The organism is Actinomycetospora endophytica, from assembly GCF_021026375.1.
In the GTDB taxonomy this organism is placed as follows: domain Bacteria; phylum Actinomycetota; class Actinomycetes; order Mycobacteriales; family Pseudonocardiaceae; genus Actinomycetospora; species Actinomycetospora endophytica.
Window position 1 is genome coordinate 56016 of the sequence record NZ_JAJNDB010000001.1, and the last position, 57671, is coordinate 113686.

The 57671-nt window shown below is 70.6% G+C and carries 52 protein-coding genes and 3 pseudogenes (2 of these 55 cut by a window edge); 27 read left to right on the top strand and 28 right to left on the bottom strand.

All coding sequences use genetic code 11. The features are described from left to right. Positions 1 to 126 carry the 3' end of an acyl-CoA dehydrogenase family protein gene (locus LQ327_RS00300; protein WP_230729483.1) on the top strand. 1092 nt of this gene lie to the left of the window's left edge, so the window shows 126 of its 1218 coding nt (coding positions 1093-1218); its start codon lies off the left edge, out of view; it ends in the stop codon at positions 124 to 126. A gap of 124 nt (positions 127 to 250) precedes the next feature. Here the strand turns inward: LQ327_RS00300 and LQ327_RS00305 are convergent, their stop codons facing one another. Next, complete coding sequence (locus tag LQ327_RS00305) at positions 251 to 1468, bottom strand: YihY/virulence factor BrkB family protein (protein WP_230729484.1); 1218 nt, start codon at positions 1466 to 1468, stop codon at positions 251 to 253. Between the two features lie 317 nt (positions 1469 to 1785). Between LQ327_RS00305 and LQ327_RS00310 the strand changes: the two genes are divergently transcribed. From LQ327_RS00310 to LQ327_RS00325, 4 genes are all read left to right on the top strand, one after another. After that, on the top strand, positions 1786 to 2073 hold the full coding sequence (locus tag LQ327_RS00310) for a hypothetical protein (protein ID WP_230729486.1): 288 nt from the start codon (positions 1786 to 1788) through the stop codon (positions 2071 to 2073). 1145 nt (positions 2074 to 3218) lie between these two features. Further along, positions 3219 to 4061 carry a class I SAM-dependent methyltransferase gene (locus LQ327_RS00315; RefSeq protein ID WP_230729488.1) on the top strand — a complete coding sequence of 281 codons (843 nt, stop codon included), beginning with the start codon at positions 3219 to 3221 and terminating at the stop codon, positions 4059 to 4061. After that, the gene (locus tag LQ327_RS00320; protein WP_230729489.1) at positions 4058 to 5044 is read left to right on the top strand and encodes a phytanoyl-CoA dioxygenase family protein; all 987 of its coding nucleotides are present in this window, start codon (positions 4058 to 4060) and stop codon (positions 5042 to 5044) included. Before LQ327_RS00315 ends, LQ327_RS00320 begins: the two co-directional genes overlap by 4 nt. Positions 5045 to 5148: 104 nt before the next feature. Beyond that, positions 5149 to 5334 (top strand): hypothetical protein, encoded by a 186-nt coding sequence (locus tag LQ327_RS00325; protein ID WP_230729491.1) that lies wholly within the window; start codon positions 5149 to 5151, stop codon positions 5332 to 5334. A gap of 558 nt (positions 5335 to 5892) precedes the next feature. On the opposite strand, the gene LQ327_RS00330 is transcribed toward LQ327_RS00325, so the two are convergent. Beyond that, positions 5893 to 6870 (bottom strand): Lrp/AsnC family transcriptional regulator, encoded by a 978-nt coding sequence (locus LQ327_RS00330; RefSeq protein ID WP_230729493.1) that lies wholly within the window; start codon positions 6868 to 6870, stop codon positions 5893 to 5895. Positions 6871 to 7447: 577 nt separating this feature from the next. Here LQ327_RS00330 and LQ327_RS35175 point away from each other — a divergent pair. Together LQ327_RS35175 and LQ327_RS00335 are read left to right on the top strand one after the other, a co-directional pair. After that, positions 7448 to 7738: pseudogene (locus tag LQ327_RS35175) on the top strand (MFS transporter); the annotation flags it as partial. 13 nt (positions 7739 to 7751) lie between these two features. Then, a complete protein-coding gene (locus tag LQ327_RS00335; protein ID WP_308286226.1) occupies positions 7752 to 8999 on the top strand; it encodes an MFS transporter in 1248 nt (415 codons plus the stop codon). 229 nt (positions 9000 to 9228) lie between these two features. On the opposite strand, the gene LQ327_RS00340 is transcribed toward LQ327_RS00335, so the two are convergent. After that, on the bottom strand, positions 9229 to 10113 hold the full coding sequence (locus LQ327_RS00340) for an SDR family oxidoreductase (RefSeq protein WP_230729494.1): 885 nt from the start codon (positions 10111 to 10113) through the stop codon (positions 9229 to 9231). Positions 10114 to 10208: 95 nt separating this feature from the next. Between LQ327_RS00340 and LQ327_RS00345 the strand changes: the two genes are divergently transcribed. Continuing rightward, on the top strand, positions 10209 to 10817 hold the full coding sequence (locus tag LQ327_RS00345; protein WP_230729496.1) for a TetR/AcrR family transcriptional regulator: 609 nt from the start codon (positions 10209 to 10211) through the stop codon (positions 10815 to 10817). Between the two features lie 229 nt (positions 10818 to 11046). Beyond that, positions 11047 to 12831 (top strand): chloride channel protein, encoded by a 1785-nt coding sequence (locus LQ327_RS00350; protein WP_230729498.1) that lies wholly within the window; start codon positions 11047 to 11049, stop codon positions 12829 to 12831. Positions 12832 to 13286: 455 nt separating this feature from the next. Here the strand turns inward: LQ327_RS00350 and LQ327_RS35180 are convergent. Further along, a pseudogene (locus LQ327_RS35180) lies at positions 13287 to 13607 on the bottom strand (PrsW family glutamic-type intramembrane protease); the annotation flags it as partial. A 554-nt stretch (positions 13608 to 14161) separates the two neighbouring features. On the opposite strand from LQ327_RS35180, the gene LQ327_RS00360 reads away from it, so the two are divergent. From LQ327_RS00360 to LQ327_RS00370, 4 genes are all read left to right on the top strand, one after another. Beyond that, positions 14162 to 14458: a hypothetical protein gene (locus LQ327_RS00360; RefSeq protein WP_230729501.1), complete on the top strand. Its 297-nt coding sequence runs from the start codon at positions 14162 to 14164 to the stop codon at positions 14456 to 14458. A gap of 524 nt (positions 14459 to 14982) precedes the next feature. After that, positions 14983 to 15345: an Lsr2 dimerization domain-containing protein gene (locus LQ327_RS35385; protein WP_443611909.1), complete on the top strand. Its 363-nt coding sequence runs from the start codon at positions 14983 to 14985 to the stop codon at positions 15343 to 15345. Positions 15346 to 15645: 300 nt separating this feature from the next. Next, positions 15646 to 16467 carry an SAM-dependent methyltransferase gene (locus LQ327_RS00365; protein ID WP_230729503.1) on the top strand — a complete coding sequence of 274 codons (822 nt, stop codon included), beginning with the start codon at positions 15646 to 15648 and terminating at the stop codon, positions 16465 to 16467. Positions 16468 to 16576: 109 nt separating this feature from the next. Next, complete coding sequence (locus LQ327_RS00370; protein ID WP_372460633.1) at positions 16577 to 16942, top strand: SAM-dependent methyltransferase; 366 nt, start codon at positions 16577 to 16579, stop codon at positions 16940 to 16942. Between the two features lie 99 nt (positions 16943 to 17041). On the opposite strand, the gene LQ327_RS00375 is transcribed toward LQ327_RS00370, so the two are convergent. Continuing rightward, positions 17042 to 17728, bottom strand: coding sequence for a DUF3761 domain-containing protein (locus tag LQ327_RS00375; RefSeq protein WP_230729505.1), 687 nt, complete (start codon positions 17726 to 17728; stop codon positions 17042 to 17044). A 443-nt stretch (positions 17729 to 18171) separates the two neighbouring features. Then, positions 18172 to 19713 (bottom strand): FAD-dependent oxidoreductase, encoded by a 1542-nt coding sequence (locus tag LQ327_RS00380; RefSeq protein ID WP_230729513.1) that lies wholly within the window; start codon positions 19711 to 19713, stop codon positions 18172 to 18174. A 73-nt stretch (positions 19714 to 19786) separates the two neighbouring features. Between LQ327_RS00380 and LQ327_RS00385 the strand changes: the two genes are divergently transcribed. From LQ327_RS00385 to LQ327_RS00405, 5 genes are all read left to right on the top strand, one after another. Then, positions 19787 to 20254, top strand: coding sequence for a MarR family winged helix-turn-helix transcriptional regulator (locus LQ327_RS00385; RefSeq protein ID WP_230729517.1), 468 nt, complete (start codon positions 19787 to 19789; stop codon positions 20252 to 20254). Positions 20255 to 21026: 772 nt separating this feature from the next. Beyond that, the gene (locus LQ327_RS00390) at positions 21027 to 21500 is read left to right on the top strand and encodes a methylenetetrahydrofolate reductase C-terminal domain-containing protein (protein ID WP_230729519.1); all 474 of its coding nucleotides are present in this window, start codon (positions 21027 to 21029) and stop codon (positions 21498 to 21500) included. Then, positions 21497 to 22462: a methylenetetrahydrofolate reductase gene (locus LQ327_RS00395; RefSeq protein WP_230729521.1), complete on the top strand. Its 966-nt coding sequence runs from the start codon at positions 21497 to 21499 to the stop codon at positions 22460 to 22462. Before LQ327_RS00390 ends, LQ327_RS00395 begins: the two co-directional genes overlap by 4 nt. Positions 22463 to 22502: 40 nt before the next feature. Then, complete coding sequence (locus LQ327_RS00400) at positions 22503 to 23954, top strand: SAM-dependent methyltransferase (protein ID WP_230729523.1); 1452 nt, start codon at positions 22503 to 22505, stop codon at positions 23952 to 23954. 15 nt (positions 23955 to 23969) lie between these two features. Next, a complete protein-coding gene (locus LQ327_RS00405) occupies positions 23970 to 25010 on the top strand; it encodes a uroporphyrinogen decarboxylase/cobalamine-independent methonine synthase family protein (protein WP_230729524.1) in 1041 nt (346 codons plus the stop codon). A 286-nt stretch (positions 25011 to 25296) separates the two neighbouring features. Here LQ327_RS00405 and LQ327_RS00410 read toward each other — a convergent pair whose 3' ends face one another. Then, positions 25297 to 25557, bottom strand: a complete 261-nt coding sequence (locus LQ327_RS00410) for a methyltransferase domain-containing protein (RefSeq protein ID WP_230729525.1) — start codon at positions 25555 to 25557, stop codon at positions 25297 to 25299. Positions 25558 to 26330: 773 nt separating this feature from the next. Beyond that, positions 26331 to 27596 carry a uroporphyrinogen decarboxylase/cobalamine-independent methonine synthase family protein gene (locus tag LQ327_RS00415; protein WP_230729527.1) on the bottom strand — a complete coding sequence of 422 codons (1266 nt, stop codon included), beginning with the start codon at positions 27594 to 27596 and terminating at the stop codon, positions 26331 to 26333. Between the two features lie 169 nt (positions 27597 to 27765). On the opposite strand from LQ327_RS00415, the gene LQ327_RS00425 reads away from it, so the two are divergent. Beyond that, positions 27766 to 28383 (top strand): TetR/AcrR family transcriptional regulator, encoded by a 618-nt coding sequence (locus LQ327_RS00425; protein WP_308286227.1) that lies wholly within the window; start codon positions 27766 to 27768, stop codon positions 28381 to 28383. Positions 28384 to 28444: 61 nt separating this feature from the next. On the opposite strand, the gene LQ327_RS33495 is transcribed toward LQ327_RS00425, so the two are convergent. The 9 genes from LQ327_RS33495 to LQ327_RS00465 form a co-directional block, all read right to left on the bottom strand. Continuing rightward, complete coding sequence (locus tag LQ327_RS33495; RefSeq protein WP_269069104.1) at positions 28445 to 28573, bottom strand: hypothetical protein; 129 nt, start codon at positions 28571 to 28573, stop codon at positions 28445 to 28447. An 85-nt stretch (positions 28574 to 28658) separates the two neighbouring features. Next, complete coding sequence (locus LQ327_RS00430) at positions 28659 to 29777, bottom strand: uroporphyrinogen decarboxylase/cobalamine-independent methonine synthase family protein (RefSeq protein ID WP_230729528.1); 1119 nt, start codon at positions 29775 to 29777, stop codon at positions 28659 to 28661. A gap of 372 nt (positions 29778 to 30149) precedes the next feature. Next, a complete protein-coding gene (locus LQ327_RS00435; RefSeq protein ID WP_230729530.1) occupies positions 30150 to 30347 on the bottom strand; it encodes a hypothetical protein in 198 nt (65 codons plus the stop codon). Positions 30348 to 30399: 52 nt separating this feature from the next. Beyond that, positions 30400 to 31089, bottom strand: a complete 690-nt coding sequence (locus LQ327_RS00440; protein ID WP_230729531.1) for a cyclase family protein — start codon at positions 31087 to 31089, stop codon at positions 30400 to 30402. Between the two features lie 28 nt (positions 31090 to 31117). Continuing rightward, positions 31118 to 31888, bottom strand: a complete 771-nt coding sequence (locus LQ327_RS00445) for an SDR family NAD(P)-dependent oxidoreductase (protein ID WP_230729533.1) — start codon at positions 31886 to 31888, stop codon at positions 31118 to 31120. Positions 31889 to 31892: 4 nt separating this feature from the next. Further along, entirely contained in the window at positions 31893 to 34004 is a 2112-nt protein-coding gene (locus tag LQ327_RS00450) for a xanthine dehydrogenase family protein molybdopterin-binding subunit (protein WP_308286228.1), read from the bottom strand. Beyond that, a complete protein-coding gene (locus tag LQ327_RS34460) occupies positions 33896 to 34369 on the bottom strand; it encodes a hypothetical protein (RefSeq protein ID WP_308286229.1) in 474 nt (157 codons plus the stop codon). Before LQ327_RS34460 ends, LQ327_RS00450 begins: the two co-directional genes overlap by 109 nt. After that, a complete protein-coding gene (locus LQ327_RS00460; RefSeq protein ID WP_230729534.1) occupies positions 34366 to 34887 on the bottom strand; it encodes a (2Fe-2S)-binding protein in 522 nt (173 codons plus the stop codon). The genes LQ327_RS34460 and LQ327_RS00460 overlap by 4 nt, the downstream gene beginning before the upstream one ends. 5 nt (positions 34888 to 34892) lie before the next feature. After that, the gene (locus tag LQ327_RS00465; protein WP_308286284.1) at positions 34893 to 36122 is read right to left on the bottom strand and encodes an FAD binding domain-containing protein; all 1230 of its coding nucleotides are present in this window, start codon (positions 36120 to 36122) and stop codon (positions 34893 to 34895) included. 55 nt (positions 36123 to 36177) lie between these two features. Here LQ327_RS00465 and LQ327_RS00470 point away from each other — a divergent pair, with 55 nt between their 5' ends. From LQ327_RS00470 to LQ327_RS00490, 5 genes are all read left to right on the top strand, one after another. Beyond that, positions 36178 to 39036 (top strand): substrate-binding domain-containing protein, encoded by a 2859-nt coding sequence (locus tag LQ327_RS00470; RefSeq protein ID WP_230729548.1) that lies wholly within the window; start codon positions 36178 to 36180, stop codon positions 39034 to 39036. A gap of 415 nt (positions 39037 to 39451) precedes the next feature. After that, complete coding sequence (locus tag LQ327_RS00475) at positions 39452 to 40090, top strand: DsbA family protein (protein ID WP_230729550.1); 639 nt, start codon at positions 39452 to 39454, stop codon at positions 40088 to 40090. A gap of 1 nt (position 40091) precedes the next feature. After that, positions 40092 to 40961: a cytochrome c biogenesis CcdA family protein gene (locus LQ327_RS00480; protein ID WP_230729552.1), complete on the top strand. Its 870-nt coding sequence runs from the start codon at positions 40092 to 40094 to the stop codon at positions 40959 to 40961. Between the two features lie 504 nt (positions 40962 to 41465). Then, positions 41466 to 42812 carry a hypothetical protein gene (locus LQ327_RS00485; RefSeq protein ID WP_230729554.1) on the top strand — a complete coding sequence of 449 codons (1347 nt, stop codon included), beginning with the start codon at positions 41466 to 41468 and terminating at the stop codon, positions 42810 to 42812. Positions 42813 to 43404: 592 nt separating this feature from the next. Then, positions 43405 to 43635, top strand: a complete 231-nt coding sequence (locus LQ327_RS00490; RefSeq protein ID WP_230729556.1) for a DUF4332 domain-containing protein — start codon at positions 43405 to 43407, stop codon at positions 43633 to 43635. Positions 43636 to 44020: 385 nt separating this feature from the next. On the opposite strand, the gene LQ327_RS00495 is transcribed toward LQ327_RS00490, so the two are convergent. Next, positions 44021 to 44488 carry a BLUF domain-containing protein gene (locus tag LQ327_RS00495; protein ID WP_230729558.1) on the bottom strand — a complete coding sequence of 156 codons (468 nt, stop codon included), beginning with the start codon at positions 44486 to 44488 and terminating at the stop codon, positions 44021 to 44023. A 506-nt stretch (positions 44489 to 44994) separates the two neighbouring features. After that, positions 44995 to 45336 (bottom strand): WhiB family transcriptional regulator, encoded by a 342-nt coding sequence (locus LQ327_RS00500; RefSeq protein WP_230729560.1) that lies wholly within the window; start codon positions 45334 to 45336, stop codon positions 44995 to 44997. A gap of 295 nt (positions 45337 to 45631) precedes the next feature. On the opposite strand from LQ327_RS00500, the pseudogene LQ327_RS00505 reads away from it, so the two are divergent. Beyond that, positions 45632 to 45877 (top strand): annotated as a pseudogene (locus LQ327_RS00505) (MerR family transcriptional regulator); the annotation flags it as partial. Between the two features lie 453 nt (positions 45878 to 46330). On the opposite strand, the gene LQ327_RS00510 reads toward LQ327_RS00505, so the two are convergent. Genes LQ327_RS00510 through istA form a run of 3 tightly spaced genes read right to left on the bottom strand, consistent with a single transcriptional unit; the run spans position 46331 to position 49255 of the window. Continuing rightward, complete coding sequence (locus LQ327_RS00510) at positions 46331 to 46765, bottom strand: GNAT family acetyltransferase (RefSeq protein ID WP_230729562.1); 435 nt, start codon at positions 46763 to 46765, stop codon at positions 46331 to 46333. Between the two features lie 10 nt (positions 46766 to 46775). Continuing rightward, a complete protein-coding gene (locus LQ327_RS00515) occupies positions 46776 to 47684 on the bottom strand; it encodes an ATP-binding protein (RefSeq protein ID WP_230729564.1) in 909 nt (302 codons plus the stop codon). Continuing rightward, entirely contained in the window at positions 47681 to 49255 is a 1575-nt protein-coding gene (gene istA / locus LQ327_RS00520) for an IS21 family transposase (protein ID WP_230729565.1), read from the bottom strand. The genes LQ327_RS00515 and istA overlap by 4 nt, the downstream gene beginning before the upstream one ends. A gap of 198 nt (positions 49256 to 49453) precedes the next feature. On the opposite strand from istA, the gene LQ327_RS00525 reads away from it, so the two are divergent. Continuing rightward, entirely contained in the window at positions 49454 to 49807 is a 354-nt protein-coding gene (locus tag LQ327_RS00525; protein WP_230729567.1) for a hypothetical protein, read from the top strand. A 627-nt stretch (positions 49808 to 50434) separates the two neighbouring features. On the opposite strand, the gene LQ327_RS00530 is transcribed toward LQ327_RS00525, so the two are convergent. From LQ327_RS00530 to LQ327_RS00545, 4 genes are all read right to left on the bottom strand, one after another. After that, positions 50435 to 53683 carry a bifunctional cytochrome P450/NADPH--P450 reductase gene (locus tag LQ327_RS00530; RefSeq protein ID WP_230729569.1) on the bottom strand — a complete coding sequence of 1083 codons (3249 nt, stop codon included), beginning with the start codon at positions 53681 to 53683 and terminating at the stop codon, positions 50435 to 50437. Next, positions 53680 to 54414 (bottom strand): hypothetical protein, encoded by a 735-nt coding sequence (locus LQ327_RS00535; protein WP_230729570.1) that lies wholly within the window; start codon positions 54412 to 54414, stop codon positions 53680 to 53682. Before LQ327_RS00535 ends, LQ327_RS00530 begins: the two co-directional genes overlap by 4 nt. A gap of 14 nt (positions 54415 to 54428) precedes the next feature. Continuing rightward, on the bottom strand, positions 54429 to 54605 hold the full coding sequence (locus LQ327_RS00540; protein ID WP_230729571.1) for a hypothetical protein: 177 nt from the start codon (positions 54603 to 54605) through the stop codon (positions 54429 to 54431). Between the two features lie 371 nt (positions 54606 to 54976). Next, complete coding sequence (locus LQ327_RS00545; protein WP_230729572.1) at positions 54977 to 55141, bottom strand: hypothetical protein; 165 nt, start codon at positions 55139 to 55141, stop codon at positions 54977 to 54979. 277 nt (positions 55142 to 55418) lie between these two features. On the opposite strand from LQ327_RS00545, the gene LQ327_RS00550 reads away from it, so the two are divergent. Beyond that, positions 55419 to 56144, top strand: a complete 726-nt coding sequence (locus LQ327_RS00550; protein WP_230729573.1) for a dienelactone hydrolase family protein — start codon at positions 55419 to 55421, stop codon at positions 56142 to 56144. Here the strand turns inward: LQ327_RS00550 and LQ327_RS00555 are convergent. Then, on the bottom strand, positions 56141 to 56335 hold the full coding sequence (locus LQ327_RS00555) for a hypothetical protein (protein ID WP_230729574.1): 195 nt from the start codon (positions 56333 to 56335) through the stop codon (positions 56141 to 56143). The genes LQ327_RS00550 and LQ327_RS00555 overlap by 4 nt on opposite strands. Positions 56336 to 57283: 948 nt before the next feature. Beyond that, positions 57284 to 57671: the 3' portion of a hypothetical protein gene (locus tag LQ327_RS00560; RefSeq protein ID WP_230729575.1), read on the bottom strand. 182 nt of this gene lie beyond the right edge of the window; 388 of the gene's 570 nt are visible here — the last part of the coding sequence; its start codon lies off the right edge, out of view — the gene reads right to left on this strand; it ends in the stop codon at positions 57284 to 57286.

Below are 57671 nucleotides of genomic sequence, written 5' to 3' on the forward strand. Positions count from 1 at the left end.
TTCCGGGACCTGCACGGCGGCACCCAGCACGTCACCTCCGGCCCGGGAGTGCTGCATGGGTGCGGGCGCCGGCTGGCGGGGCTGGCGCCGGACGCGCAGTGGGTGTTTCTGAGCCTCGTCGGGTGAGGGGAGCAGCCCGGTGGAGGCCACCTTGCGCCCCGCCGGCTCGTTCGGGGAACGGGTCGAGCGCAACGTGGCGGTCTTCCTCACGGGGAGCGCGCCGGGGTCTGTCCAGGTCCTTCGGAGGTGCTCAGCGCTCCGGCTCCGGGAGCATCGCATCACGGTCCTGGCGCGGAAACCAGCGCGGCCGATGCAGGTGGCGGGGCCGGTGCCGAGACGGACGGTCCTCGAGCAGCAGGTCGTCGAATGTCATCTGACCACTGGGCGCTCCAGGCCGGGCGCGGGAGGCAGGCGGGAGTTTCGGGGGCCGGTCAGCCAGGAAGCCGACCGCCACTGTTTGGAACGACTTGCGGCGTTGGCTGGCAGCGTAGGCCCGATAGGCACGTTGATCGCCCTTGGTGACAGCGCGGTCGCCCGGGGCGACGACGGCCAGCAGACTGCGCGGGGCGAGCCCGAGCACGCGCACCGCGTTGATCTGTGCTCCTACTAGCGCGATCGTGGCGCCGAGGTAGAGCCAGAGCAGCAGCCCGAGCACGATGCCGAACAGTCCGTAGCTCGCGCTGGACCCCTGCAGCTCGTGTCCGATCAGGTAGGTGCCGGTCAGCTGCAGTGCTTGCCAGGCCAAGGCTGCGGCGAGCGCGCCGGGCGCGAGTTGACGCCAGCTCAGAGGTCGCGGTGTCAGTAGGCGGTAGCCCACGAGGAAGGTTCCGACGTTGATCGCTGTCGCGACGACAACCGGCACCAACCGCGCGACGAGACCGCTGGCCCACTCCGGTAGAGAATCGCCCACCGCTGTAGTGAGCCCCGAGAGCGCGGTCGTGAGCAGCACGCCGCCGCCGACGACGAGCAACATCGTCAGACCCCGGCTGTAGGCGGATGGCAGCGCGGGTCGTTCGGCGACCGGGATCGCCCAGATCTGGCACATGGTGGTCACCGCGGCCTGGGTTACGCCGAGCCCGCCGTAGACACTCACTGCAATGCCCGCGATCAGAGCCCATAGGCTGCCGTGCAGGGCGTGGACGTTCGCGCCGATCTCCTGACCGATGACCGGGAAGTTGCGCAGGGCCGAGGTCAGCACGGCCTGCTGAGCGGCGGGATCGCCCGCCAGGATGTAGCCGAGAATAGTGACCGCAAGCAGCAAGAGGGGGAACAGCGAGACGAAGCCGTAGTAGGTCAGCAGGGCGGCTTGATAGCTGCCGAGATCGTCGATGAACTTGTAGAGGACCGCGAGCGGGAAGCCGGCCCAGCGGTGTTCGCGCTGAAAGCGATCGACCCGCCCTGAAACCGCCACGTAGAAGACGTTCCCCCGAGTACATCCAGGCAACCCCCACGGGAACGTCTCGGTCACGCTCGCGAGCGTCACGACGTGCGCACTTGAGCGAATCTGACCAGACGGCCACCCGTGGACCGACCCGGTCGAGCTTCCGCGCTGCCAGACCCCGTTGCCCCCGGGTCAGGGACCTCGGCGAGCGGGCGGCCACACCCGCCCAGTTCCGTGGTGGGCATCATCGATGCGGCCAGCCCGATCGCGCCTCGTCGGGTCAGGCATACCGATCGGGCGCGGCAGCGATCGGGCGCAGGTTACGTGCCCGCTCCCGCCAGTCCCGGCAGCTGCAGGTTCTGCGCCTCGCCTTGCTGCTCGAGCGGCACAGGTAGGCTCCGACCGTGTCGCAACCGCCGGACTTCGAGGCACGGCTGGCCGCTCTGGAAGCGCGCATGGTTGAGGTTGCCGCGGACGCCGCTGCAGCCCGTCATCTAGCTGCCGCCCGCGATCGCGACCTGGCCGACGTCGGGATCAAGGTTGACGCCAACCGCTCTGCGATCAACGCGCTCGGGGAGCAGGTCGCATCGGGCTTCACCGAAGTACGCGGCAAGCTGGACGCCACTGCGGCCGGGCAAGTCCAGATCGCTGAGCTGCTCACTCGGCTGATCGAGGGCCGAAGTAATGAGTAGTAGCAGCACGAGAAGGCCATCCTGCGTCGGTTGAGCCAGGCAGCACGTGGCACCCTCGTCGCCGTAACACCGTGATAGCCGGCATCATCAACGGCCCTGCGCTAGCCGTGCGTAATGCATGCGCCGCTCGAAAGACCTACTCGTCGTCGAAGCGCGGAGCCCACGGCGTCGCTTCGTCTCGCAACGCCCGAGCACCTCGCGCTGCCGATCCTCTCGACGTGCTCCCGTCATCGTCGCAGTCGGACGTCAAGAAGGCTGCGACGTGCGCGTCGAGATCGTGGGCGTTAGCGATTCGTATGCACCGCTGCAACGTGGCCTCCAAGAACTCGCGCACCTCGCCGCGCCGGACTTCTGAACGTATGGCCACCTCGAGGAGCTCGTTCCGACAGCAAAGGAGTCGCAAAATCTGCAGTTCAAGCATTTCGATCTCATGGGCGACCTCGTGGCGCATAGACGGGCGCCCCGTACCTCGCCTCAATCCCCCGACTGACACATACCAAGAAGTACGCGTCAGATTGAAACACGTTCGGCCCCGGAACACGGAGCGGCAGTATCACGCCATGTCCAAAGCTGCGCCATGTGGATGTCTGTGACGCTATTCGGATACACGTCACCGGGACGACAGTGTCCGTCGACCCCGCCGATCTCGGTGTCCCGGGCAGCCTCGCCGCCGGGCTACTCGCCACAACCCTTCCGCTCTCGCTGCTACTCGACATCCAAGCCAGCTTCTTCCTCATCGCTGCGATGATCGCCGCTCGAGCCCGCCCGGCGCCCCGAGGCGATGCGATAGCGGCAGCCAGCACGTCGCGCGGACGTTCTACCGGCCGGCTCCGGGCCGTCAGGTGTGGATCGCAGGACCCCGCGAGCTCCGCCGGAACCAGGGCCGGCGTGCAGGACTTCCTCGCCCGGCCCCTCGGGTCATGCCGAAGCACTCACCGACCGACAGTCCGCCCGTCTGAGGGGTTGGCGCTGGCACCGCCGACCCGATCAGCGGAGCGGCGCCTCCGGTCGCGGTGCCCGCCGGCGCGTGGTTCGCTCGCTTGGGCCTTGAGCGATCCGCTTCACATCCGATGCCGACCGGTCGGAGGCTCATCACGGCCGCGCTGACCTCCGGGCGCGCGTCCGGGGGCCGGTCTGGGGGGCCGATGACAATGTCGCAGCAGGGCACCACCGAGCAGCGCAGTCTGGCCCATTGGGCCGAGCCACGACGGGCCGGCATGGAGGCGTTCTACGCCCTGGCCATCGAGGACTACCGGGAGATGGTGGCCGCGCGGGAATGGGCCGCCGATCTGCGCGGACACGCCGATCACGGTCGTGTCCGGGTCCTCGACGTGGCCTGTGGGAGCGGGAAATTTCCGGCCGAGCTGGTGCGTCAGGGTCTCGCCGGCGCCGTCGGTGACTTGCGGGTCGAGCTCGATCTGCTCGACCCGTCCCCGTTCTCGATCCGCGAGGCCCGCTCGGTGCTGCGCCCGCCGTTGGTCGCGGCCGCCGAGCACGAGGTTCGACTACAGGACCTGCCCGCCGCCGTCGGCGGGTTCGACGCCGCCTGGGCCACCCACGCGCTGTACGCGGCGCCCCCCGATCAGATCGGCGCCGGGGTCGCCCGCATGCACGCCGCGCTGCGTCCGGGCGGGTTCGGGGCGATCGTGCACGCCACGACCGCCTCCCACTATCTGCGCTTCGCCGAGGCCTTCGCCGCCACGTTCGCCCCTGATGCCGTGCCGTTCACGAGCGCCGATCAGGTCACCGATGCGCTGACCGCCGCGGGCGCCGCCCCACGCGCCACGACGATCCGCTATCAGGTCGGCAACGGCGAACGGGCCGTGGTCGAGGGCTTCCTGCAGCGCTGCGTCTTCGACGACTCGGTGTCGCTGGACCGCATGGAGACCGTGGGACCGGTCGGTGACTACCTCGCCGAGTGCCGGGTCAGTGGTGACTACCGCTTCGACCAGGAGGTCGACGTGATCACCTGGGAGGTGCCCGCATGAGCCCGAACCCGTACCTCAGCGCGGCCACCGAGGCCGGGGAAGCCGATGACGTCGGACCTGCCTGGGACGGCGACAACGACCAATGGTGGGACTGGTACATGTCCCTGGCCGACGACGGCGGCCCGGCTGGGGATCTCGTCGCGCTCGCCGCCCTCGATCTCGGTTACCTACCCGACGACGACACGATCGTCGCCGAGCTGGCCGAGCCCTACGACCTGCCGCCCCGGGCCGTGGAGACCTTCGCCGAGGACGGGTTCATCGTCCTGCCCGACGTGGTCTCCCCCGGCGCCGCCGAGGTCCTGCGCCGCCGCCTGGGCGGCCTGCTCGCCGACGCGAAGGGATCCGCGCTGCGCGCCCGCGAGATGATCTGGCGCGAGGACCCACTCGTCCGCGCCGCCGTCCTCTCCCCCCGCATCGCCCGAATCTGCGCGGCCTTGCTCGAGGTCGAGGCACTGCGGCTCTATCACGACAGCGCCCTGTGCAAGGAACCCGGCGCTGGGCGCACCCCCTGGCACCACGACGCGCACCATTTCCCGCTTGATTCCCACGACGTCATCTCCACCTGGATGCCGCTGCAACCGGTACCCGCAGCCATGGGACCGCTGTCCTTCGCCCGCGGCATGGACACCTGGCGGCTACTGGCCGACCTCGCGTTCGACAAGGTCGGAACGTCCTACGACCGTCGGGTCGCCCAGACGCTGCGTGAGGCGGGCGCGGTGATCCACGACCAGCCGTTCGCGCTGGGCGACGTCAGCTTCCACTCCACATTGTGCTTCCACACCGCGGGCGCCAACCGCACCACCCAGCCGCGCATGGTGCTCGGCGCGACCTATTTCGCCGACGGCGCACGCGTCGTCGAGCACCCCACGATGGTCAGCGGCGACTGGCAGGTGTTCATCCCGCGCACCGCCCCCGGCGAGCCCGCTGCAAGCCCGAACAACCCGCTGGTGACCGGGCTTGCAGCGCCGTGGCAAACCGAATGATCTCTCCCCACCCCGTAGCAGACGCCTCCTGCGTACTCCGCCGGAAATTCTCGGCGCCGCTGCCCGCGGCCGCCCGAGGGGAAGTTCTTGATGCCAGCGCGCTGATGGCCTGGACACTCTGCTCGCTGGCGATGGCCACGTGGGCTGAGGTCGCGTTCGGGCAGGGCCTGACGCTGCTGGTTCCCTCCCTCGCCCGCGACGAGGTGCTACTGGCGCGCCCGGAGCAGTCCGACCTGGTGGACGTGTGCTGCTCTCCCGCCCTCCGTCATCGTCCTCCAGAGCGCGAGTGAGGAGCAGCGTGACCGGGTCCGGTCGTGACGGTGCCTTCGACCCGCTGGCCTCCTGGGTCGCAGCGCTGTGCCGGGGGCGGTGTTGGCCGGCGCTGCGCAGCGATCCTGTCCGATCGGACCGCGTCGGACCCTCCGTCGAGATCGACCGTCTCTAGATTGCGTTCCCTTGCGCCCCCAGGCGTGGACCCACGGTGGCTCGACGACCCGCGAGAGGCGGGGCCGTCACCGGTGATCCATCGGCCGGCTGAACCGACTGCGACGGAGCGCGCCCCGATCAGTGCGTCCCGGGGCCGGGCGGGCTGCGGGTACCCGAACACCGTCGACACCGAGTTCCCTTCCCCCACTGCTGGCTCGAGTCTCTCGACGGAGCCGTTACCGCATTCCGACGCGGCCGCCGCCTACCGGTATGGGTCGCCGTCGCCGGCGCCGTGCTGTTAGGGGCGCACACCCTGACGGCCCGCTGCAGCAGCCTGACCGGGGCTGCGTAGGCCGCCGCCCCGCCGTTCTACCTGTTCGTGCTCGCGCTGGGCATCGTCGTCGCCGCAGTCGGCCATCCGATCATGGTTCTGCGACGAGACGGTGGTGGGCGACGCGGCTCTGCCATTGCTTGATACGCCGCAGATAGGGCGCGAGATCCATCTGGGCCACGCCGGGCAGGGCGCCGATCTGCTCGCTGACGTAGCGGAACAGGTCGTCGGAGCTCCGGCAGGTGACCACGGCGAACAGATTCGCCGATCCCGTGGTGGCGGCAACGAAGCCGGTTTCGCGGTGGGTCGCGAGGGCTTCACCGACCTCGACGATCCGTCCGGGAGCGACCGTGAGGTACATGATCGCCGTGGCGCTGTAGCCGAAGGCTTCGGGCAGGAAGTCCGTGGCCACGTGCAGCAGTCCGCTGCCGAGCAGGCCATCGAGTCGTGCGGACACGCGCGAGGCCGGCCATCCGGTCTCGCGGGCGAGGGCGGCGGCGCTGGCCCGACCGTCGCGTGCCAACGCGGCGACCAGTGGGGTGTCGGCATCGAGGACAGCGGTGTCGGGCGGGGCCGGCTCGGACACCGGGCGGATCATGTGATCGACCTGCTCGTCGTCGAGACGCTCGTCGAACAGGGTCCATTCGGCGGTGCTGGCAGCAAAGGGCCGAAGCAGCGCTTGAGCGGTGAACGACAGGACCGCGCGGCTGTGCGGGAGGTGAGACAGAACGCCGTCGGCGTCGGTGTCGACCGCTCCGCTCGTGGTGCAGGTGATCTCGCTTCCTCCCGACACCAGCGCGATCCAGCCGATGTCGCGGCGTTGCGCGAGTGCTTCGGCGAGCTTCGCTGAGGCATCGGGACGGCATCGGATGCGGAGTGCCCAGGCGCGTCGCGACGGGGCGAAGTTCGACGGTGCGACCACGACGCGGGCGAGACCTTGGCCCTGCAGTTCACGGACCCGGCGCGCGGCGGTCTGTTCCGAGACGCCCACGACCTCGGCGATGCGACGGAACGGGGCCCGACCGTCAAGGATGAGACATTGGAGGATCAGCTCATCAATCACCGTCACAGAAGCGGATAGTAGCAGCTATTGGGTGTTCACTTGGAGGATTCCACCCGTCGCTGTTCGTTGGACAGAGGTATACCGTCACTCCGCGAACCACCGGCGTGGCGACGAGGACATCCAGAGCTCGCCCCTGGTCGGAAATGCGGGTATTCGCCATGTCCGGGTTGGTTGCCGATCACGGACCGAGCACTCGAAATGGTCGTTCCCGCCCAGGGCGGTGACGTGAGCGTCGATCCACGAAGAATTCTCCGCGGATGGCCTTGAACCTTCTCGGCGGAGTCCGTGTCCCGCCTCAACCGTCAGAAATGCTCGGGAGGATCGATCGACCCTCCCCGACCCGCCCACGCGGTCGGATCCGCGGCCTGAGCGGACCGCTCTCTCCACCGGGAGTCTGGCAGATCAACCTGCGTTTGCGGGCTTCCGTAGAGCTTCACCCGTGCATATCGCCTTGCTGTGGAGGTAGTAGGACAGGATTACCTGATGAGTAGGAGTCTGCCGGGTCACGCGACGAGCCTGGGTCGCAGAACGATCACGCCACCCCGGCAGGCTCGTCGCACCCCGCGCTCCTCGGAGGCCCCCCATGCGAAAGTGGTTGCCCCTCATCGCGATCTCTCTGGGCAGCTTCATGCTGATGGTCGACGTGACCATCGTGAACGTCGCCCTACCGAACATGGCCGTCGACCTGTCGACGTCGTTCGGCTCGTTGCAGTGGGTCATCGACGCCTACGCGCTGGCCCTGGCGGTCCTGCTGATCGGCACCGGAGCGGTGGCCGACGACCGTGGCCACCGGCGGGTCTTCCTGGCCGGGCTGGCGGTGTTCGCCCTCGCCTCGGTCGCCTGCGGTCTGGCGCCCAGCGCCGGGATCCTGGTCGCGGCCCGAGCGGGTGCAGGGCGTCGGTGGCGCCGCCATGTTCGCCACCACGTTCGCCCTGATCAACGCCTCCTACACCGGCCGCGACCGCGGCGTCGCCTACGGCGTGTTCGGTGCGGTCAGCGGCGGCGCCTCCGCCCTCGGACCCGTCGTCGGCGGGCTGCTCACCCAGGGGATCTCGTGGCGGTGGATCTTCTTCGTGAACGTCCCGATCAGCATCGTCACCATCGCGCTGACCCTCGCGGTCGTGCCCGCCGTCACCCGCCGGGTCGGTCGACGCATCGACCTGGCCGGCATCGCGACCTTCACCGTCGCCGCGGGCGCGCTGACCTTCGCCCTCATCCGCTCCTCCACCGACGGCTGGAGCTCGCCGCTGGTGCTCGGCCTGTTCGCCGTGACCGTCCTCGGCGCCGCGGGATTCATCACCGCGGAAGCACGCACCCACCAGCCGTTGATCGAGCTGTCGCTCTTCGGTGAACCACGCTTCGCGGCCACCGTGCTGGCCGCCCTGGTGCTGTCGTTCTCCGCCTTCGGGGTACTGATCTACACGACCGTCTGGGTCCAGACCCTGCTGGGCCTGTCCCCGATCGAGGCCGGCTTGGTCTCCCTTCCCCTGCCCGTGCTCGTCGCCTTCATCTCGCCGTTCTCCGGCCGGTTCATGCACCTGCTTCCGCGGTCACTGGCCATCGGCGGCGGGGTAACCCTGATCGGGCTCGGGGGCCTGATCAGCGCGTGGCTGGTCACCCCGCAGGCCGGCTGGGTCGCGCTCATCCCCGGCCTCGCGCTCATGGGCATCGGCTGCGCCCTCTCGGTTCCCACACTGTCGCGAACGGCGACCGAGGCCGTCGGCGATGCCCGCTCGGGAATGGCCGCCGGCGCCATCAACACCGCCCGCCAGCTCGGTCAGGCGATCGGCATCGCCCTGCTCGGCAGCCTTGCCGCCGCCCAAGCATCGACTGTCCTGCGCTCCGGCGCCGCTCCCGATCCGACGACGACGTCCACCGCGCTGCTCGGCGGGCAGGCCCAGTCCGTCCTCGCCGCGGCCCCCACCGACCAACGTCCCCGCCTCGACCAGCTGCTGCACGCGGCGTTCGCCTCGAGTCTCGACCTGGCCTTCATGGTCACCGGGATCGCCGCGGTCGTCGCGGGCGTCCTCGTGGCCGTCATGCTCCGCACGCCGGCACGCGATGCGGCCTCCTCGACCGACGCCCCTGAGGCCGCAGCCGCCGATGCCATCCGACTCGGCGCCGGGCGCCGTTGATCCCGCGGACACGAGAAGAGAACTCATGATCACGCCTCGGGCGTCCCGCCCCCCGACCAGCGAGCAGGTGGCCCGGTATGCGGCCGGGGCCGGCATGGGCTTCGCCGGAATCTCGCACCTGACCTTCGCCCGGGCCCAGGTCCCGCCGTGGGTCCCGATCGTTGCCGATCCACCGCTCCCCCAGGCCGCGCCGCTGGCAGGATTTCGCGAGGCACGGCGGTCGCGGGTGTCATGCTGCGGCGGCCCACGCTGACACGGCGTCGGCGGCAAACTCGCGGTAGCTGCGCATCGGCCGGCCCAGCAGCGCCCGCAGTCGTTCGTCGGTTCCCGGGGCCGCCGCCATCCCGTCGACCTCGAACCGGGCCATCATCAGTCGCATGTCGTGGGCCATCCATGGGGGCGCCCCGGCTTCGGCCATCGAGCTCTCGAAGCCGTCGAGGTCGTCGCCGCCGTAGTGCACCGGCCGGGCCAAGAGATCGGCCCAGGTGGCGGCGATCGTCTCTGCGGTCAACAGCTCCGGGGCGACGACGTCGAGGGTCTCCGGAGGGAGCGACGAGGTCGCGTCGAGTCGTTCGCGCAACGCGGCGACCCCCACGGCGGCCAGATCGCGGACGTCGACCGCCAGCACTCCGGCGCGGCCCAGCGGTGGTGTGTAGACCCCGTCGCCGGTGAGCGCGTCGCGCAACTCGAGATCGTTCTGGTCGTAGTAGCCGGGGCGCAGCATCGTCACCGGCAGCCCGCGATCGGTGATCATCCGCTCAGCGGCGCCCTTCGCGGCGAAATGCGGTGGTTCGGTGAAGCGGTCAGCGTGGATCACCGACAGATAGGCGATCGCCCGGACGCCGGCCCGGTCGGCGAGGTCGAGGGTCAGCAGGGTGCCGGTCAGCTCCTCGGGTGTGACCGGGCTGAGCAGGAACAGCCCGCTGACGCCGTCGAGCGCGGCACGCATCGCCTCGACATCGGTGAGTTCACCTTCGACCGTCCGGACCCCGGCCGGGACCCGCGCGTCGGCAGCGTGACGGATGAGCGCGCGGACCTCGATGCCGTGCGCGGTGAGCTGGGCAGTGACCTCCGAGCCGACCGTGCCGGTGGCTCCCGTGACCAGGACCGTCATGGAGTCCTCCGTGTCTCATTGGTTGAGGTTCACTAAGGTACGCCATATCTTTAGGGTATGCACCACATTTTGAGCCAGCTCGATACGATCTGCGCATGACCGAGCCCGGACTGCGCGCCCGCAAGAAGGCGCGGACGCGCGCCCACATCGCCGCAACGGCCGCGCGGCTGTTCGGGGCGAAGGGCTACGAGCACGTCGCCGTCCGGGACGTCGCTCGGGCCGCCGAGGTCTCCGAACAGACCGTCTACAACTACTTCCCGACCAAACAGCACCTAGCGCTCGACCGCCGCGAGGAGTTCGAGGAGCGCTCCGGGCGGCTCGTCGCCGACCGCGCACCGGGGATCTCACCGGCCGCGGCACTACGCCAGGAGCTCGCGGCGGAGATCGCGCTGCTCCGCGCGCAGGACCCCGAACAGGCCCGCGGCGAGCTCCCGGCTCTCACCCAGACCAGCCCCTACCTGCGACGGCTCACCCTGGAGTCACGGGACCGCCAAGCAGATGGGATCGCCGTCGCCCTGGCGGCCACCGACAACCTGGCTCCAGCGGTCGCGAAAGCCCACGCGATGGCGCTTGTCTGGCCGTTCCAAATGCTCGTCGACGAAGTCGGACCGCGACTCCTCGCCGGGGAACACCCTGCCAGCATCGCCGACGAGCTCGGCCCGGCGATGCTCGCCGTGCTCGACGACCTCGACGGGCGCCTATAGAACGGCCGATGGTCAGCGCTCCCATCGTCAGGACCTTGCCGTCGTGCAGCGGGATCAGCATCGGGCGTCAACGGGCCTCGTTCATGTCCGGCCGTGGTGTCCAGCGCTCGGTCGGCTGTGACCATTGCACTGCGCAAATAGTGTCCTGTGTCTACCCCCGCTGACGGACGCCCTCGGGTGGCGGAATGGCACGGTGTCCACGATCGAGGACGACCTTCCTGGAGGACTTGTGGCCGCTCCTGCCCCGCCCCTCGCCGCGCGCCACCGCTGGTCGTGGTCCGCGCTGGTCGACACCCCGGCGGGTCTGGGGGTCGCGGCTGTCGTGGTCGGGGTGGGCGCCGGTGCCGGGGCGGTCGTCTTCCGGTACCTGATCTACGGGGTCACCCTGCTGGCGACCGGGCAACAGGACTACGCGGCGACCCCGGGGGCGCCGTGGCGGTGGTGGCCGGCGATCGGCCCGTGGTTCCTGCTGGTGGTGCCGGTCGTCGGCGGTCTGCTGTACGGCCCGTTGGTGTACCGCTGGGCCCGCGAGGCCCGCGGGCACGGCGTACCCGAGGTGATGCTCGCGGTCGCCGAGCACGACGGCCGGATCCGGCCCCGGGTCGCCGTCGTCAAGTCCCTGGCCTCGGCGCTGTGCATCGGCACCGGCGGGTCAGTGGGCCGGGAAGGGCCGATCGTGCAGATCGGCTCGGCGCTGGGCTCGAGCCTGGGACGATGGATGCGGGTACCCGCCTCCCGGCTGCGGCTGCTCGTGGCTTGCGGGGCCGCGGGCGGCATCTCGGCCACCTTCAACGCCCCGATCGCCGGGGTGTTCTTCGCCCTGGAGATCATCCTCCTCGACTTCTCCCTGCTCTCGTTCCTGGTCGTGGTGACGGCGTCGGCCGTGGCCAACGCCGTGGCGCAGGCCGTCGAGGGGGCGGGCACCTTCCTCGTGCTGCCCCCGTTCCGGGTCGGCTCGCCGTGGGAGTACGGGCTGTACGCCGTGGTCGGGCTCGTCGGAGGCCTGGTCGGCATCGCGTTCACCCGAACGCTCTACGGCGCCGAGGACCTGGCCGATCACCTCTGGCGGGGCCCCGAGTGGCTGCGGCCGGCCGTGGGAGGGGTGCTGCTCGGGCTGCTGCTGATCGTGCTGCCGCAGATGTACGGCGTGGGGTATCCGGTCCTGCAGGGAGGTGTCGCCGGGGCGTACGCATTCGGGTTCCTGCTCGTCCTGCTCGTCGGCAAGCTGGTCGCCACGAGCCTCACCCTGGCGATCGGCGGCTCGGGCGGCATCTTCGCGCCGTCGCTGTTCCTCGGGGCCATGGCCGGCACGGCGCTCGGTGACGCGTTCGGCCTGGTCGGAGGCGGGCCCGCCGGCGCCTACGGGCTGGTCGGGATGGCCGCCGTGCTGGCCGGGGCCACCCGAGCGCCGATCACCGCGGTCGTGATCGTCGCCGAGATCACCGGCGAGTGGGACCTCATCGTCCCGCTCATGATCGCCGTGGTGCTGGCCACCGTGGTCTCCCGCGCGCTGTCCTCCGAGACCATCTACACCTTGAAGCTGACCCGACGAGGCATCCACCTGCACCCTCCGGGCACCCCCCGGTGGTCTCGTCGCACTGCCGGTGAGGCGGCCGCACCCGCCTCCGGGCTCGACGGCACCGGACGCTCACTGGGCACGCTGCGATGGTCCCCGGTGCTGGCCGCGGACCGCCCCCTGGGAGCAGCCGCCGACGACCTCGCGGCCCACGCCGGCCCGGACGGCGGTCTCCCGGTCCTCTCCGCCGACCGCCGGCGCGTGGTGGGGGTGCTGCGCCCCGACGATCTCGTCGCTCGCCGGAATGACGTCGAACCCGACCACGACGAGGATCCGCCCTGCGTGGTGGAACTACCGTTGACGCCGACGGAATGGACTCCTCCGGCAGGATTCACTCTCATGGAGAGCCCCGCCGACGGGCCCCGGATGCTTCTCGGACCACATTCGGGGCTGGAACGCCTGGCGGACTCGTTGCCCAGGCCCGACCAGAAGCCGTGATCACGAGGAGCGGGCGGCTCGGGGACACACCGCGCCGAAAGCGACGCGCTGTAACCTCGCCCGTCCCCGAGTCGTATCCGCCGCTCGGACACTTGACAGCAGGACTTCGGGCCGTATGTGTGACGGCTGCTCTCCGATGGCCGATGACGGCGCGCGGGTGCTAGCGCGCAAGAGTCGCTAAGAAGTGCACCGGGCTGTCGTCGTCCAGAGTCGGTGGGCACGACAGGGGCCGGCGAGGCCCGATTTGGCCATCGCCGCCGAGGACCAGCGCCGAGCACCGCCTTGCGCTCACAGGTGGCGGCCGACGGGGGATCCCATCCCGGCGAGGGCGGCGGCGTGGGCGACGCTGCCGGTCGAGCGGGCGACGGGGCGATCCCGACCTCGGCGTAGGCCAGGAACAGCAGCGCGCTGACAATGGAGAGCACGCCCCAGAAGAACTGATGCTGGTTGAACGTCAGCCAATCGTTCACGCCGTGCAGCACGGCCGGCGCGCCGAGTCCGAGCCCGACGAGCGCGAACCACGGTCCCGGGGTGCAGTAGCGCGACGCCAGGCCCAGGAAGTACCCGGATACTCCGGCCCACAACGCGTGGTTGATGGGATCGGTGAGTACACGCCGCACCGCCACCACCGCCGTGGGAATCTGGCCTTCCATCACCTTTACCACGGCCTCGGCACCACCGAAGACCAGGCCACTGACCGCGCCGAGGAACAGCACGTCCCGGGGGATCATCTCGCCGCGGCGGGACAGGTAGAGCACGACCGCGACCGGCAGCATCCTGGCGAACTCTCCCGGGACACCCAGCGCCGCGGTCTCGGGTCAGGCGCCGCCGCAGTCGTAGGGGTCCGCGTCGCGGCGGGCGGTAGCGGTGTCGATCAGATCATCGAGCCTGGCGCCCCGGCCGGCTGGCTCTTCGGCTCGGCGTGATCAGCGAACTGCTCGACGATGCGGGCGACCGCGGGATCCACCACCCGCGCTCGACCAAACACCGTGCTCGTCTTCGGCGGTGGTCCGGATGCACGCGGGCAGCACAGGCTGGTCATTCCGGGCGGAATGTACCGAGCCAGCTCCACCAGCTAGGTGGATCATCCGAAATCGCACCCGTTCGTTGCCCGGAGTGCGCTCGGCAACCAAGCGGGTCGTTTCCGCCCGGATGATTTCCCGTTTCAGGGCGTGGCCTGGCAATGGGGTTGAAGATCGCGGCGTCGCTCGCTCCGTGAGCATTCGGGGCATGCGGTGCGCAGTCAGCTCAATGGCGCTAGAGAGCGAGCACTAGGTCGCGGATACTTGGGACGTTCTGCACAGTCGGATGGTGAGAGGATCCCTGACCCATGCCCTCATACCACTTCGCGGCGGTAGCCACGGCGGCAGAAGTTACGACTCTGCTCATGAACAACAAGGCCAGTAAGGCCCGGGTCGCGGCCGTCGGCAAGGACGCTGGCAAGTTCTTCAACGTCTGGTACATCCCGACAGACCACGACCATCACTGGCACTTCACAGCGGTCCAATTCGACCCGAACACCGACACCGACACGAAGTCCGTGACCGACGAGCTCGACGACTCGGACTTCGCTGCCGTGACTTTCTTCGGGCAGGACAACAAGTACTATGTCTGGTCGCTCAAGTAGCCAGACGTCCTGGCCGCCGGGCGCGGAATCAGGCATGCGCGTTCCCCGAGGCACTCGCCGGCGGTGTCGATCCCGGGAGACCGGTCGCCGCACGGCTGGCCGCCTGTCAACCGGCGCAGCAGGGCTCGCAACCGGGCTGTGTACGCGACGAGGCTGTCGGGCGGGTGGGAGCGGTCACGCGAGCGCCATCGCGTGATCCGGTCGCCTCCGGGTCGATGTGCTCTACCGTGGCGGGCCGGACGGATCGGGGCCGGTTCAGGTCTTCGAGGCAGCCACGCGTGGATTCCCCGTCGATTAGCTTGGGCGAACGGCGCCATCGCCGACCTCTTCGTCGCAGAGGGCGCCGTTCTGCTGCATGTGCACGGTCCCTCCGACACCGATGTCCGTCCGGCGCACGAGCTCCTCATCGCACCCAGGCTGCGGACTTCCTCGAGGTCGAGGCAGCGCGGGGGGCTCGACGCCCTCCGGTTCGGCGGGCGGCTGCGGTGTATGGGCTCAGTATGGTCCGCAGCGAAATAAGCTCAATGGCCACCCGAACGATCGTCACCCTCGTCGATGACCTCGATGGCGGCGGCGCCGATCAGAGCGTGTCGTTTGGACTCGACGGCGCGGACTGGCGGCGGCTTCCTTCAAGCCTGGTTCTCCATTGCTGCGCTATTCGCCCGCGACGGCATGGCCGGGGCCGCGCATTGGGCGGCATGGCCGGTTTCGCGACCGACCCTGGGTCCCGGGTCTGCTGCGTTGGCCGATTCGCCGACGCGGCGAGCACGTCACCTTGTGACCCGACAACGCGCGTATGCCGCGAAAAGGGGCTTACCGGGGCATCAACGTTGAAGGAGCGACTCGTCTGGGACCGCCATCCCGCTAGGACTGATGCCGAGACGTAGCCGCCGCCCGCTGGGCCCACGCAGGAGCATCAACGCAGCACTGCTTGTCCTCCTACAGGCCCGGAGTGGCCGTCCAGACGGAGGGCGATGTCCTCGGCGCGACCTCCGCGGGCCCCGGCCCGGGCCCGCGCCACCCTGGTACGAGGGCTCAACCTCCGGCGCGCCTGGAGCCGTTGGCAGCCGTACCACCCTTCGTAGCGGTGGTCGCCGAGACCCCAGACGGCCTGTTCCACTCGCCGAGGGCGGGGGTGGCAGACTCGGCGAGACACGGGTGAGGGTCTGTCGATCGGAGACGCGCGTATGAACTCGGACAGAGGGGGCGTGCCAGCCTCCGTCGACCGGAACAGGGCCAGCATCGCCCGGGTCTACGACACCGCGCTCGGCGGCAAGGACAACTTCGAGGTCGACCGGGAGGTCGTCGAGAAGCTGCGCCAGGTCGCCCCGGAGATCAGCCAGTTCACCGTCGACCACCGGCAGTTCCTCATCCGCGTCACCCGGTTCCTGACTGGTCAGGCCGGGATTTCGCAGTTCCTCGACCTGGGCTCGGGCCTCCCGACCGCGGAGAACACGCATCAGGCCGCGCACCAGATCAACCCGAAGGCCAACGTCGTCTACGTCGACAACGACCCGTCGGTCGTCGCCCACGGTCGGGCGCTGCTCGAGGACAACGACCGCACCTGGTTCAGCGCGGTCGACCTGACCGACGCCGACGCCGTGCTGACCGACCCGGTGATCACCGAACACATCGACTTCACCCAGCCGATCGGGCTGCTCCAGCTCGGCACGCTGCACCACCACGTCGGCGAGCCCACCCCGGTCGAGATCATGCAGAGCTACATCGACGCGCTCCCCTCGGGGTCCTACGTGGCGCTGAGCCACTTCTACGACCCCGAGGACGAAAACAGCGAACTCGCCCGCCGCATGGAGAACGTGTTCGTCCACAGCCCGCTGGGCAGCGGAGTCTTCCGAACGAAGTCCGAGATCCTCGCGATGATGCCGGGCCTCGAGCTGGTCGAGCCGGGCTTTTCGCAGCTGGTTGACTGGTGGCCCTCCGGTCCGCGGCTGCAGCCCTACCTGCCCTCGCAGCGATGCCTGGCGGGGGCCGTCGGCCGCAAGCCCTGAACGCCGGATGGGGGAACGGGACGAGGCAGCCGCACTTGAGGCCATCGTCGAGGGCGGGCTGCTGGCGGGGCTCAATCGTGAGTGGCGTATCCGTGTCACCTGATTCCTGATCAGCCAGGCTGAGCTGACTCGGTTTCTCGACCTCAGGTCAGGACTGCCTACCGGGGAGAAGACCCACCAGACAGTCCGCCACCTGGGGAGCTCGGCGCGGGTGATCTACGTCGACCGCGATCCCGTCGTGGTCGCTCACGGTCAGCAGCTCGTCGACGGCGACGACAATGCTTGGTCTGTGGAGGGTGACCTCACCGACCCGCACGGGGTCATGGTGCACCCGGTTATCCGGCGCTACCTCGATTTCACCAAGCCGCTAGCACTGTTCCAGAGCGCCACACTGCTGGCGGCCTTGGGTAAGCGTCGCCGGCTCGGAAGTTCAGGAGTCTTGACCGGTCGGGGGATCGCGGTGGGTCGGCGATGACACCATCAGCTCTGGCCGTGGGCGTTCCCATCGCGATTGTTGTGGCCGGTTGTGACGGTATTACGTCGCTACTTCAGTGGTGAGCCGTCGGGCTGGGTGTCAGAGCCATTGGGCGACGCCGCCGTGCCCGGAGCAGGTGCCCGAGTGGTGCTGGGAGTGGCTGTCGGTGCCATCCTTGCAGACCGCGGTCGCGCCGCTGGTGTCGGCGTCCGGGCGTTCGACCTGGTTGCCGTCGACGTTGGTGTAGGTGCCGGCGTCGCCCGCGCTGGCGGGAGGGACGGTCACGGCCGGAGACGGAGAGCTGCTCTGCGGGGCCGCCGCCTGGGTGAGCGGTGCCGCGGCGACCGGCACCGGGGATGGGGCGGCCGGCGGTGCCACCACGGCCGGCGCGGCCGGCGCGGGCGCGGGGGCCGGGAGCGGGGCGACGGTGGCCGGGGCCGGGGAAGGCGCCGCGGCTGCGGCCGAGCGGAGTCCCTGCTGGTAGCCCTGCTCGAACGCCTGGCCGGTGGCGGGGACCGTCGCGATCGCGATGATGAACGCCGCGAGACCGCCCACCGCGGCCGCCACCGCGAGGTCCCGGCCGGGGCGGCGCCCGCCGCGGGCCCGGATGAGCGCGACGCCGGCCAGGACCAGGGCGATCAGCCCCAGCAGCAGGCCCAGGCCCTGGGCGAAGAAGCTGAACATCACCGCGGCGGCGGCCACCGCCGCGGCCACGACGGCCAGCCGGTGCCGTGGCGACGGCGAGCCGGGCCGACGGAAGGGGGCGGTGGGCAGGTCACCCGTCACAACGTCAGACGGTTCGTCTCGAGGGGCGTCGGGCCTCATCAGGTGCTCCGCCTCGCGGCCGCCGACGACGGTCGCCAGCGGCCGGGGCGCCACAGGCGACCGGTCGGCAACCGGCCTCGTGGCGACCGTCGAGATGAATTGCCCGGTCGGCGCGACCAGCTCCGGTGCGGCATGACGACCCATGACGTCCCCCGACATCTTGGCGCCCAAGCGGGCGCGGTTGCCCGATAGTCGTAGGCCGTCCGGCGGTCGTTACACCTGGTACGGAGACCATCTCGACGAGGCGAGCGCAGTGTGTGGGAGGCCTCGGCGGGCGAGTCGCACGGCACCAAGAGCCGCCCCAAGTGCCGCGGGCCGACCGTACTACCGGCCAGCTGAACGGCTGAGGGTAGCGATCTATCGCTTGCCGACGATCGCGGGTCGCGATGGCGTGGGCCCTCAAATCATCGGGCGAGCACCCATCGCAGGACCGATGTCAGGTCCGCGGGGTTGTTGCCGCGCCAGGCCACGATCCCGTCGGGGCGGACCAGGACGGTGCCGTCCGGTCCGGTGCCGCTGGTCTTCGCCCAGCTGCCGTCGGGATCGTGCAGATCGCGACCGAGCTGGTGTGCACGGAGGTCGATGCCGAGCTCGCTGGCCGCTGCCCGGGCGGCGCTGGCGCCGTCGGGGTCGGCGGTGAGCACGAGGAAGTGGGGCCCGAGCAGCTCGCGCGGGGACACGCGGCCGGCGGGGCCGGAAAGCCACACGTGTGGGACCCGAGTGCCGGGCCGCCCGCTGGGGTGGCGGGGATCCTCGAAGTGCTGGTTCGGGGCGGTGGGCTCGGCCGCGACGGCCGGTCCGTGGCAGACGTGACCGAACAGCAGCGTGGCGGGGTCCATGGGGGCACCGACCGCGTCCTGGAGGTCCGGGCGCTGACGGACCGCCAGGTTGGCGACCTGCCAGTCCGCCACGGCCTCGCCGTAGGGACGACGTTCGGCGTCGTGACTGTCGAGCAGCCCCGGCCCGGCCTGCCCGAGCGCGACCGCGGCGAGGCGCCAGCCCAGGTGATAGCCATCCAGCATCGCGGTGTTGCCGCCCTGCCCGCCGGTGGGGGGCATGGTGTGCGCGGCGTCGCCGACCAGCAGCACGCGACCCTCGCGGTAGCGGTCGGCGACCCGGTGGGCGCTCTCCCACGAGCCTCGGCCGAGCACATCGACGGCCAGGTCGTCGGCACCGATCATCGTACGGATCTCGGCGATGGTCTGATCGTGATCAGAGCCCGCCGACACCGCGGCGACCCATTCCCCTGGCACGTCGGTGCTGACCAGCACCCCGGCACCGTTCGGGAGCGCCGGATTCTGCACATAGACGAGCACCACGGAATCGTCGCCGGCCCACTGCGAGAGATCCGCCCGGAACAGCACGCTGTCCGATGCCCCGAAGCCGCCGTGGCCGTGCGAGCCGATCCCGACCATCTCCCGCAGCCCGCCCCGGTGCCCGTCCGCGGCGACCACCCACCCGGCCCGCACGCGCTCGACGGTGTCGGTGTCGAGGTCCCGCACGGTCAGGGTCACGCCCTCGTCGTCCTGGGTCAGGGACTCGGCACGGGTCCGGAACCGCAGCCGGGTCCCCAGCTCCCGCGCGCGGGCGGCGACTGCCGCTTCCACGGCGGCCTGGCTGGCCATCGCCGGCGCCGCCGGGCTGAACTCCGCGAACACGTCCACCGGCTCGGTGAACTCGTGCAGTACCGGTCCGGCCAGGCTGCGGGCCACCCGGTTGGTCAGCCCGAGCCGACCGGGCGGGTTGGCCGCCCGGATCGCCTCAGCCACACCGGCGGTCGCGAACCCCTCCATGATCACCGGCATCTGTCCACGGGCCTTGGGCTGGGTCGAGGTGCTCGGGTGCCGTTCCAGCACCGTCGCGCCGACCCCGTGCAGGGCCAGGAACAGCGCCGTCGACAACCCCGCCAGGCCGGCACCCACGATCACCACATCGTCGTCGCCCATCACGGGCCCCTCTCCGATACACTTCGATGCGTAGGATAGTTCGACGCATCGAAATAATAGGCAGGGTGGCCGGATGGCGCGCAAGTCCCGCGATGAACTCCTGGACGGCCTACTCCTCGGCCTGCGCGAGCAGGCGAGCCGGACACTGATGTTCCACCAGGCGATCGCCGAGCGGGCCGGGCTCGGCCCGACCGACATGAAGGCCCTCGACCTGGCCCGCTCCGAACCCACCCTCACCGCCGGCCGACTTGCCGCCATCACCGGCCTCAGCACCTCGGCCACCACCGCGCTGCTGGACAGGCTGGAACGACGCGGCTTCGTTGAACGCCGACGGGACCCCACCGACCGGCGCAAGGTCGTGATCGTCCCGGTCCCCGACGCCGGCCCAGCCGAGACCGCCGCCGTCTTCGGAGACATCGACACCTGGGTGCGCAGCTATCTCTCAGACCAGGACGACCGCACCCTCGAGTTCCTCGTGCGATTCGTGGCCGACATCAACACCGAGAGCGCACGACTCACCGCAACGATCACCACCGCATAGCGCCCTCATCGTGTGCCCGGCAGCCGGTTCAGAGGGCCGTCGCCGGTGGGCGCGTAGCCGGTGGGAGAGCTGACGTTACCGACGACGGTGGTGCAACACCGCTGAGCAGCACCCGCAGTCGCCACCCGACGAGCACCGCGGTCAGGACCTCGCGGCAAGGTGACACGCGGGAGGTCCAGTCAAGTCCGGGACCACGGCGACCACGAACCCGACCGACGATAGCTGACGGCGGAGGGTTGTCGGCTCAGAGAGCAACCCGGGGACCTCGGCGGTTCGGCCCTCGGCAGCCTCGGGCGTGGACCCCGCGGGTTACAGCGGGCGCCCCACCGCCGACTTCCCCACCCGGGTCCAGCCGCCCACTCGTGGCGCCAGCACCCGATCGGACACTCCACGATCACGCCAGGCGAGCGATCTGACCACTGTCACCTGCCCGACAGCCGCAACGGACGGCTCAGCGTCCCGCGGCAGACCGTCCGAATTGTGGCTCATCGCTGTCGTGTCCTGGCGATCAGTGACGGCATGACCGTATGCCTGGCTTGCCCCGCCCGGCCGGTCTTGCTTGTTGCCGTGGACAAAGCCGCTCTGGTGAACCCTGTCGCTCCGCACGATGACCCGCCAGTGGCTGCGGTCGCATGCTGGTATCGCATATTCCCGCTCGGCAGGAGCAGGCATGGCCAGCGCAAAGATTCATGCCTCCGCGGCGACACACGCCGACGGTCCGAGGCCGTTTCGCCCACGACTGCCGGGCCGCGGCGCTTACGCCGGGCACCACGTGCTCGCCCGGCGCGCGCCCACGCAGTGGCTCGCCTCGGTGGTCGAACGCAGCCCGGTTCTGATGCGGTGGTTCACCGCGGGCGAGCGGGTGAGCAAGCGGGAGCTGTTCGGATGCCGCATGTGCGGGCAGTGCGCCCTCCCGACGACGGGTTACGCCTGCCCGATGACGTGCCCGAAGGAGCTCCGCAACGGGCCGTGCGGGGGCGTCGGCGCCGACGGCCGGTGCGAGGTTCATCCCGAGCAGCCCTGCGTGTGGGTCGTCGCTCACGAGCGGGCCGTGCGCGCCGGCCACGGCGACGACCTCACCCGCCTGCAACGTCCGGTCGACCAACGCCTGTGGGGCCAGAGCTCCTGGCTGAACTACTGGCAGGGACGCGACGAGGGGATGTGGACCGAGCCGGTCGAAGGTGGCCGCGACCGCGGCTCGTCAATCCTGCGGCGCGAGCTGGGACTCACCCCGGTGGGTCGATGATGAGTTCTCTGCGCGACGCGCTCGCTGACGGCCGGTTCGCAGTGACCGCGGAAATCGGGCCACCGCGCGGCGCCGATCCGGACGTCGTCACGCGCAAGGCCGAGCTGCTGCGCGGCTGGGTTCACGCCGCCAACGTCACCGACAACCAGGGCGCTCATGTGCGGATGAGCAGCCTGGGGGCCGCGGTTCTGGCCCTGCGTGCCGGGGTCGAACCGGTCATGCAGATCACCTGCCGTGACCGGAACCGGCTCGCGCTGCAATCAGATCTGCTCTCGGCGGCGGCGCTGGGCATCCCGAATGTCCTCTTGCTCACCGGTGATCACCCCATCCATGGCGACCACCCGGACGGCAAGCCCGTCTTCGACCTCGACGGCGTTCAACTGGTGTGGACCGCCCGGACGATGCGCGATGACCACCGCCTGCTCTCCGGGCGGCGACTCACCGCACCACCGACCTGGACCATCGGCGCGGTGGAGAATCCTTTCGCTCCCCCACCGGGCTTCCGCGCCCATCGACTCCTCAAGAAGGCCGTCGCGGGCGCCGAGTTCGTCCAGACCCAGTTCGTGTTCGACGTCCCGCGCTTTGCCGCCTGGATGTCGGAGGTCCGGGACCTGGGGATCCCTGAACGCTGCGCCGTCATCGCCGGCGTCGGCCCGCTGCGCTCGCTGCGCGTGCTCGAACACGTTCGCGACAACGTTCCCGGTACGCACGTTCCCGATGCGCTGGAACGACGTCTGCGCGGCGTGCCGAGCGCCCGCGTCGATGACGAGGGCGTCACCGCTTGCGTCGAGACCATCCAGGCCCTCCGGGAGATCCCGGGCGTGGCCGGCGTGCACGTGATGGCCTTCGGCTTCGAGCACGGAATTCCCGAGATCCTCAGCCGCTCCGACCTTGACCCGCAGGAGGCCACTCCCGAGGTCGAGCCCGCCGCGCTGCCCGGAGGGGTGCCACATGCTGGTTGACTTCCGACCGCACGGTCGGCTCCGCGCCTCCCAGGAGCCGGTGGACTTCGCCGCCACGGTCGGCCCCGCGGTCGAGGCGCTCAGCGAAGAATGTGCCGATCTCGCCCGGGTTCGGGTCGTGGCCGATTGGGTCCAGTACCGCGGGAATTTTCGGGACCCGGTCTCGGTCCGGCCGTTCCTCAGCGGGTCGACGGTCGACATCGACCCGGCCCTCGACCCCGTTCCGCATGCGCCGACCACCCGCGACGACGACCTCGAACTCGCCCTCGACGTCCGCCGCTGCGCCGCTCTGGAGGCCGACGAGTTACGGCACCTGGCGCGGACCGCCGTCCGCGGCGCCGACCACGTCGCGATCGAGGACTGGGGCCTGACGAGCTCGAGCTGCATCTGGAAGTTCAACGCGCTGTATTGGCAGGCCCTCGACCTGTGGGAACAAGCCACCGGCCGAACCTACGAACAGGCCCTCCCCGGCGGCGAGAGCGACGCCCGCAACCGGACCGGCGCCCGCGCGCTCATCACTGAGCTGTTCGCCGCCTGGGACCGCCTCGCCGAGCGCAACGCCTTGCCCGCGGAGCTTTACGTCATCGAACTCGGCGTGGGCAACGGGTCCCAGGCCAAGGTGTTCCTCGACGAATTCGCCGCCGCCGACCGCGAACTCGGCCACGAGTACTACCGCCGTCTGCACTACCTCATGTGCGACTACTCCGCCTACGTCCTTGAGCTCGCGCGTAAAACCGTGGCCGAGCACGACCAGCACGTCAGCTCGTTCGTCCTCGACGCCACCTCACCACACACCGCGCTCGGTTTCCTCAAGTACAAGGTGTTCCTGGTCTACATCTCCAACGTCTACGACAACTTGCCCACCGACGAGGTCGCCCAGCTCGGCGGGCGCACCTATGTGGTGCAGTCGCGGGCATGCCTGGCACGGAAGGCGGTCGACGAGCTCGCGGCCTCGACCCTCACCACGCCGGAGCGGGTCCCCGCACTCCTGACCAAGCTGCTGCGGCTCGGGCCATCCTTGCTCCCGGAGGCGGCGCCCGATCACTTCCCGGACGTCGAGGCTGCCGTGATGTTCTGGCAACGCGCCTGGTCGGCGCTGCGCCTCGAGGAGCGCTACGTCCCCGTGGCCGGCCTGGACCTCTACCCGTTGACACCCGAGATCAGCGGAGAGCCGCTGCGGCCACTGCTGGAGTCGGGCGCCGACCTACGCATGCACGTCAGCAACGGCGCGGTGGCCAGCTTCGTCGACACCCTGAAGCTCCTCCACCCGTTCGGGACCCTGGTGTGCCACGACCTGTTCGTCACCGATCTCAATGCCTACCGAACCCGCTTCGCGGGACCGGGCAAGTACGACGGTTCGGTCGTCAACTGGGTCAACGGGACCCTTCTCGCCCACCTCGGTCGCCGCCGCGGCTTCGAGGTGACCTACGCGCCCTTCGCCCACCGTGAGCGCACGAACGTCGTCACCCTGACCGCCCACGTCCGGGAATGATCGCCGGAGGCCATCATGTTGCTGCCCACCACAGTCGTCGGGTCTTGGCCGGTTCCCGAATGGCTGGAACGGCTCAAGACCGATTACTACCGCGGCCGGATCAGCCGATCCCAACTCGGCGACGTGCACGACATGGCCATCAAGGCCGCCCTGAAGGACCAGGAACTCGCCGGGGTGGACATCGTCAGCGACGGCGAACTGCGCCGCGACAACGACGTCGACTACTTCCTGGCCCGGATGCCCGGGGTAGTCCTCCCGCTGAGCGTCAAGGAGTTCTATTTCGACTACCACACCGTCACGGTCCCAGCGCCGCTTCCGGCACCCGACACCGCCGTCCTCGGGCTCGCGGACGACTACGCCTTCACCCGTGCCCACACTGATCGGCCCATCAAGTTCTCGTTCACCGGACCGTTCTCCTTGGCCCAGCGGGTCGCCGACCATCCTTACGCGGACCGCGCCGAACTGGCCCGCGCCATCGCAGGCGTGCTTCACCGGGAGGCCATCGCTCTCGCCGAGCGCGGCGCGACGCATCTCCAGATCGACGAGCCCTTCCTGGCCGGACACCCGCAGCGGATCACCGATGCCATCGAGGCCGTCAACATCGTGGTCAACGAGGTGGGCGTCCGTTGGGGCCTGCACGTTTGCTACGGCAACCGCTACGCACGGCCGTCCTGGGAGGGACACTACGACTTCCTCTTCCCCGCCGTCCTCGACGCACGGGTCCACGAACTGGTCCTCGAGTTCGGCCGCAAGGGCGACGAGGATCTTCCGGTGCTCGCCGGCGGCGGGTGGGACAGGGACGTGGGCCTCGGGGTCATCGACGTCAAGGACGCCGCCGTCGAGTTGCCGCTCACCGTGGCCACCCGCATCCGCCGGGCCCTCGAGCTCGTCCCCGCCCATCGCCTCGCGATCAACCCCGACTGCGGGCTACGCCACTTACCGGCGACCGTGGCGCGCAGCAAACTCGCCGCCATGGTGGAGGGCGCCGCAGTCGTTCGTGAAACGTTGACGTCGGCCACAACGTCCGAGCCGGCGACGGTCGCCGCGGCAAGCTGACATCGTCATGACCCGCCCGCATGGCCCCACCGCCCCCGGCGCGGCCGCGTCGACCCGCACCTCCGGCTGCGGGTCTCCCTCACCGCTGCGGTCGGCGGCCAGGCACACGCGGACCGAGTTGAAGAGGGCGCCCTGCTCCTGTTTCGCACGGGCCGCAGACGACACCGGTTCTCGGCGACCCGCTCGGACTACACCGATCCCCTGATAAAGGCGGAGTGGTCGTCGAATCGCAGCATCGGGTCACGGTACGCGCCGGAACTGCTCGATCCCAGCGCTCAGCTGGTCCTCAGAGAACCTGGATCGGCTCTTTGATGACTATCGCATCGAGCGCATCGAGCGCATCGAGCGCACTGCCGCCTGGCACCGGAACGCGGCCGTCCGCCAAGTCCTCGGCGGCAGCCGACAGGGGCTGCTGCCCCGGCACGGCAGGAAGCCGGTCGAGCATCCCCGAGACTGGATCGACGCACAGGACTCGGCGGTCAGGCCGGACCTGCTCACACAGCTCTCGCGCGTAGAGGCCGGTACCGCAGCCGACGTCGGCGATCATCAACAGCTCGCGGACGACCCCGCGACGCCTCACCGTGACTGGCGGCGCGTCCCGCCGTCAGGACACCGCAACGGCAGCGGCGGATGGCGCCGAGCCACCCTCATCGAGATCAATTCCTGTGATCGGGACGCAGCACACCCGCGCTCCGCGCAGCCGAGCGACAGTGGCTCGAAGATAAGCAACCTCGCGGGTCAGCGAGGCGACGGTCTCACCATCGAAGTCGTAGGACAGGTCCTGGGGCATGACCATGACCCCACAGCACGGACAGGTGGCGGGGGCGTTCATGGACAACCCACCCTCCTCGGCATCGGCGGGAGGCGAAGCAGATTCCCCAGTATCCCGGTGGAATCGAACCTCTGGTCTTGTGCCCGCCGACAAGATTGCCGGCTCCGCAGCTGTGGTCGAGAACAACACGGCACCGTGACGTAGTGGTCCGAACTCGCCCATTCGGTCACGCGTGCTCCGAGATCGCATGCGCCCGAGCTGCCATCGTCAGGCCCCGCGGGCTTCAGCTCATCGACCCTGCAAGGCATCATGGACCGAGGCTGCACTTCGCCGGGGCGCTGGCCCCCGACATCGTCGCCAGCCGGCGTGGGCCCAGAGCATCGATGGGCCCTCACCTCTCTCGATCACCAGTGAACACGATCCGCGCCGTCTCGGTCAGAGCGGCAGCCCGGCGCCTCGGCAACGGCGACAGCAGACTCACGCGTGGAGACCTGCAATCGCCGCCGTCCGAACGCCGGGTCCTCAGCCATTCGAAGCAGGACAGCGCATCAGAGCCCGAGCTTCTCCGCAGCCATCTTCGTGCCCTCGACGCGGTTGTGAATCTTCTGGAATGCCACATCGCGAGCGTAATCCGGCGAGCCGTGGCTGGGCTTCTCGTCGATCGAGAACGGCGAGAACCCGCAGTCGTCGGTGGACCCGAGCTGATCGCGCGGGATGAAGTTGGCGGCCCGGACGAGGTCGTCGCGGATCTCCTCAGGGCTCTCGACCCGCGGGTTGAGCGGGCTGACCACACCGACGAGGGCGGTCTGCGCGACGCCGTTGGCGTCGGAGCGCAGGTGCTTGCCGATCGACTCGTAGACCGGATCCTTGTCCCGCTCGGACTTGAGTTGGATGAGGAAGTAGCCGGCGTTCATCTTGAACATCTCCGGCAACAGGTTGTTGTAGGGAACGTCGGCGGAATGGACCGAGTCGCGGTCACCGCCCGGGCAGGTGTGGACGCCGATGTTGACCCGTTCCTCGGCCGTGAAGCGGTCGAGCACCCAGTTGTTGATCTCGACGAAGTGCTCGAGCAGGCCCGCACCGGTCCACGGGTTCCGGGCGTCGTTTCGGGTGGCCAACCGGCCCTCGGTGAAGTCGATCGAGACCCGGGACGCACCGGCCTCGAACGCCTTGCGGATGTCGCGCTCACACTCGTCGACCAGGTCCTGCTCGAACTGTTCCTTCGGATACCCGGGCACCTCGTCCTTCAGCGGGTAGAGCAGGTACAGCATCGAGGGCGCGATCACGGCCTGCTTGATCGGCCGGTGGGCGTAGCCGACCGACTTGGACAGCGTGTCGGCCGCGTAGGTCTTGTAGCGGAACGGCCCACCGGTCAGGCGCGGCAACTGACGTCCATGGCCATCGGCGAAGATCGCGAAGAACTGGCCGCCCTCTCCGGAGAGATTGTCGGCCAGCCCAGTGCCGGCGAGCGTGTCGGTGATCGGGTAGGTCGCGAACGACGACCAGCGCTGCTCCCCGTCGGACACGATCGGTGAGCCGGCCTGTTCCTGGCGCTCGATCGAGTCCCTCACCGCAGCGTCCTGCTGGGCCTCGAGCGCGGCCTTGTCGATCTCTCCTCGGTCGTAGGCCGCATAGGAGTCCTGCAACTTCTGAGGCCGAGGCAGTGACCCCACCTGCTCGGTCGCAAGTCCTGTCGCCGCCCGCGGGTCGTAGTTACTCACGCGTACGTCCTCCCTGTGCCGGTGCGTTCCACCTACGGCGAGGAGCTGAGCAACCACGGGCAGGACATCCGGGACCGGCGCGCCGTTGCACAATGCCGACGCCTCGCCGTCCGAAGCGAGACTGGTCGGTCTCCCGGCGGAAAAGTTATTCTGTGAAACAGATCACGTCAACCGGCGTGGAGTGGTCGGTCGGTCGTTGCATCTGGCACTAGGTCGCGTGGCCGCCCGAGGCACACCAGATCGCGAAGGGGACGGTGGAAGCGTGCCGAGGTCTGAGCGATCCGGCGCTCGCGAGCGCCACGGACTAGCTCGCATCCGGACTGCAGCCTACGAACTCTTCTCCCGAGAGGGGATCGCCTCGGTCGGGGTCGATGCGGTCGTGGCCCGCGCTGGCACAGCGAAGATGACCTTGTACCGCAACTTCCCGTCAAAAGACGCCCTTGTCATTGATTTCCTGCGCGAACGCGAGCGGTTGTGGACCCGGGAATGGCTCGAAGCCGAGAGTGCCCGCCGCGCCGATGACCCGGTCGACCAGCTGCTGGCGATCTTCGATCTGTTCGAAGAATGGTTTGCGGCCCCAGACTTCGAAGGATGCGCCTTCATCTCGACACTGCTCGAGGTCCGGCACGCCGGCGAGGCCGCGCACCGTGCCAGCATCGAACACCTCACGACCATTCGGGAGATCATCGCAGATCGCGCCCGACGCGCCGGCCTGACCGACATCGACGATTTCGCCCGGCGATGGCACATCATCATGAAAGGGACCATCATCGCCGCCCAGGAAGGCGACCCGAACGCTGCGAACTCGGGGCGCGAGCTCGCGTTCCTGCTGCTCAGCCGACACGGCTCTCGGGAAACGAATACCTTCCGGCGACTTTAGGTAGTACAGCACCTACGCGGACGCGCGGCGCGGGGATGGACCGATCCCTGAGTGACGGCCATCACGGGTCGAATGTCGACCGGCGGACGTCGGCCGTGATCGTCAACGCGCCGACGGCGAGCAGCACCAACGGCCACGCGCTGGCGTCCACCAGCACCGTCACGGCGACCGCCGGCACCACCAGGCCCACAGGAGGGCCGTGACGACCCGGCCGAACGCCCCGAGGTCGAGGCGTTCGTCGGGCTCGTCCGCCACACGTGTCCGCAGGGCCATCGTCAACCGCCGATCTCGGCACGCACCGTCTTCGCGGCCCGCGACAGCGCCCGCAGCTTCTCGTAGGCGCAGAACCGGGGCAGTGCCTTGAGCCCGCAGTCGGTCGAGAGGTAGACGCGCTCGGGCTCGATGTGTTCGAGCACCCGGTGGATGCGATCGACGATCTCCTGGTCCGACTCGATGTAGAGGCTGCGGACGTCGATCACGCCGACCTGCACCTCCCGGTCCGGGGCGACCATCTCGAGGGCCTTGACGTCGACCATGTCGCGCAGCGCGAAGTCGAGGGCGAACTGCTCGACGTTCACGTCCATCCACCGCTCGAGCACCCGGGGCAGGGCGTCCTCGACGGCCCGGAAGGTGTTGCCGTAGCCGGTGCCCAAGCAGCAGTGCCACGCGATCTTGGCGTCGACGCCGTCGATCCAGGCGTTCATGACGTCGATGACCCAGTCGCTGTCGTCCTCGAGGGCGAGCTTCCAGGCGCCGAGGTCCTCGATCTGGATGAACGTCGCGCCGTGGGCGACGAGGTCCTTGAGGTCCTCGTTGAAGATCGGTACGAGCGCCTCGGCCAGGGCCCGCGGGGTCGAGTACGCGGAGTTCGGGTGGTCGTAGTCGACGTGGTAGGTCAGGTTGGGCGGGCCGGCGCCGACGGAGACCTTCATCGGGCGGTCGGTGAGCAGGCGGGCCGCGCTGTGCATCTCGCCGAGCCGGCCCGGGATGCCGCGGCTGACCGGCGCGGTGACGGCGGTGCCGCCCCAGTTGTGCATCCAGGCGGCCTGGCTGAGATCGCCGTCCGCGCTGGCCTCGATGGCGCGGGCCAGCGGGTTGGGCAGCTTCGCCTTGGTGAATCCACCGAGGCGCTCGTACCAGTACCAGACGAACGAGCCGATCCCGCCGCCGTAGTCGTCGAAGTGCATCTGTCCGTCGGTGACGACGTCGAGATCGGCCAGCGTCTGGTCGGAGATGCACGCCGTGGTGGCGTCCCACCACGCGTGCCAGTTCTCCTCGAGCTTCCACCACTCGAGCAGGTCGGCGCCCGCCAGGTTGTAGCGGGTGTACCACCGCGGCTTCGGGTAGGAGCCGATCATCGTGGTCGGCAGGATCGTGTCGACTACCTTGCGCATGGATTCCTCTCTCCGGTGTTCGGACGTCCCGACGTCGAGCATCGTCGGCGGTGGTAGTCCGCAGACGCCCTGAGCAGGGCGATCAGCGAACGGTCGAGCGTGTCCTGCATGGAGTCCGGTGTGGCCGCCGCCAGTCCCACCGCGATGTTCGCGTCGCGCCGATGCCGCAGGGTGCAGCGCAGGGCCCGCCCGAGCGAGGGCCGGGCCCGCCGCCCACCACCGTCGGTGCCCGGCGCCACGTCGCGGAACGGCGCGAACGTGGCGTCGCAGCTCGGTCGCACGGACTCGGAGCAGAGCTCCCGCACCGTCTCGTAGACCGTCTCCAGCCCTGCGGGCACCTCACGCGGCCGATCTCCGGGCACTGACATCGGCCTAGCGCACGAGTCGGGTCCACAGCAGGAGCATCCCGGCCAGGACGACGGCGAGGACCCACCCCAGGGGATCGACCAGCACTGCCACCGCTGCGGCCGCGACCAGCAGGACGACGATCAGTACGGTGACCGACCGCCCGAAGACGCCGAGGTCGGGACGGGGGTCCTCGTGATCGCCCCGACGGTCGTCCGTAGGCATCGCCGGTGTCCCGTCGTCCGACGAGGCGGGCCGTGCGCTCAGCATCGCGGCCTCAGTCCTCGACCAGCGCGACGGCGCGGGTCGGCCCGCCGTGCGCGCCCACGAGCTTGAGGGGGAACCCGACGAAGGTGAACCGCCGGTCCAGCAGTTCGTCGAGGCGGGCGAGGTTCTCGTAGTGGGTGATGTGCTCCCGTCGGCACATCATGTGGCACGGGTAGCTCGTGCTCGCGGGGTTGTCCGGAGTCGGGCTGTCGACCCCGAAGGTCTTCACGCCGCGGTCGACGATCCACTTGCTCGCGGAGTCCCCCAGGCCCGGGAACTCGGTGAGGTACCGCTTGTCGCCCGCGTACCGGTTCCAGGCCGCGGTGTGGAACAGGACGATGTCGCCCGGTGTCACGTCGACCGCGGACTTCTCGACGGCCTGTTCGAGGTCGTCGGCGGTGATGTCCGTCCGGGGCTGGGCCGCGCTGACGTCGAGGCACACCGCCGGTCCGTAGAACAGATCGAGCGACATCTTCTCGATGGTCTCGGCGCCGGGGTCGGGGTCGAGATGGGAGAAGGAGTCGACGTGCGTGGGGCCGTTGTCGTTGAGCAGGAAGCCGGTCGTCTGGAACGAGAAGCCGCTGTCGAACCGGGGCGCGGTCTCGTCGTGGGTGGCGTGCTCGAACTGCACGGTCTTGAGGTGGCCGGGGTAGACCTTCATCCCCTCGTAGATGTCCTGTGACAGATCGACGATGCGCATGGCTGGATGCCCTCCAGGATCCGTGGAGTCAGTACATGACGGCGCCGGCGGACACGTTGAGGTCCTCGCCGGTGATGGCGGTCGCGGCGTCGGAGGCCAGGAAGGCGCACACCGCGCCCACCTCGTCGGCCTCGACGAGCTTGCCGAGCGGGGACGCCGCGGTGAACCCGGCGCGCGCCTCGTCGAGACCGATCCCCCGTGACTCGGCCTGACGACGGATGACGTCCTCGATCCGCGGTCCGGCGACCGCGCCGGGACACACGGCGTTGGCGCGGATGCCGTGCGGCCCCAGTTCGAGCGCGAGGCTGCGGACCAGCCCGATGACCGCCATCTTCGCCGCGGCGTACGGGGTGCGTCCGTGCAGCGGGCGCTTCCCCGTCATCGACGAGATCGCGATCAGCGACCCGCTCCCCCGCTCGATCATCCCGGGGATGAACGCGCGGAACGTGTGGAACACCCCGTCGACGTCGGTGACCAGGCAGTCACGCCAGTCGTCGGGATCGATCTCGTGCAGCGGGGCGGTCGGCCCGGCGGTGCCGGCGTTGGCGACCACGGTGCTGACCGGCCCGATCTCATCGACCGCAGCGGCCAGTTCCACCATCGACCCCGGCTCGCGCACGTCGCACCCGAGGGCGACGGCGGCGCCGCCCGCGTCGTGCACGGCCTTGAGCGTGTCGTCGACCGTCGCGACGTCCCGCGCCGTGGCGACCACGGTGGCCCCGCTGCGCGCGAGGGCCAGCGTGATCGCCTGGCCGATCCCCCGGTTCCCGCCGGTGACCAGCGCGACCGGAGTACTCACCCCGTCACCCCGTCACCCCGGCGGCCCGCAGCGCCGCACGGATGCGGTCCGGGGTCATCGGCAGCTCGGTGATCCGCACCCCGAGAGGGGCCAGCGCGTCGTTGACCGCCACGTTGATCGCGGCCGGCGCCATCATGCGGCCCCCCTCCCCGCCGCCCTTGATGCCGTGCGGTGTCCACGGCGACGGCGATTCGTGGTGCCCCATGGTGAGTTCGGGGACCTCGACGGAGGTGGGGATCAGGTAGTCCAGGTAGCTGGCGGTCAGCAGCTGCCCCGAGTCGTCGTAGACGAACTCCTCGTGCAGGGCCGTGCCGATCCCCTGGGCCGTGCCGCCCTGGATGTGGCCTGCCAGCGAGCGGGGGTTGACCAGGGTGCCGCAGTCGTGGATCGCGGCGTAGGACAGGAACGTGACGCCGCCGGTCTCGATGTCCACCTCGACGACGGGGACGTGACAGGCGTGCCCCATGAACGGGTAGAAGACACCGAGATCCTTGCGGTCGGGGGACGGCATGGTGGTGTACGGGTGGTCGAAGACCTTGCTCTCCTCGAGCCCGGACTCGACGTCGTCGTCGAAGGAGTGCTTGAACAGGTGCAGCATCACCGCGATCTCGGCGAGGGTCTTGCGCTGCTCGGGAACGCCGCGGACCTCGAAGCCGCCGTCGCGCCACTCCAGGTCGTCGACGTCGGCCTCGAGCAGGTGCGCCGCCGCCCGGACCGCCTTCTCCTTGATCTTGCCGCTGGCGCCCTCGACGGCGCCGGCGAGCATGACGGTGGTGCGTGACCCGCCCGGACCGGTGGCGGGGAGCCCGGTGCGCGTGCCCTGGTAGACGACGGAGACGTCGTGCGGATCGCAGTCGAACTCCTCGGCGACGAGCTGCGCGACCATCGTCTCCGGCGAGTTGCCCCAGAACGCGCACGAGTAGAGCGTCGCGGTGATGTTGCCGGTCGCGTCCACCTTGAGCGTCACGCTCTCCGGCATGGAGGTGACCGGCGCCCCCGGTTCGTCGAAGAAGAACCAGAACTCGGTGGCCGAGAACACCGAACGCTCCTGGGCGCTGATCAGCCCGATGCCGAGGTAGCGCCCCTCCGCGCGCGCGGTCGCCTGCTCCTTGCGCCAGCGGTCGTACTCACCGATCTGCATGGCCTTGTCGAGGACGGCCTCGTAGTCGCCGGAGTCGTAGACGTTGCCCGAGGGGATGAAGTACGGGAACGAGCGGATGAAGTTGCGTCGTCGGATCTCGGCGCCGTCGATGCCCAGCTCCTGAGCCGCCTTGTCGACGATCTGCTCGAGCGCCCAGTTGTTCACCTCGGAGCCGAAGCCCCGGTAGGCGCCCTGCTGGTTCTTGTTGGTCAGCACCGCCCGGACCCGGTATCGGACGCTGCCGATCCGGTACGGCCCGACGACCTGCGCCAGCGCGTTGCCGTGGTGCCCGACGCCGAACTGGATGTAGGCGCCGTAGTCGTCGACGGTGTCGATGTCCAGGCTGGTGAAGAGGCCGTCGCGGGTGACCCCGAGCCGGACCTCGTAGTGTCGGTCGGACCCGTGGTGGTCGCAGTTCGACATGTTGTCGACGCGGTCCTCGAGGTACATCACCGGCCGGCCGGCCTCGCGCGAGCACATCGCGGCGAGGATCGCGGGCTTGGTCGCGAACAGCTTCGTCCCGAAGCTGCCGCCGGCCGGGACCGGCACCATGTCGAGCTTGTTGGCGGGCAGCTTCAGGGTGCCCGCCACCATGAACAGGTAGCTGGTGAAACTCACCGAGTTCGTGTGGATGCGCATCGAGTTCGACGAGACGTCGTAGTCCGCGACCGCGCCCACGGTCTCCAGCGGCTGCCCGCCCGAGCGTCGCCAGCGCATCCGCTCGGTGACCACGACGTCGGCCGCGGCCATGTCGGTGTCGACGTCGCCGAAGTCGAAGGTGCGCTCGAAGGCACAGTTGCCGCCGAGGGCGTCGTGCAGCACGGGCGCGCCGTCGTCGAGGGCGGCGAGCGCGTCGACGACCGGAGTCAGCGGCTCGTACTCCACCTCGATGAGGTCGAGGGCGTCCTCGGCGAGGTAGCGGTCGTCGGCGACCGCGATCGCGACGCCCTCACCGGCGTAGCGGACCTTGTCCACGGCGAGAGCCCGCCACACGTGCGCCTGGGGTTCGGCCCGAAGTCCGGGAGCGGGTCGAGCAGCTCCGCCGCGCGGGCCCCGGTGATGACGGCGTGCACCCCGGGTGCGCGCTCGGCCGTGGCGGTGTCGATGGCGGCGATGCGGGCGTGCGCCATCGGGCTGCGCAGCACGGCGGCGTGCAGCATCCCGGGGAGCACCATGTCGCCGATGTAGCCGCCGCGCCCGCGCAGGAACTTGGGGTCCTCGAGGCGCCGGATGGATTTCCCGACCCACGTGCGCTTGTCCTTGTGGTGCCGTGCCGGTGGGACGGGCCGTCCCTGGACGGTCCCGTTCTCCTGCCCGGGCCGGGGTGCGGTCGTGGTCACGAGGTCACCTCCGCCGGGCGGGCCTGCTCGGCGAGCGGCGCGGAGTCGGCGCGCATCCGCCGGCCCGCCGCGCATACGGCCTCGGTGATGAACTTGTAGCCCGTGCAGCGGCAGAGGTTGCCCGCGAGCTCCTCCCGGACCTGCGCCGGGTCGGCGTCGGGATCGCGTTCGAGGATCTCGACCGAGCGCATCAGCATCCCCGGGGTGCAGTACCCGCACTGCAGGCCCTGCTTGTCCCAGAACTCCTCCTGCAGCGGATGCAGCGTCGGGCCGTCGGCGAGCCCCTCGACGGTGCGGATCTCGGAACCGTCGACCTGGACCGCGAAGGTCGTGCAGGACCGGATGCTGGCGCCGTCGCGCAGGACGGTGCAGGCGCCGCAGACCCCGTGGTCGCAGCCGGTGTGGGTGCCGGGCAGGCCGAGGTCCTGCCGCAGCAGGTCCACCAGCAGCCGCCGGGCCTCGACCGACACCGTCCGGGTCCGACCGTTGACCGTGAGGGTGACGTCGTGTCTGGTCATGGCGATCAGCTCCTCGTGCCGTCGTGGGGCGCAACCTCGACGCCGGCGCGACCGAGGGCCACCTCGATCGCCCGGCGCAGGTAGGCGCGCGCGATGTCGATGCGGGTCTCGGTGCTCCCGTGCACGTCGCCCGCCGGGGAGAGCACGGCGACGGTGGCCTCGACCGCGGAGCGGATGGAGTCCTGGTCGGGCACGCTCCCGATGAGTGACTGCTCGGTCGCGCTCGCGCGGACCGGTGTCGGGCCGACCCCGCTGAGCGCGATGCCGGCGCGCCGGACGGTGCCCGCGGCGTCGACGTCGAGCAGGCAGGCCACGCCGGCGATCGCGAAGCTGCCGTGGGTCCGCATGAACTCGACGAAGGCGTGCGAGCCCGGCCACCGGACGAACCTGACCTCGCTCAGCACCTCCCCGGGCCGCAGCGCCGTCTCGAACGGGCCGACGAAGAACTCCGCGGCAGGCACCCGGCGGACTCCCGCCGGACCGACCAGGGTCATCTCGGCGTCGGCGGCCAGGGCGACGGCGGGCAGTTCGGCACTCGGGTCGGCGTGCGCGAGGCTGCCGCCGATCGTGCCGCTGTTGCGCACCGGCCGGTGCGCGACGAAGCGGAGCGCCTCGGCGAGCAGCGGCGCGGCCGCCGCGACCTGCGGGGCGTCCTCCGCCACCGACTGGCGCACCATCGCCCCGATGCTCAGGGTGTCGCCGTCCAGCCGGATGTCGGCGAGCCCCTCGACGTGCTGCAGGTCCACCAGGTAGCCGGGCTGGGCCAGCCGGAAGTTCATCAGCGGTACGAGGCTCTGCCCGCCCGCGAGGACACGGGGCTCGAGATCGTCGTGCTCGGCGAGCAGCGCGGTCACCTCGGTCAGGCTGCTCGGAGCCGCGTATCCGAAGGCAGGGGGTTTCATCGCGGGGCCTCCCGTCCGAGTGCTGGACTCAGCCTGATTCATCGACGGTGACCTGGGCCATGGCAAGCTCACCAAGGTTCGTCGGCCCGCATTGGCTGTCATCTCGGGGTCGGCGACGGTCGGTCTGGCGGTCAGGCGGTCGCCTCGTGCCCCGGGGCGGATCCCGGCGCCCGATCGGCGGCGGTGGAGCCAGGCGGCCCGCGCGCTCGGGTCCATGTGCTCCCCGAACCGATCCGCTCCGTTCCCGCATCCGCATCTGCGTCGGAGCGGAGCCCATCGACCCGCAGACGCCACTGCCGAGGAGTCGACGCCCGAGTGGTCATCCGAGTGCATACGTATACGACTCGCGCGGCAGGCTGTATCGTGATTCACCCGCCTCAGGAGGCCCGTGTTGCCCACCAGTCACGACGTGGCCCGGCTGGCCGGGGTGTCGCAGGCGACCGTGTCGCGCGCGCTGCGCGAGCACCACGGCGTCGCCAGGGCGACCCGGGATCGGGTCCGGGAGGCGGCACGCAGCCTCGGGTACGTCCCGAGCAGCACGGCGCGGGCCCTGTCGACCCGGCGCACCGGGCGGATCGCGGTCGTCTGCTCCGGACTGGACGATCCGTTCCACGCCGCGCTCGTCGCCCCTCTGCACGACGCCCTGTCCGACCGCGGCCTGCAGACGGTGCTCGTGACCGACACCGACGAGCACCCCGTCACGATCGACGACCTGCTCGACGGTGCGTGCGACGGCGTGGTGCTCACGACCTGCTCGACCACGAGCCCGTTACCGGCGGCACTGGCCGCGCGCGCCGTGCCGTGCGTCATCGCGGACCGGGCCGTCGAGGACGAGGGCACCGACTCGTGTGTCGTCGACGACCGAGCCGGGGCCGCCTCCGTCGCGGACCTGCTGGTCGAGCTGGGCCATCGTCGCATCGGGGTCATCGCGGGGCCGGACACGATCAGCACGGGTCGTGACCGGCTGACCGGCTTCCTCGACCAGCTCGGACGCCACGGGATCACCGTCGCCACCCGCGGGATTCACACCGGCCCCTTCACTGCGGAGACCGGCCGGCGCGGCCTGGTCGCCCTGCTCGCGGCCGGGCCCTCGATGCCGACGGCGGTGTTCTGCGGCAACGACGTCATCGCGCTCGGGGCCCTCGAGGCGGCGGCGCAGTACGGCGTGGCCGTCCCGGGCGATCTCGTCGTCATCGGCTTCGGCGGCCTGCCGATCGCCCGCTGGGAGCGGGTCGGCCTCACCACCATGGACGTCGATCTCGCGGCGATGGCCCGCGAGGTCACCGAGATGCTCGTGGAGCGGCTCGACGGCGTCACCGTCCCTGCTCGGACGGTGAAGGTGCCGGCCCGCCTCGCCGCTCGTCGCACCCACGAGTCGGCGCGCCCGCAGCGAGCCGACTGCGACGAGGACCGGGCCGCGCCGCCCGAACCCGAGCAGGGACTGCGCCGATGGATGACCGCCACGAGCGAGCTCGCCCGCGCCGTCAACTCGGCCACCCCGACGACGACGGTGCTCGCCCTGATCGCCCGGCGGGCCTGTGATCTGATCGGCTTCGACTTCTGCGCGGTCATGCTCGCCAACGCCGGGGAGGAGTGCCTCTCGGTGGCGGGCTTCCACGGGCTGGACGCCAACTACGTCGGGCTCGTCAGCGACGAGCAGGCCCTGCAGATCCGGCCGGAGAGCAGCGATCAGGACTCGCCGGCGGCCCGCGCGTTCCGCGAGCGCCGCACGGTGGCGGTGACCGACACGAGGTCGGCCGCGGTCTACGGACGGCTCCGCGATCTGGCTCCGGCGCAGGGGTACCGCAGCCTCGTCGCGGCGCCCCTGCGCGACGCGAGCGGATCGGTCAGTGGGCTGATCGTGGGCTACCTGCAGGAACCCCACGTCTTCAGCGCCGAGGAGCTCGACCTGACCGAGCTGCTCGGTGAGCAGATCATGGTCGTCCTGGAGACCGACCGTCTCCGACGCGCCCAGGAGCGGACCATCGCCGAGCTCTCGGCCGTGAACACGCAGATGAGCGAGGCCCGCCGCCAGCTCGACTGGGCGGAGGAGCAGCACGAGCGGCTGATGCAGCTCGTGCTCGACGGCGCGGGCCTGGAGGGCCTGACCGACGCGCTGGCCGAGATCCTCGACGCGGCCATCACCGTGCAGAACGCCGACGGCGACGTCCTCGCCCAGTCGGGCGGACGTGCCCCCATCGCGCCGTCCGCCGGCGCCGAGCCGGACGCGACCGGCGACGCGGCCTGGACGGTGCCGGTGCTCGTCACCGGGGAGACGGTCGGACGACTCTGGATCAGCCGCATGTCGTCGCGGCCCGACCCGCTCCAGCGGCGGGCCATCGAGCGCTTCGCGCTCGTCGTCGGGGTCGAGATCTTCCGCCGGCGCCACCTCGAGGAGGTCCGCCAACGGTTCACCCGCGACGTGCTCAGCGAACTGCTCCGCCCGAGCGGACCGGTGCACGTGCAGAGCGTGCTCGAGCACGCGGCATCGCTGGGGGTCGAGCTCGACGAGCCGCATCTCCTCGTCCTGATCTGCCGGCCCCGGAGCGGACCGGCTCCGGGTCTGCTCCAGGACTGCCGCAAGGCCCTCGCAACCGTCGAGCGGTGTCTGGTCGGACAGTACGACGGTGACGTGGTCGCCGTGCTGCCCGCCGAGCTCGACGTCGGACGGACCCTCGAGCCCCTGCTCACCAGACTCGGGCGGACCGCGCCACCGCACGCGCCGGTGGTCGTCCTCGCGCCCGAGGCCGAGAGCCCGACCGACTACGCCGGGGCGTACCGGATCGCCCGGGGCGTCGCTCGCCTGCGCCTGGCCACGAACTCGGTCGTCCCCTTCGTCGACGCCCGCCGTCTGGGCGTGGCGGCGCTGCTCCTCGGCGAGGACCTCCCGTCCCCCCGGCTCGCGCAGTTCGCAGAGGGTCTCCTCGCCCCACTCGAGCGCGCCGGGGCCGTCCGGCAGGGCGAACTGGTCGCGACCCTGCGCGCCTGGCTCGAGCACGGGTGCTCGGCCGCGACGACAGCCGACGCCCTCACGGTGCATCCCAACACCGTCACCTACCGGCTCAACCGGCTCGAGAAGCTCCTCGGGCTGGACCTGCGCAGCTTCGAGAACCGGCTCAACCTGCAGCTGGCCCTCACCGTGGTCGACGTCTCCGGGCAGGTGGACGCAGGTCGCACCTCAGCCCACCCGGGGGTCGGCGTCGGTGAGCAGCGTGGGTACCCCCCGAGGGTCGTCGACGAGCGATAGACGACCTCGGCGGCGCGCTCCTGCTCCACGGGCGGCACCCAGACGGCCTGCGAGAGGCAGGCAACCCGTCGTTCCTCGTCGCGCGAGACCACGTGTGCTCGACCCGGGAACTGCGCTGTGCAGGGATCATGCACAGCTGGCCCCCCAAGGGTCTGGGGTCGTGGCCCGGCAGGGCCAGGGGAGTTTCCCGAGGCGCGAGGCTTCGCTACCGGTCAAGCCGGTGTCGCCTCGCGGCGGCGGGGGTCGGGCGCGGTCGTCTGGGACCGATCGAGCAGGTCGCTGGAGTGAACGTCGACGGCGGCGGCTGCGAAGCCCCGGCATGAGTGGACACGCACCCCCCGAGCCGAGTACCGACCGGCGGACCGGCCGTACCCGGCTCCTGCTCGGTGCCGGGATCACATTGGCGGTCCTGGCAGTGCTCGCAGTGATCACGGTGGTGCAGACGGGGACGTCGGGCTCCTCCGGCGGCACCGCGGCCGGCCAGGACCCCACCAGCCGGGCCCGGCTTGACGTCGCGCGCCGCCAGCCCGGTGACCCGCTGGCGCTCGGTCGTCCGGACGCGCCCGTGGTGGTCGCCGAGTGGGGCGACTTCCAGTGCCCGTTCTGTCGGCTCTACACCACCACCACCCAACCAGCGCTGCTGCGCGAGTACGTCGAGTCCGGCCGCGTCCGCATCGAGTGGCACGACTTCGCCTATCTGGGTCCCGAGTCGGTGCTCGCCGCCCGCGCCGCCCGCGCCGCGGCGCGCCAGAACCGGTTCTGGGACTTCCACGCCGCCCTCTACCGCGACCAGCCCCCGGAGAACCGCGGCGAAGTCACCACCGCGTCGCTGACCGCGCAGGCCGCGCAGCTGGGCCTCGACGTTCCGCGGTTCCAGCGCGATCTCGCCGACCCCGCGATCGCGCAGGCGGTGACGGCCGATCAGAACCTCGGGTCGAGCCTCGGGGTCGGCGGGGTGCCGAGCTTCGTCATCGGCAACCAGCTGATCTTCGGAGCGCAACCGCTGGCCACGTTCCAGCGGGCCATCGACGCGGCGCTGGCCAGCCGGCGCTGACATGCTCGATCTCGGTTACGTCGCCGCGTTCGCCGGTGGGCTGCTATCGCTGCTCAGCCCCTGCAGCGCACTGCTGCTGCCGTCGTTCTTCGCCTACGCCTTCACCGGCCGCACCGCGCTGGTCGCCCGCACCGCGCTGTTCACCCTCGGACTCGGGCTGGTGCTGGTCCCGCTCGGTGCCGGGTCCGGGGCGCTGGCCTCGGTGCTGACCGCGCACCGCGCCGTGGTGGTCAACGCCGCGGGCGTCCTGATCGTGGCGCTCGGGGTGGTGCAGATCCTCGGCGGCGGCTGGGCGTTCGGACCCGCGTCCCGGTTCCAGGCCCGAATGGCGCGCCGCGGGGGCTGGCTGGCGACCCTCGGGCTCGGCGCGGCCTACGGGCTGGCCGGATTCTGCTCGGGCCCCATTCTCGGCGCCGTGCTCACGGTGGCCGCCGCTACCGGGCAGGCGCTGCGGGGCGCCGCGCTGCTGGCGGTCTACGCCGCCGGCATGGCGGCCCCGCTGTTCCTGCTCGCCGTGGGCTGGCAGCGTTTCGATCTCGGGCACCGGGCCTGGCTACGCGGACGGGCCTACCGGCTGGGCCCGCTGACCCTGCACAGCACCACCACGATCTCCGGGATGCTGTTCATCGCCATCGGGCTGCTGTTCATCGTCTTCGACGGCACCGCCGGGCTCACCGGCGCCGACCCCGCCACCACCGCCGCCGCCGAGAACACCGTGGCCGCGATCGGCGAGCGCATTCCCGACCTCGCCGCGCTCGGCGCGGCCGCCGTGCTCACCCTCGCGATCGTGACCTGGAGGCTCACCCGCCACCGGCACCGCCACGGCGACACCTCGGCCGGCACAGGCCCCGAGAGGCGCGGGCAGCGCTGAAGCCTTCACCCGGCTGGGCGGGCTGGCGACCGCGGGCCTACCTCTGCGCCGAGATCGACCGCTTGACCCGATCGGCCTCGGGGAGCGTGACCCACCGGCCCGCGTTCGGCGCGAACTGCCCCGGACCGGTGAGCAGTCTCCGCGTCGCGCCGGCACCGTCCCTGGCCGAAGTGACCGAACTCGGAGTGGCCCCGATCAGCTACGTCGGCCTCCTGCACCACGGCGAGACGGACCAGCTCAGCAACGTCCCGACGGCCGTCGCGGCCGAACACCAGCCCACCGACCAGCCGAGGCACCGGTTCACCTCGGCGCCGCAGTCAGAATGGGGCATCGAGGACGAAGGCCTGGCTCGGGTCTTGCAGGGTCTGCGTCTTCGGCACGGCTGGGTTGGCTGCCGCACCTCGAAGGTCTGCTCGAGATGTAGGCGTGTCGCGCCCCCGACACGCGTGACGTCCGCTGTCCTGTGACACCGACGGGTTCCACGGCGATAGACCCGACGGCGCCGTGCCCGTCACCGGTGGCGTCGAGCTGAGATGGACTCTTGATGGCACCGTGAGGAGTGGCGTGATCGCAGAGGCGGCTACTGCCGGGGATGGCGCAGCGCACCGGGAGAAGCCCAGCGCCGCCGAGCGGTACGTCCAGGTCCTGGCCGTTCTCCCGGGCGCGGAACACGTCGCCGTGGTGGACGTCTCGGGCGAACGCGTCCTGGGTGAGTGGGGCGGACCGCCGGGGTCGGCACAGGTAGTGATCGACCGGGCCCGCCGGGCCGCGGATCCTTCCCGGCCGGGTCGCCGCGAGCTCGAGGACGTCGTGTCGACCATCGGGACCGCCTTCCACCTCTCACGTCTGGTCCTCGCAGGTCCCGGCCACCCGGAGTCGATGTGGGTGGCCGTGCGGATCAACCGTGTCCAGGGAAGCCTGACGTGGTCCAGAGGGGTACTTGCCGGGCTGGGCGGACCGGCCGGCGATGTGCACCGCGACCACGTCGGACCAGCTCACGAGCAACCTCCCGGCCCGCACGAGCAGGACCCTGCGCTGCCATCGCGGGCCCCTGCCGTAGTGCCTCCGCCTCCGCCTCCGCCGACCTCGATCCCGAGCACGTCGCCGTCGGAGATCCCGCGTGCGGTTCCGGCCACCCGGACAGCCCCGACGACCGAGGGCAGCTCGAACGGCCAGGTCACCCTGACCGCGACCGCGCCGCACGCCTGGAAGGCGACACTCACCCCGACGGCGACGGTCGCGCCGGAGACGAGCGAAGCCCCCGACACCAGCACCCCGAAGAGGGCCGCCCCAGCGACGGTTGCCTCCCGAGCGGCGATCCCGGAAGCGAGCACAACGGGTTCGGGTACCGAAGAGTCGAGTGTTGCGGACGCGGCGATCGCCGACATCGCGGCCACTGTCGAGTTGGCGGCCTCTCATCTGTCCGTGCCCGGCGCCCGGGCCTCGTCCGAGAACCGGCCCGAGCCGTTGACGCTCGGCCCGGACCGACGCAGCCCCTTCGCCCCGGTCATCACCGTGCTGCCACCACCTTCTCCGGTCCCGGAGGACGGCACCACCGAGGAGCCAGCCCCGATGCCCGCGCCGATCATCATCGCGCCTCCTCTCTCGTGCGACCGGCGTCCGGTCGAAGGTGAGCCGGCCATCGACTCTGGCCCGGACGAATCGGGCGAGTCCGGACTCCTCGACCCCTCCCCGCGCCACACGCCCGGCGTTCGCCTGGTGCCACGGCTCCCGAGCCCTGCGGCCCTTCCTTCGAGCCGGCCGGCGAGTTCGGTGGCACACGCAACCGCATTCACCGACGAGCCGTCGGTGCTGAAGCGCCTGATCTACTGCCTGCGACGCCCGAGCTGACAATCAGTGCGAGCCGGTCCGCTGATAGCGAGATCCGACCGGCCGCAATCGGGACTCCGCAGTCGTAGGGCGGTGATGGTGCCGATTATCACGGCATCCCGCAGCTCTCGGGACCCAGCGCACTTTCGGGGTCGACCCCGTCAGCAACCTCGATGGCGGGCCGTCATTGCCGCCACCGGACTGATCGGTACGCGTTGAGTGCGCGCATGGTTCTGCCGCGGAGAAGCTCGGCACGGCCAAGGAGTCGGTCCAGCGTCTGATCGGATGGCTCTACACGCAGGCTTGCCCGCCCGGCAGGTCGCGCGGCCGTTCGGTGACAGCACAGCGGGAATCGGCCACCTGTTCAAGGCCCGACACATTGCGACAATCCTTGGCTCGTGGGTGACGAACTCTTGGTCTCGGAGGCGGCAGCACCTGAACTCGGCCAACGTGGAGACCAGTCATTGGAAGGGTTCTCCCCGATTCGAGGGAAGGCCGTTGAGTGTGGTGTCACTCGCCGGAACACGGGGTACTGCCGAATCGGAAATCTCATCATCACGCCACGAATGGCGCCGGGCGGTTCGCCTCGCCCGCTGCCGGAGGGAGAAAGATCATGGCTGACCAAGGTCACGTGGCCAACGATCTGGCCGAGCTCAAGGGCATCGGCCCGAAGTACGCGGAAATCCTCAAGGAGGTCGGAGTCGACTCGATCAAGGAGCTGCGGCACCGTAACGCGGCGCACCTCAAGGAGATGATCGAGACTCGGCACGGCAAGGTGACCGCACTGTCCGAGCACGAGTGCCAGACCTGGATCGACGAAGCCAAGGCCCACACCGCCAGCTGATGACCCGGTTCCGACCGCGCCAACGAACTGGGAGGTGCGTCCGCCTCGGAGGTTGGCGCAGGTTGATCGGGCGGGGCCGGTGCGTGGGGCCCTGTGGCCCCGCGAGGGCCTCGGCGCCCAACGCACTGGTTGGCTGGTTCGGGGCCGACGTCGGGCGGGGTCGTCAGGGGAGTGCGCGGCAAACCAGCCGTACTCAATCGCACCGACCGGCCGCCGAGTAATGATAACCGGCAAGCCACGGCTGGGTGTTCTTGCTTGGTCAGGCACCCGTTCGAACGGCCCGCTGGCGAGGCCAGGTCGTCTGCTTCACCGACCATTTGTATCGAGCGTCCAGCGACTTCCCACGTCGTTTTACCGGGCATGCTCGGTTGGATCCTCGGTGTGGTCAGGCCGGTGCGCCGCGCACCCGATTACGCATCGAGGCGATGACTGCTTCCTCCGCGGGGGTCTGCAACCGGGGGGCCGTCACATCGATGCCGCCCTCCCACTGATTCACGCTCAGGGGGAGATCAGCTTCGTCGTCGTCGGTGACCCGGGCCATCGACCATCGCGGGAAGGCTCGGTCCACCCCCGCAGCGGTCTCGACCAACTCGACCTGCTCGTGGCGGGGATCGCGCTGGATCGTGTCGTAGAGGCCCCGAACAGCGCTCTCCTCGCCTTCGAGGGTCTGGACCACGCTGTCCTCCCAGACCACCAGCGCCCCGGTGATGCCCTGCTCCGGGTTCTTCCTCCGGGCCGCCGCCAGGATTTTCGGCAACTCGACCTGGAGATCGTCGCCCGAGATCTTCAAGCTGCTTCGATAGATCAGGCGGAACACTGGGCCGCCACCGGTGCTCGCGCCGGACTCAACCACGTTGCCGACTCCTTCTCTGTCGGTGACGCACCCCGATCTGATCAAATTGGTCACGAGGCGCTGCGCTGTTGAGAGCGTGGCAGCTTCGCCGTCGCGTCCTAGCCGAGCACCTCGAAACGATGCGCAAACGTGGCAAGCCAGCAACTCTCGGGCCTTGGAAGCCGGCCGCTGCGCCCGGTGCGAGAGATAACCGCGTCGAAGATCCTCACAAGCTGGACTCGTGAAGAGGTCGCGTCGAGGACGCCTCCCCGGCTCGACGAGGCGAAGATCCCGGTCGGCGACGTCGCGCCATCCGTTGAAATCGGTCGGGGATCAAACTCCGCTGATGTCGAGGATGCGCCCCGGTTCGGCCACGGTTGGCCGTTGACCGGAGAGCTCGCGGCCGGCAGCGGGTGCCACTGGATGCCGACCACGCTGATCGGTCACCGCGGCGACGCGCTGCGACCACACCACGCGGTGGGTCGGCGGACGATCAGCGTCGTGCGTCGTGGGGTTTCTTCGTCTCGTCACGCTCCCGCGGCGTCGTCGCGTCCTGCCGGCCGGTAATGGCCGCCGGCGGCGGTGCGAGCCCCACGCCGGCGGCGCAGGATCGCGACACGTTCCCTCTCGTCGACCCCGCCCCAGGTGCCGTAGGGCTCCTCGGCGCTCAAGGAGTGGGAAAAGCAAGGCCCGCGCACCGGGCAGCGCGCGCAGATCTGCTTCGCGCGATCGACACGGCGACTGCGGCGGGGATCGCGCTCGCCGTCGGGGTGGAAGAACAGCGATTCCGGCAGGCTGCGGCAGGCCGCGCGGCGTTGCCAGTCCCAGTGCACGTCCAACGGCTCGGGAAGCCGCGTGGTCTCGGCCATCACCATTCCTCCCCGGAGGATCTCGCCGCATCGATCGGTCCGCGACGGGGTCGTCGCTCGCCGGCGGCGTGAATGACCTCCGCCTCCGTCTCGACTCGAGCGGCAGGCCGGGGTCGAGCGCGGGCCAGCGATGGTGTCCGCGGTCGGTCACGGGCTCTGCGCCACCTCGAAGCAGCCTGTCCTCCTGGACAGTCTCGAACCGTGGCACAAGCGTGGTAAGTCTGCACATGGTCGAACTGGAGCATGACCGATCTGAACGCGATGCGAGACGATGACCCGATGACCCGATGACCCGATGGCCCCGCACGCCGGACCGACGCAGCGGCCGTCGGAGGACCACGTCCCGCGGTGGACCGCGGCCGCGGTCGCTGCGCGTCTTGGGGTGGCGCCCGCCACCCTGCGCAGTTGGAGCCGCCGCTACGGGATCGGGCCGATCGACCACCACGCTGGGCGCTACCGCCGCTACACCGACACCGACGTCGCCGAGCTGGCGACCATGCGCCGGCTCGCCGACGACGGGATGGCACTCGCGGCCGCGGCCGAGCTCGCCCGCCGCCGCCACCGCAGCACGGGCACACCGGCTCAACCCTTGACCCCCGGTCACCTCGAGCCGGGACACCCCGTCGACGTCGGGGAAGTTCGGGCACTGGTACGTGCGGCCCAACGTCTCGACAGCGACACCCTCATCCATGCCCTCGCTGCCAGCCTTGAGCGCCGCGACGTCGCTACGCTCTGGAACCAGCTCTGCCGCCCCGCACTCGACGCCCTCGACGAGCCCGACTCCGCCGCCGCCTGCCTCGACGGCGCGCTGGTGCTCGCCCGCGCGATCACCACCACCTCAGTGTCACCTGCCAGCGAGAAGGGACCACCCTGCTGCCATGAGCTAGGGACCACCTCGGTGGTCGTGGACCTTAGGTATCGAGAGTGGCTCGGGATCTGCTGCTGGTCAACTCGGGTCCGGGTGTCGGGGAGCGTGACTCGGTGCGTGGCGAGGTCAGTCAGCCTGGCGGTCGATCCAGCGGGCGAGGACGAGGACGTCGGAGGGTGTGTAGCCCAGCTGCTGGTAGAACTGCGCGGCCGCGGCGTTCTCGCTGCGAACCATGAGCTGAAGCTTCGGGACGCGCCCGGCCAGCCACTGCTCGGCGGTGTGCATGAGGGCACGTCCAATGCCGTGTCGGCGGCGGCTCGGTGAGACCGCCAAGTAGTAGGCCCAGCCGCGATGTCCGTCGTGGCCAACCATCACGGTGCCGATGAGGAGATTGTCGGCGCCGCGGTGGCCGTCGACCGCGGCGAGCACCGTCGAGGACGGACCATTCAGCGCCCGGGTGAGATCGGCGGCCGGGTCGTTCCAGGGTCGGGTCAGGCCCGTTTCGTGCCAGAGCGCGACCGCGGCGGCGGTCTGGGTGGCTGGCAACGTCTCGATCAGCACGGTGGTGACGCTACGGGTCAGCGGTCGGTCCGATGTCCGTCCTCGGTGGGTTGTCGGTGCGGTCGTGGGCGGAGTTGGTGCTGGCGGCGAGGGCGGGTTTCTGGCGTTGGCGGTAGCTCTGGCCTTCGACGACGAGTTCGTAGGCCGCGGACTGCAGCCGGTCGATCGCGGACTGGGCCAGCAGCGGGTCGGCCATCATGGTCACCATCTCAGCGGGGTCGCGGTTGGAGGTGGTGATCGTGGAGGCGACGCGGTGGCGTTCCACGACGAGTTCGTAGAAGGCGCTGGTCTCGGTGGCGCCGAGCGGGTGCAGCGCGAGGTCGTCGAGGATGAGCAGCTCGACGCGCTGCAGCCGGCGCATCTCGTCGTCGTAGGTGGCGTCGAGGCGGGCGCCGCGCAGCCGCTTGAACATCTTGTCGGCGCGTTCGAAGACCACCGAGTGCTTGCGCCGGACCGCGGCGTGGCCGAGCGCGGACGCCAGAAACGTCTTTCCGACCCCGACCGGGCCCATGATCATCGCGTTGTGGGCGTCGGCGAGGAACCGCAGCGAGCACAGCTCCGACCACAACGCCCGGTCGAACGCGACGCCGGTGGTGTCGTCCCAGGCCTCGAGGACCATCGCCGGGTCAAGCCCGGCTTTCTGGGCGCGCAGCTGGGCGGCTTGCCGGTCGCGGCGGGTGACCTCGTCGGCGAGCAGCATCTCCAGGAAGTCGTGGTGGGCCAGTGCTCCGGTGCGAGCCAGCGCGAGGCGCTCGGGCAGGGTGTCGAGCAGCCGGCCGAGCTTGAGGCGGCGCATCAGTTCCTTGAGCTCGGCGGAGGGCTCGATGCGCCCCGGGCGCTGCCCATCGGCCGCGGCCCCGGCGGCGCCGCGTGGGGTGAGCTTGGTGGTTCGGGTGGTCTTCTTCCCGGCAGCGGTCATGACGGCCGCCGGGTGCTGAACTCGCCCGGGTCGCGGACGAACCGGCCCGCAGCCGGGACGACCGCGGCGTCTGCGTCGACCGCGGCGCCGGAGGTGGCGGGCCGGGCGGGGGCCATGGTGTCGACGCCGGCCAGGCCGCGGGTGAGCATGCGTTCGATGAGCCCGACGTTGACGATCTCGACCTCCAACGCCCGGGCGCAGGCAGTGTCGGTGGCGTCGGCGTCGTAGCGGCGGGCGAGCCCGAGCAGCCGGTAGACCTGGCGCATCTTGGTCCAGGGCAGCGGGTGCTCCAGGATCGCCGCGGCGTAGCGCCCGACGTGATCGCCGTAGGACGCTGCCTTGCGGGCGAGCCCGTCGAGGTCGCGCATGGCGTAGGCCGAGACCTCCGAGGGCAGGTCGGCGGGGTCGGTGTGCCGGCCGCCGGGCTCCTGGCGGGGGTGGACCTTGAGCAGCTGGCCGCGGTGATACAGCTTGACCGTGGTGGCATCGGTACGGGCCCGGATACGGGTGCCGATCAGCTCACCGGGCACCGAGTAGACCGCCCGCGACACTTCGACGTGTCGGTCGCGGGCCACCAGCGGTTTGCTGAACACCGGGATCGCGAACGGCCCGTCCGGCACCGGCCCGAGCAGCGGCGCCTCCTCGGCCGCGAACACCTCCGCGGGACGGGCGCGGGTGGTGCCGTGGATGCGCAGCCCGGCAATCTGGGCGCACCACAGCTGCGCGCGGGCCCGGCAATCCGCGAGATCGAGGAACTCCTCGCCGGCGAAGAAGCTCCGCTGGGCATACTTCACGCCGTTCTCGACGCGGGGTTTGTCCTGCGGGTGCCGGACCCGCGCCGGGTCGATCACGAAACCGCGGGCCTGGGCGTACTCCCGGAACGCGTCGCTGAACCGCGGCTCGATCGGGTCGGCCCGCCCCACCACCGGGCGGAGGTTGTCCGGGATGACCACCGCGAAGACGCCGCCGTAGAACGCCCACGCGGCGTCGCACCCGGCGATCACCTCGTCCAGGGTCTGGCGGTGGGTGGGGTAGATGAACATGTACCGCGAATACACCGCGGTGAAGATCAACCCGTGGGTCACCCGGCGGGTGCCGCGGGCTGGATCGGAGATCAGCCCGAGCCGACCGAAATCGACCTGGACCTCCACCCCCGGATCGCCGTCGGCGACCGGGACGGTGGCCCGCCGGCGCCCGAACCCGAGCTCGGCCACCGCATAGCGATGCAGCGTGCGATACGGCACCAGCACCCCGCGGCGCTCCAACAACACGTGCACCTTGGTCAGCGTCAGGCCCTGCTTGAGCCACGCCTGGATGCGCTCGTGCTCGCCGGCCACGGTCTCCCACGCGGCCCCGGTGCCCCGCGGCCGGTCCGGGCGCACCGTCGCGATCACCGCCCCGAGCAACTCGTCGGACAGCGCGGCGAGCCCATCGTCACGATCGAGCCCGGCCGCCTTCGCAGCGTCGATGTAGCGGCGGACGGTCTTGCGGTCCACTGCGGCCAGCCGACTCACCTCCCGCAGCGACCGGCCGTCCAACCACAGCCGCAGGATCTCCTTCACCTCAACCACGGACACCTCCCGGTAGGTCATGCGAGCGACCAGTAACGGCCGCACGACCTACCGGACGGGAGCCACGCCGGGTGGTCCCATCAGTGGCAAACCGGTGGTCCCATGCTCGCGGCAAGACCAGGGCTCAGGTGGTCCCTTCTTCGTGGCAGCTGACACCTCAGCCACGGCTATCCCGCCAGGATCACGGGGCCACGACCGGTGCTCCTGTCCTGCGCGCCCGGCGAGTACCACACCCTGGCTCTCGACGCGCTGTTCGCGGCGCTGACCGAACATCAGATCTCGGTGCAGTTCCTCGGGCCATCCGCTCCGCTGCCCGCCTTGCTGCACGCCATCGAGCACACCCAGCCTCTCGTGGTATTCGTCTGGGCTCAGCGCACCGCGACCGCGCAGCCGACCGCGCTGCGTCGGCTGGTCCCGCACACCACCGCCGTTGCCGCCGGACCCGGATGGAGCTCCACCCGGCTACCCGCCCGTGTGCGCTGGATCAACTCTCTCCCCGAGGCAGTGGCCCTGGCCCGCGAGGCCACCCCACCAGACCCCGACCCGGTGTGAGCAGCCGCTTCGCGGGTACCTCGACTTGCCGGGCTTGTCGCTGCCTCTAACAACCCGTCCGGCGGCCGGCTCCTGCATTGCCCTGTACGCGGCCACCTCCCCCGACGCCCGCGGCGGGCGCCTCTACGGACCGAACGGCCTCGGTCACCTCGGTGGCGCCCCCGCCGAACAGCGCCTCTACCGCCCCTACACAGCACCGACGACGCCGAGCGCGGCTGGCAGGTCACCGAAGAACTCACCGGCGTCCCCTTGAGCGCCACCGAACCCACCCACAGCGGCGACGCGCCCGCGGCGCGGCGCCCAGAACGGCACTGAGCGATCTTCGGCCGCCAGTTGCGCCCGACCGACCCCGACGACGCCGTCGGGACCCACCGCGCGCTGGGCGCTCCTCGATCAGTGACGTGGCTGCGAACGATCGGTTACCGAACTGAGGTTCTGTGACCCGAACGTTGTGGGGCGTTGCCACGTCCGCCTCCGGGCTCGATGGATGTGCACGCTGATCGGCCTGCAGCGTCCTCGCTCTCCCCGGACCGTCGGATGCGGTCGGTCCGATTCCGAGGGTCGTCCAGGACGGGGACGGGGGCGGCGTCCACGACGGCGTCGAGCGATGTGCAGCTCGCCGCCGCCTCAGACCACCGCAGTCTCGCCCCAGATGTCCTCGAGGTAGCGGTTCGACGTGCGGAGGCCGGCGAGCCAGGCGTTGCCGTCGGCCTCTCCCGCACCGGTCTTGGCCCTGAACACCGCAACGAGAGCCGCTCGCACGCCCGGCGCCATCGTCGAGGCGTTGCCACAGACGTAGATCACGGCATCGTGCTGCATGGCCTCCCAGACGCCGTCGGCGGCGCCCTCGAGAGCATGCTGGACGTAGCGGTACCGGTACCCGGACACCCGCGAGTAGGCGGGGTACAGCGTGGCCACGCCGGCCTTGTCGAACGCGGCCAGCTCGTCGGAGTAGAGCAGGTCGTCCTCGGGGTCGCGGCACCCGAGGAACAACAGCGAGCGGGCGATCGGCACGCCGTGGGAACGCAGGGACTCGCGCTCCTGCAAGAAGCCGCGGAAAGGCGCCATGCCCGTCCCGGCCCCGACCATGATCATCGGGACGTGCGGGTTCGCCGGCGGGCGGAAGGTGATGCTGGGGCTGCGAACGAACGTGAACACCGTGCCGCCCTCGGGGACGTCGTCCAGGTGCCCGGAGCACACGCCGCGGTAGATCGTGCCGTCGCCGGCGCGGGCCGGGCCTTCCAGCACCCCGACGGTCAGTGCGACGTCCGAGGACACCTGGGGCGATGAGGAGATGGAGTAGAACCGGGGCCGCAGCGGGGGGAGCAGGTCGAGGAACTCGGCGAACTGCAGGTTGCACTCGGGGTGGGCCTCGAGCAGCTCGAGCAGCGTGCGGCGGGGCTTGGCGATCTGCTCGCGGTAGCGGGCCCTGGCCTCGTCGTCGACACCGGCGAGCCCCGCCAGGTCGTCGCGGTCCGGCCCGTCGGGCATCGACGCGGCCATGGCTGCCAGCCCGGCGCGGCCGGCCACGTCCTGCAGCTCGACGCAGCCGACCAGGATGCCCAGCAGCGGATAGGGCTCGCCGACGGGCAGGTGGGTCGGCGCGCTGCCGTTCGCGGTGAGCGTGGCGAACTGGCCACCGTCGAGCCCGAATCGCGCGAGGGTCCGGTTCACCAGATCGATGGGGTTGCGGGGTAGGACGCCCAGATGATCGCCGGTGGCATAGGTCGTGCCGGTGGGCAGCGCGATCTCGAGGTGGCGCACCGAGCGCCCGCCCGGCGTGCCCGCGCGGGCGGTGAGTTCGCGGTTGATGCGCACCGTGGCCGCCTGGCCCCGGTAGGACTGCAGGACCGGGCTGGCGGTCCGGCGCTGTTCGAGCTGCACTGCCAGCCGCGGGCCGGCGCCGGCGCCGGCGGTCGCTGACGCGTCGAGGCCGAGGGCGGCGCCGAGCCCGTCCCACAGCCCGCGGTACCAGGCCTCGAACTGGGAGTCGAAGTCACCGCGCTGATCGCCCTCGCCGCGGGGGTACACGCGGGTGGCGCCCTTGGCCTCCAGGCCGGCGTCGACGCGGGTGGGCACGGCCTGATACGTCGCGGCCCAGTCGCGGTTGCCGCACCCGAAGACGGTGTACTTCACGCCGGTCGCCGAGGCCGACCCGCCGTCCAGCCAGGCGCAGAACTTCGCGGCGTTGTCCGGCGGCTCCCCGTTGTACGACGAGGTCACGACGGCCACGGCGCCCTCGGTCGGCAGCTCCCCGACCGCCTCGTCGAGCGCCGCGGTGCGCGCGGTGTAGCCGCGGTCGCCGGCGTCGCGGGCGATGCGGGTGGCGAGGTCCTCGGCGGCGCCCAGGTTGGATCCGAACAGCACCAGCAGCGGGGTGCCGTGCCGGTCGGCGGGGGCGACGGCCAGGGCGGGCGCGCGGGGCTCGGCGGCGACGCCGGCCGTCGGCCGCGGCGCCGACCCCCGGGTACGCCCCTCGCGGGGCCGCACGGTGATCGTGAGCCCCTCGGGCTTGATGGTCAGGGACTCCTTGATCTTCAGCTGGTAGTCCGCGTGGTCGACCAGCTCGAAGCGCTGCAGCAGCATCCCGAGCACGAGGGTCGCCTCCTGCAAGGCGAACTGCCGCCCGATGCAGGCCCGCTGCCCGGAGCCGAACGGTCGGTAGGCATTGGGGGGCAGCGCGTCGAGGCGTTCGGTGGCCATGTGGTCCGGGTTGAACTCGCGAGCGTCCTCGCCCCATACCTCCGGCAGCCGGTGCAGCATCGGGGTGAGCGCGATGACCCCCGTGCCGGGGTCGAACGGGCCGTACCCGCCGACGGTCTCGCCGGGTGACCTCGGCTGCCGGGTGAACGCGGGCGCGGTCGGCCAGAGGCGCAGGGTCTCGTCGAGGATCTGCCGGACATAGCCGAGCTGACCGATCTGCGCGACGGTCGGGGCCGCATCCGGGTCGGTGCCCAGCACGCGGTCGACCTCGTCCTGGGCGCGGGCGACGACCTCGGGGTGCTTGAGCAGGTAGGAGATCGCGAACGAGAGGAGCCCGCTCGTGGTCTCGTGGCCGGCGATGAGGAACGTGCCGCACTGCGCCACGATGTTGTGGTCGGGCAGCGTGTTTCCCTCTTTGTCAGTGCCGACCAGCATGTGGCCGAGCAGGTCGGTGCCTGGCTCGCCGGAGGCGCGCCGCTCCTTGACGATCGCGTCGATCGTGTCGTCCATGTACTTGGAGTTGGCCAGGAAGCGTCGTTGGGCGCCCCGACGGAGCTTGATCTGGATCGGGAGCATCCGCTGGCGCTTGACGCCCTCGGTGAGCGACCCCAACATCGCCTCGACGAACGGGTGCGGGGTGTCGCGGTAGAACGAGTTGAAGCGGTACCCGAACCCGCACAGCGCGATGGTGTCGAGTGTCAGCCGCGTCATGTCGCCCGCGACATCGATCGGCTCCTCGGGGTTCAGACGCTCCCACTTGAGCATGAGTTGCTGGGCGATGTCGACCATCGGGTCGACGTAGCCCTTCATCGCCCAGGTGCTGAAGCTCGGCAGCAGGATGTCGTGGGCGGACTTCCACAACGGATCGGTGGTGTCCGCCGTGAACAGGCCCGCGCTCTGGTGGGTCTCGCGCAGCTGGCGCTGGCCGGTGCCGACGAGCTTGTCGAAGCGGGCGTCGTCGCAGACGTCCTGGACCATCTCGAGCCCGGAGACGATGTACATCGCCCCGGCGGGAGTGTGGAGCTGGAAGATCCGACCGTATCGATCCGCCAGCTCCATCACGCTCTGGATCAACCGCTTGGTGTCGATGTCGCGGGCGTTGCCGACCACCGGCAGCGGCTTCGGACCCGGGATCTCGGAGAGCGGGTGGGTGGGACGGTCGGTCGTGGTCACGGTGCGCTCCTCGGTAGTCGGGGCGTGGTCTCGCTGGTGGCGTCGGGGAGGGACTCCAGGTCCTTCGACGCCTGTGCGTCGACGGCAGGGGTGGCGGAACCCGCGGCGTTCTCACGGCGCTCGTGGAGCACGAGGGCCACCGAGATGAGCAGCACCCATACGGGCAGGACGAGCAGGCTCGCCGGCTGGTAGGTCGCGGTGAGCAGCAGATAGGCCCCGCAGAGGTACGCGATCACCGAAGGGAGCTTTCCCAGCACCCCGGCGCCGCGGAGCAACGTGGTGGTGGTCAGCGCGAACATCCCGGCCCCGCGGACGGAGAACACGAAGACCAGCCCGTAACCGAGGGCAGCGAGGGCGCGGGCGGTGTCCGGCGCGACGACCGGCGCGTTCGCGATGACGCTCCCGAACGCGGGCGCCGCGACCGCGGCGGTCCCCGCGAACAGCATGCTGACGAACAGGCCGACGGAGAGCAGGTTCAGGCCGTTCGCCATCGCCGACGGCACGTGACCGATCGCGTCGAGCACGGACCGGACCGCAGTCGCGAACCAGAGGAAGGCGATACCGGCGAGCGGCACCAGGTAGAGCCCGACAGCGACGATCAACGAGTCGCCGTTGCTCGCGTAGAACGCCGTGTACACCGCGTCCGGGGCACCCAGGTGCGGCCCCTTGTCGATCAGCACGAGGGCGGCGACGAACAGGCCCGAGAAGACAACGCCCGTCACCGCAGCCACCCGCGCCGAGGCTCTCATCGCGCCCGCCCGCCCGCGCCGATCGGAGCCGGACCCGACCCAGGTTCGAGATCCTCCAGGATGCGGAGCAGGTCGAGCGTGGAGGAGAACGGCTCTTCCCGGCCGGCCTCGGTGATCACGGCGCCCTCCAGACGACCGTCGGCGGTACGGGACACATCGAGGAGGAGACGCATGTGCCGACCTCCTCCCCGTCGGCGTCGACCGTAGGGCGAGCCCAGCGTCGAACACCCCGGCCGACCTTCCAGTCGGACTTCCAGTCGGCTTGCCGTCACTTCCGGGGGCGCCCAGCGAGCCCGCGCCGCCTCCACGTACGCCATCGAGCAGTCCCCTCTTTCGTGACCCAGGTCACAGCGTGGGGTGAACTGTCAGGCCTTGTCTACGGGCCGTCGAGCATGGATATGCACCGACGCGACCGTCCGCTCACGTGCATCGACCGATGGGATCACGACGGCCCGCACCCCGGACCCGACCGGGGATGCCCCGTCCGGCGCCCCCGGCCCCCCGTCCGACCACCGCCCTCAACCGTCCCTCCTCCCCCCGACGATCAGCGCAGGCCGGGGTCGCGCGAGAGCAGATCGATCGCGACGATCGCCGCCGCGACCAGCCCGACCATCCGCACGTTGTCCCACCCCGAGACGGTGGCCAGCCCGAGCGCGGCGACGGCGACGACGGCGAGGAGCGCGACGGCCACGTTGCGCAGGCGGCTCATGACGGGCCGGCGGCGGGTCGCCCGCGCGTCACCAGCTCCATCATTCAAACGATCGTACAAGCATGCCTCGGCATGTGGCGGGCACGTCCGGCGACGACGCCCACGGCCGCCCAGCGGGCCGAGCGACTCGATGGGACGACATCGGCGAACTGATCGCAGATCCGGTCGGATCGCCGGTCGATCCCATCATCAAGCGCGCGAACACTCGCTCGTTCGGCGGTTGTTTTCGAAAAATGGAAATGCTATTGTGCACTTCCTTCGTGGGATTATTCTCCGAATGAGGCGTCTCCCGATCGAAGAATTCCTCGCCTATCGCGATGTCGACACCACACTGAACGGTGTCCTCGTCAGCCCGCCCGGGCCCGCCGCGCAGCGCGTACCCCTCGTGCTGCTCCACGGCGGGGCCGGACTCGATGACCACGCCCGGGCGCAGGCCCGCCGGTTCGCCACGCGAGGGCACACCGTACTGGCCGCCGATCTCTACGGCCCCGGCGTGGCCAGCAACCGCGACCGAGTGCTCGCGACCATCGCCGAACTACGCGGCGAGCCCGGGCGCCTCGCCCGCCGGGTCGAGGCCGCCGTGGCCACCATCGCCGACCTCCTGGCCACCCCGGCCGAGTCGATCGCCGTGATCGGTTTCTGCCTCGGCGGCATGGCCGCACTCGAGCTCGCGAGGGCGGGCGTCGCGGTGTCCGGAGTCGTGAGCGTGCACGGTGGCCTCAGCACCCCACGGACCGCATCACCGGGTGAGGTGCGCAGCCGCGTGCTGGTCTGCCACGGCGGCTCCGACCCCCACGTCTCGCCCGGCGAGCTCATGGCCTTCGTGACGGAGATGACCGCGGTGGGCGCGGACTGGCAGCTCGTCGTCTACGGCCGCGCCCACCATGGCTTCACCCATGCCCACGACGACGGAGGCACCCCCGGCGTCGCGTTCGACCCGGTCGCCGACCGACGCGCCCATGCGATCATCTGCGACTTCCTCGACGAGACGGCCCGGTGCTAGTCGGTTCCGGCGACGGACCCGTCCGGGAAACCTGTTTCGTCGGGACGCTGATCGTTGGTGAACGGGTCGGACGCGTCGTTGTGCGGGCCGCCGGGCCCGCCGGTCTCGCCCGGCTCAACCGCAGCCTTGATCTTCTCGGCCGCCTCACGCGCCTTGTCGGTCAGGCTCGCACCGTCATGCTCCTCGATCATGCCCTGCGCTTACCCGACGTGCGCCGAACCACACCCGCCCGAATTCACCGCCACCCGCGGCAGCAGCGGCGATCGATCGTAGAGCCCGACGACGTCGGTGACCTTGGCGACCAGTTCCGGGTCGCCAGAGGATGTGGAGGTCTACGGCTCTGGCTCGGCGACGGCGCGACCATCTCGAGAGGTCGAGGCCGAGGTCGGGAACATCGGAGACGGCCGAGGTGGCGGGCGAGCAGACCGGCGACGGTGTCAGGGACCGTCCGGCTGCGGACCATCTTTCGGGCCTGGGGGGCCGCCAGGCCCGGCCCCCGGCCCGGGTGGGTGTGCCGCAGGACCGGCCCCGACCGCCGACGGCGCGTGGCCGGGACCGGCCGCGGGCCCCGGGGGTCTCGGCCCGCGGCCGGCGTGCGAGCCCCTGGACGCTCCGGGTACCTCGGCGATGGTCGACGTCCGGATAGCCGGCGAGCTCGAAGTCGTCGATCGGGTCGAGATTGGCGACGACGTGATCGGCGCCGGCGGAACCGACGTCGGGACGGCTGAGGGGCCGATGGCGGGGAGCCCCGCGGCCGCTGACGAAGCCGGGCGAGCGGTCCCGAGCGCAGCGACCGTCACCGTCCCGGCCGCGAGGAAGACCCCGGCTGCCGCGACAGCCAGGCGCGGCCATGTCCAGTTCGACCACACCCGTCGGACGAGCTCCAGGCGGGCCACCCCGAGATACACAGCAGGACCGTATCGCCCGGTGACTTCAGCGCGAGCATCAGCGCGTCGCGAGGTCGCCGGGTACGGCTGCCCCAGCCGGCGAGGGCCGGCAGCACCGGTTCAAGCTCGGCGCCGCGGTCGGTCAGCCCATGGACCCGGGCACTGGTGGGCAGACCGAGGCTGTGGCGGCGCACGACGCCGATGTCTTCAAGCTCGCAGTCATTTCCCCGTCGAGCGCGGGCAAGAGGCCGGTCAGAAGCAAGGGGGCCGCGGAGTCGCGCCGGCGGCGGCGTGGTGGTGCTCGACGGCTGCGAGCTCGGCGACGCATTCGGTGGCCGTCGTGCCAAGGTGCGGACGCAGAATGCTCACCAGTTCCTCGAGGGCCCGGCCGCGGGCGCCCGGATCCGTCGTCGTGGCCAGGGCCAGCAGCGCGGGGACGCCCGGGCTCCACGGAGCTCCTGTCCAGAACGGCAGCGCGACACGCTCCCCCAGCGCGCCCCGACTTGCGATCGTCACCGCCTCCACCAGCAGCGCCGAGGCGCTCATGCTCTCCGCCTGCTCGGACGTGGTCGGATCCGGCGGGAAGACACACGGGTGGAGGACGGCGAGTCGTCGTTCGGCGTGGGCCAGCGCGGTGAGC

What these genes read in the sequence shown, in the direction of transcription:
- LQ327_RS00315 (WP_230729488.1), top strand. Translation starts at nt 3,219, where the DNA reads ATGACAATGTCGCAGCAGGGCACCACCGAGCAGCGCAGTCTGGCCCAT.
- LQ327_RS00320 (WP_230729489.1), top strand. Translation starts at nt 4,058, where the DNA reads ATGAGCCCGAACCCGTACCTCAGCGCGGCCACCGAGGCCGGGGAAGCC.
- LQ327_RS00325 (WP_230729491.1), top strand. Translation starts at nt 5,149, where the DNA reads ATGGCCTGGACACTCTGCTCGCTGGCGATGGCCACGTGGGCTGAGGTC.
- LQ327_RS00340 (WP_230729494.1), bottom strand. Translation starts at nt 10,113, where the DNA reads ATGACGGTCCTGGTCACGGGAGCCACCGGCACGGTCGGCTCGGAGGTC.
- LQ327_RS00345 (WP_230729496.1), top strand. Translation starts at nt 10,209, where the DNA reads ATGACCGAGCCCGGACTGCGCGCCCGCAAGAAGGCGCGGACGCGCGCC.
- LQ327_RS00360 (WP_230729501.1), top strand. Translation starts at nt 14,162, where the DNA reads ATGCCCTCATACCACTTCGCGGCGGTAGCCACGGCGGCAGAAGTTACG.
- LQ327_RS35385 (WP_443611909.1), top strand. Translation starts at nt 14,983, where the DNA reads ATGGCCACCCGAACGATCGTCACCCTCGTCGATGACCTCGATGGCGGC.
- LQ327_RS00365 (WP_230729503.1), top strand. Translation starts at nt 15,646, where the DNA reads ATGAACTCGGACAGAGGGGGCGTGCCAGCCTCCGTCGACCGGAACAGG.
- LQ327_RS00380 (WP_230729513.1), bottom strand. Translation starts at nt 19,713, where the DNA reads ATGGGCGACGACGATGTGGTGATCGTGGGTGCCGGCCTGGCGGGGTTG.
- LQ327_RS00385 (WP_230729517.1), top strand. Translation starts at nt 19,787, where the DNA reads ATGGCGCGCAAGTCCCGCGATGAACTCCTGGACGGCCTACTCCTCGGC.
- LQ327_RS00395 (WP_230729521.1), top strand. Translation starts at nt 21,497, where the DNA reads ATGATGAGTTCTCTGCGCGACGCGCTCGCTGACGGCCGGTTCGCAGTG.
- LQ327_RS00405 (WP_230729524.1), top strand. Translation starts at nt 23,970, where the DNA reads ATGTTGCTGCCCACCACAGTCGTCGGGTCTTGGCCGGTTCCCGAATGG.
- LQ327_RS00410 (WP_230729525.1), bottom strand. Translation starts at nt 25,557, where the DNA reads ATGATCGCCGACGTCGGCTGCGGTACCGGCCTCTACGCGCGAGAGCTG.
- LQ327_RS00430 (WP_230729528.1), bottom strand. Translation starts at nt 29,777, where the DNA reads ATGCGCAAGGTAGTCGACACGATCCTGCCGACCACGATGATCGGCTCC.
- LQ327_RS00435 (WP_230729530.1), bottom strand. Translation starts at nt 30,347, where the DNA reads ATGCCTACGGACGACCGTCGGGGCGATCACGAGGACCCCCGTCCCGAC.
- LQ327_RS00440 (WP_230729531.1), bottom strand. Translation starts at nt 31,089, where the DNA reads ATGCGCATCGTCGATCTGTCACAGGACATCTACGAGGGGATGAAGGTC.
- LQ327_RS00460 (WP_230729534.1), bottom strand. Translation starts at nt 34,887, where the DNA reads ATGACCAGACACGACGTCACCCTCACGGTCAACGGTCGGACCCGGACG.
- LQ327_RS00465 (WP_308286284.1), bottom strand. Translation starts at nt 36,122, where the DNA reads ATGCACTCGGATGACCACTCGGGCGTCGACTCCTCGGCAGTGGCGTCT.
- LQ327_RS00480 (WP_230729552.1), top strand. Translation starts at nt 40,092, where the DNA reads ATGCTCGATCTCGGTTACGTCGCCGCGTTCGCCGGTGGGCTGCTATCG.
- LQ327_RS00490 (WP_230729556.1), top strand. Translation starts at nt 43,405, where the DNA reads ATGGCTGACCAAGGTCACGTGGCCAACGATCTGGCCGAGCTCAAGGGC.
- LQ327_RS00500 (WP_230729560.1), bottom strand. Translation starts at nt 45,336, where the DNA reads ATGGCCGAGACCACGCGGCTTCCCGAGCCGTTGGACGTGCACTGGGAC.
- LQ327_RS00515 (WP_230729564.1), bottom strand. Translation starts at nt 47,684, where the DNA reads ATGACCGCTGCCGGGAAGAAGACCACCCGAACCACCAAGCTCACCCCA.
- LQ327_RS00540 (WP_230729571.1), bottom strand. Translation starts at nt 54,605, where the DNA reads ATGCGTCTCCTCCTCGATGTGTCCCGTACCGCCGACGGTCGTCTGGAG.
- LQ327_RS00545 (WP_230729572.1), bottom strand. Translation starts at nt 55,141, where the DNA reads ATGAGCCGCCTGCGCAACGTGGCCGTCGCGCTCCTCGCCGTCGTCGCC.
- LQ327_RS00550 (WP_230729573.1), top strand. Translation starts at nt 55,419, where the DNA reads ATGAGGCGTCTCCCGATCGAAGAATTCCTCGCCTATCGCGATGTCGAC.
- LQ327_RS00555 (WP_230729574.1), bottom strand. Translation starts at nt 56,335, where the DNA reads ATGATCGAGGAGCATGACGGTGCGAGCCTGACCGACAAGGCGCGTGAG.